Source organism: Dethiothermospora halolimnae, from assembly GCF_037577855.1.
GTDB lineage: Bacteria > Bacillota > Clostridia > Tissierellales > VENL01 > Dethiothermospora > Dethiothermospora halolimnae.
The window spans coordinates 1-57671 of record NZ_JBAKFX010000017.1; the positions used below are offsets into that span (position 1 = coordinate 1).

The 57671-nt window shown below is 30.6% G+C and carries 51 protein-coding genes and 1 other annotated feature (1 of these 52 running past the window's edge); of the genes, 12 read left to right on the plus strand and 39 right to left on the minus strand.

All coding sequences use genetic code 11. The annotated features are described in order from the left end of the window. Window positions 1–361 precede the first annotated feature (361 nt). Together V6137_RS08685 and V6137_RS08690 are read right to left on the minus strand one after the other, a co-directional pair. Entirely contained in the window at window positions 362–709 is a 348-nt protein-coding gene (locus V6137_RS08685) for a cupin domain-containing protein (RefSeq protein WP_425447522.1), read from the minus strand. 30 nt (window positions 710–739) lie between these two features. Continuing rightward, complete coding sequence (locus V6137_RS08690; protein WP_425447523.1) at window positions 740–1876, minus strand: THUMP domain-containing class I SAM-dependent RNA methyltransferase; 1137 nt, start codon at window positions 1874–1876, stop codon at window positions 740–742. A 182-nt stretch (window positions 1877–2058) separates the two neighbouring features. On the opposite strand from V6137_RS08690, the gene V6137_RS08695 reads away from it, so the two are divergent. The 7 genes from V6137_RS08695 (at window position 2059) to tyrS (ending at window position 9349) form a co-directional block, all read left to right on the plus strand. Continuing rightward, window positions 2059–2433, plus strand: a complete 375-nt coding sequence (locus V6137_RS08695) for a class II SORL domain-containing protein (RefSeq protein WP_425447524.1) — start codon at window positions 2059–2061, stop codon at window positions 2431–2433. 159 nt (window positions 2434–2592) lie between these two features. Beyond that, a complete protein-coding gene (locus tag V6137_RS08700) occupies window positions 2593–3567 on the plus strand; it encodes a hypothetical protein (RefSeq protein WP_425447525.1) in 975 nt (324 codons plus the stop codon). 599 nt (window positions 3568–4166) lie between these two features. Then, window positions 4167–5171: an MraY family glycosyltransferase gene (locus V6137_RS08705; RefSeq protein WP_425447526.1), complete on the plus strand. Its 1005-nt coding sequence runs from the start codon at window positions 4167–4169 to the stop codon at window positions 5169–5171. A 245-nt stretch (window positions 5172–5416) separates the two neighbouring features. After that, window positions 5417–5791, plus strand: a complete 375-nt coding sequence (locus tag V6137_RS08710; RefSeq protein ID WP_425447527.1) for a class II SORL domain-containing protein — start codon at window positions 5417–5419, stop codon at window positions 5789–5791. A 121-nt stretch (window positions 5792–5912) separates the two neighbouring features. After that, on the plus strand, window positions 5913–6578 hold the full coding sequence (sdaAB, locus tag V6137_RS08715; protein ID WP_425447528.1) for an L-serine ammonia-lyase, iron-sulfur-dependent subunit beta: 666 nt from the start codon (window positions 5913–5915) through the stop codon (window positions 6576–6578). Window positions 6579–6591: 13 nt separating this feature from the next. Next, window positions 6592–7473 carry an L-serine ammonia-lyase, iron-sulfur-dependent, subunit alpha gene (sdaAA, locus tag V6137_RS08720; RefSeq protein WP_425447529.1) on the plus strand — a complete coding sequence of 294 codons (882 nt, stop codon included), beginning with the start codon at window positions 6592–6594 and terminating at the stop codon, window positions 7471–7473. Between the two features lie 224 nt (window positions 7474–7697). Then, window positions 7698–7902, plus strand: a binding site (T-box leader). 220 nt (window positions 7903–8122) lie between these two features. Next, complete coding sequence (tyrS, locus tag V6137_RS08725) at window positions 8123–9349, plus strand: tyrosine--tRNA ligase (RefSeq protein ID WP_425447530.1); 1227 nt, start codon at window positions 8123–8125, stop codon at window positions 9347–9349. 258 nt (window positions 9350–9607) lie between these two features. Here tyrS and V6137_RS08730 read toward each other — a convergent pair whose 3' ends face one another. Continuing rightward, window positions 9608–10108, minus strand: coding sequence for a GAF domain-containing protein (locus V6137_RS08730; protein WP_425447531.1), 501 nt, complete (start codon window positions 10106–10108; stop codon window positions 9608–9610). A 228-nt stretch (window positions 10109–10336) separates the two neighbouring features. On the opposite strand from V6137_RS08730, the gene safA reads away from it, so the two are divergent. Further along, window positions 10337–10963, plus strand: coding sequence for a SafA/ExsA family spore coat assembly protein (gene safA / locus V6137_RS08735; protein ID WP_425447532.1), 627 nt, complete (start codon window positions 10337–10339; stop codon window positions 10961–10963). 48 nt (window positions 10964–11011) lie between these two features. Here safA and V6137_RS08740 read toward each other — a convergent pair whose 3' ends face one another. Then, window positions 11012–11929, minus strand: a complete 918-nt coding sequence (locus tag V6137_RS08740; protein ID WP_425447533.1) for a 2-thiouracil desulfurase family protein — start codon at window positions 11927–11929, stop codon at window positions 11012–11014. A gap of 132 nt (window positions 11930–12061) precedes the next feature. Here V6137_RS08740 and V6137_RS08745 point away from each other — a divergent pair, with 132 nt between their 5' ends. Next, window positions 12062–13459: a cryptochrome/photolyase family protein gene (locus V6137_RS08745; protein WP_425447534.1), complete on the plus strand. Its 1398-nt coding sequence runs from the start codon at window positions 12062–12064 to the stop codon at window positions 13457–13459. A gap of 227 nt (window positions 13460–13686) precedes the next feature. On the opposite strand, the gene cls is transcribed toward V6137_RS08745, so the two are convergent. The 34 genes from cls to V6137_RS08915 all read right to left on the minus strand — a co-directional run bounded on the left by cls (window position 13687) and on the right by V6137_RS08915 (window position 53697). After that, the gene (gene cls / locus V6137_RS08750) at window positions 13687–15240 is read right to left on the minus strand and encodes a cardiolipin synthase (protein WP_425447535.1); all 1554 of its coding nucleotides are present in this window, start codon (window positions 15238–15240) and stop codon (window positions 13687–13689) included. Between the two features lie 22 nt (window positions 15241–15262). Then, window positions 15263–15871 carry an NUDIX hydrolase gene (locus tag V6137_RS08755; protein WP_425447536.1) on the minus strand — a complete coding sequence of 203 codons (609 nt, stop codon included), beginning with the start codon at window positions 15869–15871 and terminating at the stop codon, window positions 15263–15265. A 355-nt stretch (window positions 15872–16226) separates the two neighbouring features. After that, complete coding sequence (locus tag V6137_RS08760; protein WP_425447537.1) at window positions 16227–17360, minus strand: pyridoxal-phosphate-dependent aminotransferase family protein; 1134 nt, start codon at window positions 17358–17360, stop codon at window positions 16227–16229. A 201-nt stretch (window positions 17361–17561) separates the two neighbouring features. Then, window positions 17562–18083 carry a peroxiredoxin gene (locus V6137_RS08765; RefSeq protein WP_425447538.1) on the minus strand — a complete coding sequence of 174 codons (522 nt, stop codon included), beginning with the start codon at window positions 18081–18083 and terminating at the stop codon, window positions 17562–17564. 223 nt (window positions 18084–18306) lie between these two features. Next, window positions 18307–19467, minus strand: a complete 1161-nt coding sequence (gene iadA / locus V6137_RS08770; RefSeq protein ID WP_425447539.1) for a beta-aspartyl-peptidase — start codon at window positions 19465–19467, stop codon at window positions 18307–18309. Window positions 19468–19579: 112 nt separating this feature from the next. Beyond that, window positions 19580–21748 carry a hypothetical protein gene (locus V6137_RS08775; RefSeq protein ID WP_425447540.1) on the minus strand — a complete coding sequence of 723 codons (2169 nt, stop codon included), beginning with the start codon at window positions 21746–21748 and terminating at the stop codon, window positions 19580–19582. A gap of 1 nt (window position 21749) precedes the next feature. After that, window positions 21750–23846 carry an efflux RND transporter permease subunit gene (locus V6137_RS08780; protein WP_425447541.1) on the minus strand — a complete coding sequence of 699 codons (2097 nt, stop codon included), beginning with the start codon at window positions 23844–23846 and terminating at the stop codon, window positions 21750–21752. 14 nt (window positions 23847–23860) lie between these two features. Continuing rightward, on the minus strand, window positions 23861–24463 hold the full coding sequence (locus tag V6137_RS08785) for a TetR/AcrR family transcriptional regulator (RefSeq protein WP_425447542.1): 603 nt from the start codon (window positions 24461–24463) through the stop codon (window positions 23861–23863). Window positions 24464–24636: 173 nt separating this feature from the next. Then, the gene (locus tag V6137_RS08790) at window positions 24637–25779 is read right to left on the minus strand and encodes a TMEM165/GDT1 family protein (protein ID WP_425447543.1); all 1143 of its coding nucleotides are present in this window, start codon (window positions 25777–25779) and stop codon (window positions 24637–24639) included. A 113-nt stretch (window positions 25780–25892) separates the two neighbouring features. Further along, a complete protein-coding gene (locus tag V6137_RS08795) occupies window positions 25893–27908 on the minus strand; it encodes a PAS domain-containing sensor histidine kinase (RefSeq protein ID WP_425447544.1) in 2016 nt (671 codons plus the stop codon). Window positions 27909–28070: 162 nt separating this feature from the next. Then, window positions 28071–28655, minus strand: coding sequence for a YdcF family protein (locus V6137_RS08800; protein WP_425447545.1), 585 nt, complete (start codon window positions 28653–28655; stop codon window positions 28071–28073). Between the two features lie 189 nt (window positions 28656–28844). Beyond that, window positions 28845–29756, minus strand: a complete 912-nt coding sequence (locus tag V6137_RS08805; protein ID WP_425447546.1) for a glycine betaine ABC transporter substrate-binding protein — start codon at window positions 29754–29756, stop codon at window positions 28845–28847. 16 nt (window positions 29757–29772) lie between these two features. Then, window positions 29773–30606, minus strand: coding sequence for an ABC transporter permease (locus tag V6137_RS08810; RefSeq protein WP_425447547.1), 834 nt, complete (start codon window positions 30604–30606; stop codon window positions 29773–29775). Between the two features lie 2 nt (window positions 30607–30608). Continuing rightward, on the minus strand, window positions 30609–31793 hold the full coding sequence (locus V6137_RS08815; RefSeq protein ID WP_425447548.1) for a quaternary amine ABC transporter ATP-binding protein: 1185 nt from the start codon (window positions 31791–31793) through the stop codon (window positions 30609–30611). Window positions 31794–32116: 323 nt separating this feature from the next. After that, a complete protein-coding gene (locus V6137_RS08820) occupies window positions 32117–32509 on the minus strand; it encodes an FxLYD domain-containing protein (protein WP_425447549.1) in 393 nt (130 codons plus the stop codon). 101 nt (window positions 32510–32610) lie between these two features. After that, entirely contained in the window at window positions 32611–33468 is an 858-nt protein-coding gene (gene speB / locus V6137_RS08825) for an agmatinase (RefSeq protein ID WP_425447550.1), read from the minus strand. Further along, window positions 33461–34309, minus strand: coding sequence for a polyamine aminopropyltransferase (gene speE / locus V6137_RS08830; RefSeq protein ID WP_425447551.1), 849 nt, complete (start codon window positions 34307–34309; stop codon window positions 33461–33463). The genes speB and speE overlap by 8 nt, the downstream gene beginning before the upstream one ends. 20 nt (window positions 34310–34329) lie before the next feature. Continuing rightward, entirely contained in the window at window positions 34330–34749 is a 420-nt protein-coding gene (speD, locus tag V6137_RS08835; RefSeq protein WP_425447552.1) for an adenosylmethionine decarboxylase, read from the minus strand. Window positions 34750–35040: 291 nt separating this feature from the next. Then, a complete protein-coding gene (locus V6137_RS08840; RefSeq protein ID WP_425447553.1) occupies window positions 35041–36492 on the minus strand; it encodes an aminotransferase class I/II-fold pyridoxal phosphate-dependent enzyme in 1452 nt (483 codons plus the stop codon). 331 nt (window positions 36493–36823) lie between these two features. Further along, complete coding sequence (locus V6137_RS08845) at window positions 36824–37765, minus strand: DUF4003 family protein (protein ID WP_425447554.1); 942 nt, start codon at window positions 37763–37765, stop codon at window positions 36824–36826. A 140-nt stretch (window positions 37766–37905) separates the two neighbouring features. Beyond that, a complete protein-coding gene (locus V6137_RS08850; RefSeq protein ID WP_425447555.1) occupies window positions 37906–38814 on the minus strand; it encodes a chemotaxis protein in 909 nt (302 codons plus the stop codon). A gap of 81 nt (window positions 38815–38895) precedes the next feature. Continuing rightward, window positions 38896–40539: a putative ABC transporter permease subunit gene (locus V6137_RS08855; RefSeq protein WP_425447556.1), complete on the minus strand. Its 1644-nt coding sequence runs from the start codon at window positions 40537–40539 to the stop codon at window positions 38896–38898. Beyond that, window positions 40532–41254: an ABC transporter ATP-binding protein gene (locus V6137_RS08860; RefSeq protein ID WP_425447557.1), complete on the minus strand. Its 723-nt coding sequence runs from the start codon at window positions 41252–41254 to the stop codon at window positions 40532–40534. The genes V6137_RS08855 and V6137_RS08860 overlap by 8 nt, the downstream gene beginning before the upstream one ends. A 119-nt stretch (window positions 41255–41373) precedes the next feature. Next, the gene (locus V6137_RS08865) at window positions 41374–43308 is read right to left on the minus strand and encodes an ABC transporter permease (RefSeq protein WP_425447558.1); all 1935 of its coding nucleotides are present in this window, start codon (window positions 43306–43308) and stop codon (window positions 41374–41376) included. Further along, window positions 43295–44059: an ABC transporter ATP-binding protein gene (locus V6137_RS08870; protein WP_425447559.1), complete on the minus strand. Its 765-nt coding sequence runs from the start codon at window positions 44057–44059 to the stop codon at window positions 43295–43297. The genes V6137_RS08865 and V6137_RS08870 overlap by 14 nt, the downstream gene beginning before the upstream one ends. Before the next feature lie 29 nt (window positions 44060–44088). Next, window positions 44089–44250: a hypothetical protein gene (locus V6137_RS08875; RefSeq protein WP_425447560.1), complete on the minus strand. Its 162-nt coding sequence runs from the start codon at window positions 44248–44250 to the stop codon at window positions 44089–44091. A 182-nt stretch (window positions 44251–44432) separates the two neighbouring features. Further along, on the minus strand, window positions 44433–45401 hold the full coding sequence (locus V6137_RS08880) for a sensor histidine kinase (RefSeq protein ID WP_425447561.1): 969 nt from the start codon (window positions 45399–45401) through the stop codon (window positions 44433–44435). Between the two features lie 56 nt (window positions 45402–45457). Then, the gene (locus V6137_RS08885; protein WP_425447562.1) at window positions 45458–46132 is read right to left on the minus strand and encodes a response regulator transcription factor; all 675 of its coding nucleotides are present in this window, start codon (window positions 46130–46132) and stop codon (window positions 45458–45460) included. A gap of 346 nt (window positions 46133–46478) precedes the next feature. Continuing rightward, window positions 46479–47405: a transposase gene (locus V6137_RS08890; protein WP_425447563.1), complete on the minus strand. Its 927-nt coding sequence runs from the start codon at window positions 47403–47405 to the stop codon at window positions 46479–46481. Window positions 47406–47522: 117 nt separating this feature from the next. Beyond that, window positions 47523–48362, minus strand: coding sequence for a glycine betaine ABC transporter substrate-binding protein (locus V6137_RS08895; protein ID WP_425447564.1), 840 nt, complete (start codon window positions 48360–48362; stop codon window positions 47523–47525). 54 nt (window positions 48363–48416) lie between these two features. Then, on the minus strand, window positions 48417–49253 hold the full coding sequence (locus V6137_RS08900; protein ID WP_425447565.1) for an ABC transporter permease: 837 nt from the start codon (window positions 49251–49253) through the stop codon (window positions 48417–48419). A 15-nt stretch (window positions 49254–49268) separates the two neighbouring features. Continuing rightward, window positions 49269–50435, minus strand: a complete 1167-nt coding sequence (locus tag V6137_RS08905) for a quaternary amine ABC transporter ATP-binding protein (RefSeq protein WP_425447566.1) — start codon at window positions 50433–50435, stop codon at window positions 49269–49271. Between the two features lie 427 nt (window positions 50436–50862). Continuing rightward, complete coding sequence (locus V6137_RS08910) at window positions 50863–51546, minus strand: transglycosylase domain-containing protein (RefSeq protein ID WP_425447567.1); 684 nt, start codon at window positions 51544–51546, stop codon at window positions 50863–50865. Between the two features lie 156 nt (window positions 51547–51702). Then, a complete protein-coding gene (locus V6137_RS08915; protein WP_425447568.1) occupies window positions 51703–53697 on the minus strand; it encodes a methyl-accepting chemotaxis protein in 1995 nt (664 codons plus the stop codon). A 274-nt stretch (window positions 53698–53971) separates the two neighbouring features. Here V6137_RS08915 and V6137_RS08920 point away from each other — a divergent pair, with 274 nt between their 5' ends. The 3 genes from V6137_RS08920 to V6137_RS08930 all read left to right on the plus strand — a co-directional run bounded on the left by V6137_RS08920 (window position 53972) and on the right by V6137_RS08930 (window position 57038). Next, a complete protein-coding gene (locus V6137_RS08920; protein WP_425447569.1) occupies window positions 53972–54334 on the plus strand; it encodes a DUF4234 domain-containing protein in 363 nt (120 codons plus the stop codon). After that, window positions 54324–54737 (plus strand): DUF2752 domain-containing protein, encoded by a 414-nt coding sequence (locus tag V6137_RS08925; protein ID WP_425447570.1) that lies wholly within the window; start codon window positions 54324–54326, stop codon window positions 54735–54737. Before V6137_RS08920 ends, V6137_RS08925 begins: the two co-directional genes overlap by 11 nt. Before the next feature lie 240 nt (window positions 54738–54977). Continuing rightward, window positions 54978–57038, plus strand: coding sequence for a sensor histidine kinase (locus V6137_RS08930; protein WP_425447571.1), 2061 nt, complete (start codon window positions 54978–54980; stop codon window positions 57036–57038). Between the two features lie 73 nt (window positions 57039–57111). Here the strand turns inward: V6137_RS08930 and V6137_RS08935 are convergent, their stop codons facing one another. Next, window positions 57112–57671, minus strand: the 3' portion of a protein-coding gene (locus V6137_RS08935) for a VanZ family protein (protein ID WP_425447572.1). 538 nt of this gene lie beyond the right edge of the window; only the last 560 of its 1098 coding nucleotides appear in the window; its start codon lies off the right edge, out of view — the gene reads right to left on this strand; the stop codon is at window positions 57112–57114.

Genomic DNA, 57671 nt, shown 5'->3' on the forward strand with positions numbered 1-57671 from the left:
ATCCTTTTACGTGGTTTTTCGCAAATTCTATTGTAAAAGGATGCTTTTATTTTGTAAAGATTTATTTCAAAATTTCCAGTAAAAATAGGAATTTATTGATTTCTACCTTATCTTAATCTAATCTTGTAAATCCAAGGGCTATCGCCCATTAAAATTTTTGAGATGCGAAACTTCTGATATTCCATATATTATATTGCTGTAACATATATTTGCTACAACAAAAGTTGGCTTATATTCTATAAGTGTTAATTTGTACTATAATCTTTATATACCTTGATATAACTTTATTCTACCACCTGATTATTTATAAAAAATTAGTTTTTTTTACATACTAAGAAAACAGACGGCTAACTTTAGCCGTCTATTTATGTCCTTCCTCTGGTACTATACATATAAACTCCAGAGTCTCTTTTCCCTTGTTCATAAATTGATGTAATTTCCCTGCTGGTACATAGGCAAAGGATCCTGCCTTTATTTCCTTATCTTCCCCTTCTAAGTGGAGTACCCCTTCTCCCTTTATTATATAGTTTATATGGGGCCAAGGATGGGTGTGTCTTGGGGTATGACCTCCTTCTCCAAGTTCAAATACCCTCATTACATGACCTTCCCACCCCTCTTTAGGTGATATTAAAACCTTCATAAGGGCATCTTTAACCTCTGGGTTATTAATTCTTTTTTCCTTCACATTATCCTTATGGGATACTATCATTTCTTTTTCCTCCTTTATTTTTTGTTAAACCTAAGCCTTTGGAGGTCTAGGTCCATAATATTGATAATAATCTACCTTTATTCTTCCATTGTATAGTTTTCTCCTTTTATCTGACTTTTTACCATATAACTTTTCAAATCCCTCTTCTGATGTAAGTATATATATAGACCATGTATCTAAGGCCCTTAATTTCTTACCTAATCCTTTATACAATATTTCTATTTCTGGTTTTTCACCTAATCTTTCTCCATAGGGTGGATTAGATATTATTACTCCATATTGATCTTTTATATTTACATCTAAAGCATCCTTCACATAAAAGTCTATACAATCATCAACCCCTGCTTCAAAGGCATTTTCCTTTGCCACTTCTATGGCTCTTTTATCAATATCTGAGGCCTTTATATGTAGCTGGGTTTCTTGATCTATTGCTTTTAATGCACTGACCCTCTCTTCCTTCCAAACATCTTTGCCTATCATTGGCCAATCTTCAGAAGCAAAATTCCTTCCAAGACCGGGAGCTATGTTTTTACCTATCATTGCAGCTTCTATTGCTATGGTCCCAGAACCACAAAATGGGTCATATAATATTCTGTCCTTATTCCAAAAACTGAGCTGTATCATTGATGCTGCAAGGGTTTCTTTAAGGGGGGCCTCTAAAGCCTTTTCCCTATACCCCCTTTTATGAAGACCTACACCACTGGTATCTATGGTAAGTGTGGCTTTATCCTTTAGAAGTGCCACCTGTATTGTAAACTCCGGTCCCGTTTCTTCAAACCATTCTTTTTTATATTTTTCCTTTAGTTTCTCAACTACTGCTTTTTTCACTATGGATTGGCAGTCGGGAACACTATATAGTTCCGATTTTATTGACTTACCTGTAACCGTGAACTTTCCATCTTCAGTTATCCATTTATCCCACGGAAGAGCCTTGGTCTTTTCAAATAATTCATCAAAGCTTGTGGCCTTAAACTCTCCTATTTTTAATAATACCCTATCTGCCGACCTAAGCCACAAATTTGTTTTAGCAATTGCCCTTTCATCACCTTTAAATGTTACCTTTCCATTCTCTACTTTTGTATCTGTATACCCTAAATTTTCAACTTCCCTTTTAACAACTGCTTCTAATCCAAAGGTTGATGTTGCTATTAATTCTATGTTAGACATTATATCTCTCCTAATTTTATCTATTTATATATCCATTTTAACAGAAAACCTCTTTTAGTGCTATAAGTAGTTCTCTATATCCTTATTCTTTGAATTTATAAAAAAAATATGTCCTGTATGTTATATATATATACTACTGGGTATATAAAGACTAGGTTAAATTATATAAGGGGGTAATATTAATGAAAAGTTTAGGAGAATTTTTACAAACTGGAGATTGGAAAGGTGAGAAACACGTACCTGTAATACATATACCTGAAAAGGTTAAGGCAGAGGAATGTTTTGATTTAAAAGTATCTATCGGAGATGAAATCAAACATCCCAATACAATGGAACACCATATTTCATGGTTTAAAGTATTCTTCCATCCAGAGGGAGCTAAATTCCCAATAGAAATAGCTACCCATAATTTCACTGCCCATGGTGAAGGGGAAGTATATGACGAACCAGTTTCTGTTTCAAATGTTAAATTAAATAAGTCAGGTACTATTCACGTAATCAGTTATTGTAACATTCATGGTCTTTGGGAAAATAGCAAAGATATTACAGTAGAATAAATTTGTTAAAGGGTATATAATACATCCCTTTAATTTAGTAGCTGGGGGATTCATAATCCCCCAGCTAATTTTTTTGTTTTATATTCCCTCTTCATGACTACCATTAATTGGATTAATGTGTTAAAATATTGATGTATATTTTTATGAAGGGGGATTTGTATGGCTAATAATAAAGATAAAAATACAAAAGAAATAGACCCAATTAAAATAGTTTTAGCCTTTACAATAATTATGTTTCTAATACTAATCTTTTCTAATCTTTTCAATTTTATTGGATGCGACCCTGCTATTCTAACTCTAATACTTTGGATAGTCTTTGCTATTATATTTTTATTTTTAATTCCCCTAGCTAACTTCACTAGCAAAGTTAAAAAAAATAAAATCTATATAAAAGAGAATATTATTTTAGTTTTAAGGACTATAGTAACTCTAGCCTCTATTTATAGTGTTTATTCCATCTTTTATAAACCCTATGGGTATATTAATAATAATAAATATTTTTTTAATACAATTTTTTATTTAGACTTTCTTTTGATTATTATGACATTAATTAATATTTTAAAAGATCAGGTTCTAGATGCTAAAAAAAAATCTAAAAGCATACCTTCATTTCTAGGAAGACTAGTCCTTATACTTATAACAGTTATTTCAATAATAGCCACTGTTAATTCTATATATGATTCTAAAAAGGTTATTTCCCTAGAAAACATAAAAAAGCCATCGTCAATATATATCTATGAAGATAGCTTTAAAAAAATCGGTGAAATATCAAATGAAAATTTAATTAATGATTTCTATGATGAGATAGCCAATCTAAATGTAGAAAATATGAGAAATATTGATAAGTTATACTATATTGCCATGAGGAAAAAAGCCGACCTTTACTGTAGACTAAAGCCTTCCTATGGTTCCCATGAACTAGCTCTTTTTGAAGATAAAAGCTTAGATGACGGATTTATTCAAGGAATGTATATCTATGATAATGGTGAATTTTATATAGTAGACAATGACTCTGAAATTACTTTTTTAAATATATTATTTAACAATAGTAAATTTGATTATTATAAACTCGACCTTTCTGATGATTTAACTAATAGAATAATAGAGGCTATAAATACTTTAGATGCTGAATAATATAAAGGGTTTTAGAATCTCTTAAGAGGATTTAAAACCCAAAATTATTTATAAACTTATTTTAAAAGTTTACTATTCTATTAAAAATAACAACTAAATGGTCTAACCCGTATCTGTTTATAGTGAAAAATGCTATCGAACCAAAAACTAATAATAAAGTGATTATGAAAATACCCTTTTTATTTTTTTTCATATACTACCTCCTTTCTTATTAATGACGTTAAGATAATATAACCTATTTTTACCACTGGCTATTTATATGTATCTTATGGAACAATAAAACCTTTCTCTTATCAAGACTTTTATTAATACCTGATAAATTTATCACTTTAATTCTCCTTCTAATCTATCTCTAACTTTTAAAAATATATTTGCTTTTTTGAGTAATTATTTTATTTATTTTAGTTCATTGTACCATATTTGTTGTTTTTTTGTAACTTTTTCTTATGTTTTTTACTGTTTTCTAACAACACACAAAAGCCGTGTTAACTAAAAAGTCTATTTTAGCGAAATAGCTCAATCAAATCCCTTCTTTTTTTATATTTAATATGTTAAAATATGGTTATGTCATTTGTTTACTAAATGTTAGGGGGATTTATATGAATAAAGGTAAACTGGAAAATCTAGAATCTATTTTAATTATCATATTAGTTTTATGTGTTATATTTATAATATTTCAAGTTAGTTTAGTTGTGGAAAATAAAATAATATTTTTTATTCCTTGGATACTCCTTATTAATATATCACTTTTCTTTCTACCTCTGATAAACTTTATCCAGGAATATAGTGAAGAGAAAATCTACGTAAGAGAACATATTTTGTTGGTCCTTCAAGGGATCATGACACTTATTTTATGTTATGCTATTTATTCTATATTTTATAAACCCTATCAGTATATTGTTGATAATAGGACTTTTTTTTCTATATTATTCTATTTAGTTATCGTTATTTTTGTAATAGCATTTATTAAAAATATAAGGGACAAAGTTATTAATGCAAAAAAAGACTCTAAAAGTAATTTAAGTTTTATGGGAAGAATATTATTAATTCCAGTAGGTATTGTTTTTGTCATAGCCCCTATTAACTTTTTATATCCCCCTGAAAAGACTATCTCATTGGAAAACTTAAAAAGACCTATATCTATAGATATAGAGAAAAATTCTAATAAATCAAATAAAAAATCTTATATGGATATAAGGGGACTCCTTAATAGGGAATCCGTTGAAATGTCTGATAAAAAATTAATTGATAAGCTATATAATGAAATAACAAATCTGGAGATTGAAAATATTAGAAATCTAGATAGACTATACTACCTTATCATGAAGGCAAAACAGGATATCTATTATGAACTTACTCCTTCTTATGAAACTATTGGTATGGCCTTTGGCAGTAGACAAAGTTTGGATGATGGTTTTGTTCAACATATTTATATATATGATAATGGTGAAATAATAATAAAGGATGAGGCCCGTAGACTTGGCTTTTTTGATTCAATTTTACAAAAAAATAGAGATGATTATTATAGGGTAGCTATTTCAAAAGAATTAACTGAAGAATTAATAAATAAAATAAAAGCCTTAACTCAAAATGAAAAGGAATAAGTTAGGTGTTCGGAAGAAAATAATAAGTCAAAGATGCGACGGATATTTTGTATCAGACAAGGAGGCAGAATTCGTTGATAGTGGACTATCAGCGTGTTCTGCCGACGCGGTATGATGCAAAATAGACTAGCATACTGACTTATTATTTTTTCCCGAATGCCTTATATTTCTTATATTAGAAGTTACATATATTATACTCCTTTTAGGAATACTAGTTATGAATTTCATTTATAAGGAGGCTTTTTATGCAAAGTTTAGGTCAATTATTACAAACTGGAGACTGGAAAGGTGAAAAACATGTTCCTGTAATCCATCTTCCAAATACTATAAAAAAAGGTGAAGAAATTGAAGTGAAGGTTTCAATAGGAGATGAAATAAAACATCCCAATGAACTTAAACATCATATAAAATGGATTAAAGTTTTTTATTTCGGTGATGATGAGAAATTTCCAGTGCAAATAGGAGAGTTTAATTTTACTGCCCATGGAGAAGCAGGGGTATTCGCTGAACCTGTTGGAGTAACTCACTTTAAACTAGATAAACCGGGACATATATATGCTATGGCATATTGTAATATCCATGGACTTTGGGAAAATAAAATGGAACTTAGTTTTAAGTAGCTGATTATCAGCTACTTTTTTTAATGTTTGGTAGGTTCTGAATATATTACATTTATTTAGTTATATAATTTTTTATTTTTACTTTATAATATATTATATATACCATAAGGAAGGTGATAATATGAACGGTAGTGTTTTTGAGATAATAGGTCCCGATATGATAGGACCATCAAGTTCCCATACTGCTGGTGCCGCTAGACTTGGGAAGTTTGTACATAAGCTTATAAGTGGCAATATAGATAATATCGATTTTTTACTCCATGGTTCCTTTGCTAAAACATACCAAGGCCATGGTACCGATAGGGCTCTTATGGCGGGTATCCTTGGCTTTAATGAAAGTGATGAGAGATTAAGGGACTCCCTTAATATAGCTTCAAATAATAAAATTAAATATAAATTTATCGAAACAAATCTTGGCGATGTACATCCAAATACCGTTAAGTTTATCGTTAGATTTAAAGAAGGTGGTTCTTTAGAGGTAACCGGCTCTTCAATAGGTGGCGGTAATATCAAGATAATAGAAATAAATGGATTGAAATTAGAATTTACAGGACAGTATCCTGCTATCCTTACAAAACATATAGATAATCCCGGTGTTGTTAATAATATTACAAAATTATTGGCTAAATATGATATAAACATAGCCTTTATGAGTGTTTATAGACAGGATAAGGGGCAAGAAGCATCAATGGTTATAGAAACCGATGACAAATTGGACCTACTGCTCCTTGATGATATAAAGAACATAAATGGTATCAAAAATGCATATATAATTAATTCTATATAAGGGCGGTGATTACATGAGATATGACTTTAACAGTGGCAATGAACTTATTGACTTATGTAACAGGGAAAATAAAAAAATATGGGAAATAATGATTAATCGAGAAGAAGAAATCAGCGGTAATTCTAAAGAAGAAATATATAATGCCATGGTAAATAATTTAAAGGTAATGGAGGATTCAGTTAAAAAGGGATTTGAAGAAGATATTAAATCAGTAAGTGGTTTAATAGGTGGCGAAGCTAAGTTACTTAAAGAAAGATATGAAAATAACAAAACGGTATCGGGAACTATTATGTTAAAGGCCGTTTCAAGTTCCATGGCTGTACTTGAAGTAAATGCTTCCATGGGAAGAATCATAGCAGCCCCCACTGCTGGGTCCTGTGGTATAATTCCAGGGGTTTTTATTACAATAGGTGACGAATTTGATATTGACGATGATACCTTAGTTAAAGGACTTTTTACTGCTTCAGCTATTGGCTATATAGTGGCTAAAAATGCCACTGTATCGGGAGCTGAAGGTGGATGTCAAGCTGAAACCGGTACAGCAGCTGCCATGACCGCTGCAGCTATAGTGGAAATAATGGGTGGTGATATACATCAATGTCTTGATGCTGCAAGTATGACCTTTAAAAATATTATGGGACTTGTGTGTGATCCCGTTGCTGGATTAGTGGAAGTTCCTTGTCTAAAAAGAAATGCTATAGGTGCCGCCAATGCTTTGATATCTGTGGATATGGCATTGGCAGGTATTAAAAGTATTATTCCCTTTGATGAGGTTGTTGAAGCTATGTATAGTGTTGGAAAGTCTTTATCCCATGATTTAAAGGAAACAAGTTTGGGAGGTATAGCCGCTTCTAAAACGGGAAAAAAATTATCTAAAGAAATTTTTAATAAATAAGTTGGGGGATTACGAATCCCCCAACAACTGGACTTAAACTAGGTCTTAATAAATAAGTTAGAGAGATTACTCCCTCCAACAACTGGATTTAAGTGGATTTTAATAAGTAAGTTAGGGGATTATTAGCTCCCGTTAAATGAACTAAAAAAATTGTTAATAAATAAATTGTTATAATTTACTTGACAAAATAGAATAATATAATTAGTATATAGTATAAAATAAATATTAAAACACTGAAGGAGCAAAGTAGGTCTTTATGGTTACAACTTTAGAGAGTAGACTGGTGGTGAAAAGTCTATAGTACATAAAGAATCGAATTACACTCTGGAGTTTCAATGGGAAACCATTGCGTAAATCATACGTTATAATGATATAAAGGCATTTAAAAATGCAAATTAAGGTGGTACCACGGGTTTTCTCGTCCTTTAGGGATGAGAGGACCCTTTTTTTATTTGAAATAAGTTGGGGGATTATGAATCCCCCAACAACTAGCCAAATTAGAAATTGACAATTGGCAGGGCACAATTAAGGTATAACTCGGCTGAAGCCGATTTAAAATATAATATTTTACGAACAAAGTGAGTAAAATCACCTTAATTGTCAACTGTCCACTGTCAATTGTCAATTGAAATAAACAGGAGGGATATATGTGGAAAATATTTATGACATACTTAAAGAAAGGGGCTTTATTGAGCAGGCCACCCATGAAGATGAGATTAGGGAATTACTTGGAAAAGAATCTGTAACATTCTATATAGGTTTTGACCCAACGGCTGATAGTTTACATGTGGGGCATTTTATACAAGTTATGGTTATGATGCATATGCAAAGAGCTGGACATAAACCTATCGCTTTAATTGGTGGTGGAACCGCAATGGTTGGTGATCCTACCGGTAAAACAGAAATGAGGAAAATGCTAACTGAAGATGATATTAATAAAAATGCAGAGGCAATGGGAAATCAAATTGGAAAATATGTAACCCTTGATGGAGAAAAGGGGATAGCCGTAAATAATGCCGATTGGCTTAAGGGTCTAAACTATATACCTTTTTTAAGGGATGTTGGTAGACATTTCTCTGTTAATAGAATGCTAACGGCAGAATGCTTCAAATCTCGCATGGAAAAGGGACTGTCCTTTTTAGAATTTAACTACATGCTTATGCAGTCCTATGACTTTTTAGAACTTAACAACAGATATAACTGTAAGTTAGAACTAGGTGGTAATGATCAGTGGTCTAATATATTAGGAGGAGTTGACCTTATAAGAAGGGTAAAAAGTGAATCTGCATATGGACTTACTTTTAAACTTCTTACCACCAGTGAAGGTAAAAAAATGGGTAAAACTGAAGACGGAGCAGTATGGATAGACGAAAATAAGACTTCCCCTTACGACATGTACCAATACTTAAGAAATGTTAATGATGCAGATGTGGAAAACTGTCTTGCCCTACTTACGTTCCTACCTATGGATGAAGTAAGACGACTTGGTTCCCTAGAAGGGGCTGAGATAAATAAGGCTAAGGAAATATTAGCATATGAATTCACCAAAATAGTTCACGGTGAAGAGGAAGCCAAAAAAGCTGAAAAGGCTGCCAAATCATTATTTGGAGGTGGCATGGACCAAGGCTCTATTCCATCTACAGAAATGGAAAGAGAAACATTTGATGAGCCTATGCCATTATTTGTTATACTAAAGGAAATAGGCATAACTTCTTCTAATGGTGAAGGTAGAAGACTTATAAAACAGGGCGGTATATATATAGATGATAACAGAATAACAGATAATAACCACAAAGTAGCTTTAGATGACTTTAATGATGGAAAGTTAATGATAAGAAAAGGTAAGAAGGTTTATCATCAGATCACTGTTAAATAAATAGAGGAGAAATAGGTTGGGGGATTACGAATCCCCCAACAACTAAATAAAAATCTTCTAACAACTAAATGGGAATCTCCTAGTAACTAAACGGGAATCTCCTAGTAACTAAACGGGAATCTCCTAGTAACTAAATGGGAATCTCCTAGTAACTAAATGGGAATCTCCTAGCAACTAAATGCAAATATCTATCAACTAGATGCTAGTGTCCATCAACTAAAAATAAGAGGACTGGATGTATCCAGTCCCTACATCATGTTACTTAATATCTTCCCAATTAACGTATTTATTTAATGTGTTAACAAACTTCTCTAGATACTTCCCATCCTCTTCATTAAATCTATCAAAGTTAGGGCTGTCTATATCTAGGACTCCTATTAGTTTGTCATCTTTAACTATTGGTACCACTACCTCTGATCTTGATGCACTGTCACAGGCTATATGTCCTGAAAATTCTAATACATTCTCTATTACCTGTGTTTCTCTAGTTTTTGCTGCTGTACCACATACACCCTTTCCTATTTCAATATGGGTACATGCCGGTTTCCCTTGAAATGGACCTAATATAAGTTCTCCATTTTTATGTAGATAAAAACCTGCCCAGTTTATATCATCTAACAAAAGCCACAGTAGAGCCGATGCATTTGATAGATTAGCAAGCCAGTCCTCTTCTTCACATATAAGTCCTGTAAGTTTCATATTCATATAGTTATAAAACTTTCTTTTATCTGTGGTATCAATCTTTTTTATCTGTTGCACCTTTTATCACTTCCCCTTTTTTAATATATTAGTCATAGGTATATTATAATATATAATTCTATTTTTTCATAATATTTATATTATAAGCCTCCCTCCTAATATTTTCTATTATAATCCTATATAAGTAACCAAAGGCATCCATTACATAAATTACGAGTATAATCTTTGTTACATAAATGTTATAATTATTTAAGTGACAAACAAATATTCGATTTTAGGAGGTCGATTATGAAAAAATACTTTTCTAATATATTCTTATCACTTTTCATTTCTTTACTCGTCTTATCTATTGGTAACATAGCATTTGCAAATAATTATGGTACACATACAGTTAAGTCAGGGGATACCCTATGGAAAATAGCAGTTCAATACGAAGTGGGGGTTTCTGAACTTATAAATAGCAACACTCAATTGGCAAATCCAGATTTAATATATCCTGGACAAGCTATTAATATTCCAAATATATCTGATGTTAAATCAATAGAAAATGAAGTAATAAACTTAGTTAATAAAGAAAGACAAAGCCGTGGTTTATCTCCATTATCATACAACTGGGAGCTATCAAGGGTTGCTAGATATAAGTCACAGGATATGATAGATAAAAATTATTTTAGTCACACGTCGCCAACCTATGGAAGTCCATTTAAAATGATGACTGACTTTGGTATCAACTATAGTTATGCAGGAGAAAATATAGCTATGGGACAAAGAAGTGCAACAGAAGTTATGGATGGTTGGATGAATTCTCCTGGACATAGAAAAAATATATTGTCTCCAAACTATACACAAATAGGTGTGGGGTATGCTGTAGATAAAAATGGTACTCCCTATTGGACACAGATGTTTATCAAATAAATTAAGTTGGGGGATTACGAATCCCCCAACAACTTATTTATATAACTTTTATCTACCTCTATATAATATAGGTGTAGACCCGAATAGTTTATCTTCTAAATATGCCCTTTTTTCCAGTTCTGTAAGCTCCTCTACTATCTTGTTCATTCCCCTATATTCCGTTGGCATATTTATCATATCCACTTCCATATCATATTTTTTCTTAAAGTGACAATAGTTTTTCCAAAGCATTTGCTTTATCTTGGCAACGGTTGATGGTACTTTAAGTAAGTCTATTACTTTATTTCTTATCTCTTCAGTCTTATCCCTATCAAAACCTTTGGGTAATCCAGCCAACATTCTACCTATTTCATCGGCTTTTTTACGATTTATTTCCTGACATAAGAATTTCATTATATGCCAAAATTCAAATAGATCATTTTTAGAATCTATTTGGACATTTTTAGTCCATTTATATGCATGTATTCTCCTTCTTATATCCCATCTTCTTATGGGACTTTGTACATCTTGAGCCTTTATTAAAAAGAAGTCTTCCCTTTCTAGCATAGCTCCAAATACACCTGGAGGATTTCCTAATCTTTTATTTTTTAATGTTGTACGATTAACACCGCAACTGGGACTACCCTCCATAAATATAAATATATCCACATTTCCCCTTTTTAAGGTATCAATACAGGCTTTAGAACCGGCTATTACCTTATCAGTAACATCTTCTCCTCCTCTTTGGATGACTTTTCCGTTGCCATCTAATACATCAAAGCCATTCCCCCCTACTAATCGAATTGTACTCCTAGGTACTCCTAGACCTGCCATACACTCTGGACATACAGGGTGAAATATAAAACTATTTTTATCCCTTCCAAAATATGATGTCACATCAAAACCCTTTTTATTGTATCTAAGATGTCCTCCATACATACATCCACTTATCCCTACATTTACTTTATCCTTTAGTATAGTATCCAAAATATCACCCCATCGTTTAAATTTAAGTTAAATAAGGTATATAATTATATATACCATAAGTATTGACAAATATACTTTAGTAACAAATTAACTATATAATTATATATACCATATTTAATGGAGGTAAACACTATGAAATATAATATTTTTTGGTTTAGAAGAGATTTAAGGGTTCATGATAATATTGGATTATATAGTTCCACATTGGACCATAACAATGTTTTACCTATTTTTATACTTGATGAAAATATATTAGATAATAAAGACATTTGTAAAAAGCGTATAGATTTTCTTTTTTTCTCATTAAAAGAGTTAAATGAAAATTTAAAGTCTCTAGGTTCTAGATTAATAGTAAGGAAAGGAAATCCTTTAGATGTACTAAAGAATTTATCTAATGAGTTTGATATAGATAGTATACATTTCAATAGGGATTATGAACCCTATGCAGTTCATAGGGACAAGGAAATATGGGAATATTTTGCCGATAAAAATATTAAGATAAAATCCTATAAAGACTCAGTTCTTCATGAAAGAAGGGAAATTTTAAAAAAGGATAAGACCCCTTACTCTGTATTTACTTATTATTATAGAAAGTGGTCAACATTAAAAAAATACCCTATATATCCTATACCAGATACTCTAAATACTCCTAATACTTATTCAGTAGATACAGAGTCCTTAAATAGTGGTAATACCCTTGGAGGAGAAAGTCTAGGTCATGAGATATTAGAAGAATTTTTAAACAATAAGATAATAAATTATAAGAAATATAGAGATATACCCTATAGGGATATAACTTCTAAATTATCTCCCCATTTAAGATTTGGAACAATATCAATAAGGACTATCTATTATAAATCCTTAGATTTATTAAATAAAACAAAATCTAAAGATGATAGAGATAATATCTTAGCCTTTATTAGACAATTAGCCTGGAGAGATTTTTATTTTCAAATTATATATCATCATCCCCATATTAAGGATTCTTCTTATATAAAAAAATATGATAAGGTGAATTGGGAGAATGATAAAGACATGTTCAATAAATGGACAAAAGGGGAAACTGGATATCCCTTTGTGGATGCCGGCATGAGACAACTTTTAAAGGAAGGCTGGATGCATAATAGGCTTAGAATGATAGTTGCTTCCTTTTTAACAAAGGATTTATTAATAGATTGGCGATGGGGTGAGAAATTTTTTGACAAGCATTTAATAGACTATGATTTAGCCCTTAATAATGGGGGATGGCAATGGGCTGCATCAACTGGTACCGATCCCCAGCCATACTTTAGAATATTTAACCCAATCACCCAGTCGGAAAAGTATGATCCCCATGGTAATTATATAAGAAAGTATGTACCGGAACTTAAAAATGTTCCCGATGAGTATATACACATTCCTTATAAAATGCCCATGGAACTTCAACAGGATATAGGATGTGTGATAGGAAAGGACTATCCTAATCCCATAGTTGATCATTCCCTTCAACGGAAGAAAGCTATTACTATGTATAAAAATATTGATAATTAAAAAGCTGGGGATTACCAATCCCCCAGCAACGAAATATGAATCCTTCAAATGAATTCAAAGCTACTTTGGCATAATAGGTCTTCTAAAAGAAGACCTAAGAGCTTCAATATATTGAAGCCCTACAACGGTATATATTGAGTATTACCTATATTATAGGCTCACCAACTTCCTATTCTCTTCACCCTGCACTCTGCACTAAGCAAATAAGGACCAAAGGTGCATTTCCTTTAAAGTAATGGCGAAAACACCCTTCCTATGGATTCTTTAAATTTACAAAATACCGATCTTTGTTCATATTCCTCTAGCTTTATCTTAGTACTATTTTTTATATCATTTTTAAAGTCACGTTCTAATTTGTTTATTATTTCATTATCATAAATAAATGAATTTACTTCAAAGTTTATCTCAAGACTCCGTATATCTAAGTTAGCACTTCCCACTGAGGCAGCCACTTCATCTACTAATAATACTTTACTATGTATAAATCCATTTTCATATTTATATACCTTTACTCCAGCTTTTAATAATTCTTCAACATTTCCCATGGATGCCCAATGTACCAATAGATGATCCGGTTTACTAGGTATTATTATCCTTACATCAACCCCACTTAATGCAGCTGATATAAGGGCCGTTGTTATACTGCTTCCTGGAACTAAGTATGGGGTAGTTATCCATATCTTCTTCTCCGCATTTGATATCATAGTAAAATATGCTTGCATAATAGATTGCCAATGGGAATCTGGTCCACTATAGGTTAGTTGTATGAGTTCTTCTCCATAATAACCTAATTCAGGATAATATTCTCTACCGGAAACATATTTTTTTGATACAAACTCCCAATCCTTTAGGAATATATTTTGAAGAAAATATGTTCCTTCTCCCTCTATTTTTAAATGGGTATCCCTCCAGAATCCAATTTTTTTATCTCTACCTAAATATTCATCCCCTATATTAAGACCACCTAGAAACCCTGTCCTTCCATCTACTATTAATATTTTTCTATGATTTCTATAGTTAAGTTCTCTACTAAGCACCGGTAAAAACACCGGTAAAAATGAGTGTATTTCTACCCCTGCATTCTTTAAAGTTTTTATATATCTCCTGCTTAATTTCCAGCATCCAACACTATCATATATAACCCTTACCTCTACACCTTTTTTAGCCTTATCTATTAATATTTTTCTAATCCTATTACCTATATCATCATCTTTAATTATGTAATACTCCATATGTATGTGATGTTTGGCACTTTTAAGTTCTTTTATTATTGCATCAAAGGTATTATTTCCATTGGTTAAAACCTTACACTTATTATTTACTGTAAAGGGAGATTCTGAATTTCTTAAAAGGAGGTTTATAAGCCTATTTTTCACATTACTTTCACTATCACTAAAGGGTCTACTTTGCTTTAAATATTCCTTTTCTATATCTACAATTTCTTCAAGATGTTTAAAGTCATTATATTTTTTCTTTTTAAATTTATATTTTTTTCTTATGTTTTGACCTAAAAATAAATATAAAATAAATCCTAAACCTGGAATTAAAGCTAATACTAAAAGCCACGATATGGTTTTAGCTGGATTTTTATTTTCAAGAAATATAACTAACCCTAGAAAGAAAATATAAATTGAAAATATAAGTCCAAAGGATTTTCTTAACATATTAACTATTTGCCCATATATATGGGTTACCTTAATACCAAAAACTAACCCTAGAATTAAACTTATAATTATTACAATAATTGTTACAGATGCAACAGCTCTTTTAGTTATTTTCATATTATTCACTCCAAAAACTATTTTAACCTAATAAATGGTCTATTAGATTTTTAGTAATCCTTGCCGTTATCCCCCATATAATATACTCCTTATATTTATAAAAATACACCGGATATCTTCCCTTTTTCCATTTGTAATTCTTTCCATTTGGGATTAAATCATAGGGAAAATCTTCTTCTACAAAGGTTTCTAAATTGGCATAATAAAGTTTGGGGTTGTTTCTTAAAAAAAACTTAATTGGAACAGTGAATATATGATCCACCTCATCTATGCTATATCTTATATTATCCCTTTCTATATTTTTAAGCTCTGCTAAGTATGAATGTATGTGAAAGTTATATGGGGTAGGTATATAATCTAACTCTCCTATTAATCTTATATTAGATTTATCTATATTTAACTCTTCATAGGTTTCCCTTATGGCAGCTTCTTTAAATGTTTCACCATCTTCTACTTTACCTCCTGGAAAGGATATTTCATTGGGCTGTCTATTTAAGTGCTTAGCCCTTACTTCATATAATAGATGTATTTCTCCATCTACGTATAAAAGAGGTGCTATTACGGAAAACTCATTCTTTATCCCCATTGGTTTTGCCCTTTTATCCTTTATTTTATCTTTTATATAATCCATATCCATTAGTATCACCTCAAAGAAAAGTTGTTAAAGTTATATTTTACCCTTTATTATATTGTTTATTTATTAATTTAGCAAATTAAACTTTCGTAGTTGAGAACGGAGAGTGGATAGAGGAGAGTTAATAAAAAATACCGATTTAAAAGTGGGTATTTATACTGTTAGTAAAATGTAAATAGCCAACGTAAGGAAAAATGGTAGCCACCCCGAAGGATTTGTGAAAATATAGAATAAGGGAGAAAATCTTTTAGAATTCTATTTTTGACCGTTTCTCCATATTTTCCAAATCCGAGGACTGGCGGACATTTTTCCTTACATTGGCTATATCCTAAATACTAACTTTTAACCAGTATTAATCTAGGTTCTTTACAAACTCTTCATGGATTTTACTTTTTAAATCTACATTAAACTCTCTAAAGGTCTTATCTAGATATTTTAATGTTTTATACACCTTTTCTTCTCTACAATTTTCCCCCATATGGCCTATTCTAAGGACTTTACCATCAAGGGCTGCAAATGCTCCTGCTATCATTATTTTATATTTATCTACTAAATGTTTCCTTATTTTCTTATCATCTAAACCTTTAGGAACACATAGAGCTGTTAATGTGTTTGAATATCCCCCATTGGGATAAAGTTCTAGACCTGAGTTTATAATTGCATTTCTTGTAGCACTGGCTATTTTTTCATGCCTATGGTATTTTTCCCCGTCATTTAATGATATTTCAAGGGCCTTATTAAAGGCATATATATCACTTATCGGTTGAGTATATGGGAACCATTTTTTATCATACCAACCTCTCCATATTGTTAGATTACAATACATACCTACAATGGGAGCTTCTCTATTATCCATGGCATCCCATGCATCATCACTTACTGTTAAAAATGTTATTCCTGGAGGGGCCGATAATACTTTTTGGGAACCTCCTAAAGCTATATCTACATTCCAATCATCAACATCTACAGGTTCCCCACCTACTGATGATACTGCATCCATTACTGTAAGTATATTATGTTTCTTAAGTAATCGAGATATCTCTTTAGCTGGATTTAATATCCCCGATGGAGTCTCACAATGTACAAATGTCGCCATTTTAAAATCATTATCCTCTTCTAAAAATTTCTCTAGTTTAGAGATATCCACAGGATTTCTATAATCAAGACTAAGATATTCACAATCCCCACCATACATATTAACAAAATCCCCAAATCCTCTACCGAATATTCCATTATCAATACATAAAACCCTATCTCCAGGTTCTATAAGTGAAGCACAGGCTGCTTCAAGTCCAAGGATACCCTCTCCCGATAATATAAGGGCATCATTTTTAGTATTTAGAAGTTTCTGTACCTTCTCCGTTGTATCTTTATAAAATTCATAAAACTCAAGATCTAAATCAGGATTTGTAATAGGTTTTGCCATAGCCATCCTAACCTCTTCATTTATCTCAGTTGGCCCCGGTGTCATTATCATTTTATCCATACAATTAACCCTCCAATGCTTATTTATAGATACAATTATATTATAACACCGGTTCTTTAAATAATAAAGAATAGAGAATGAAGAATAGATATGGTTATTTTACTCACTACATTCGTAAAATTTCATTATATAAAAAACAAAGTGGCCTTAGGCCACTTTGCACATTATTTATTCTTTATTATCTATTCTTTATTCTTTGCCTTAAAGAAGTTCTTCTCCTTCATTCCAATTAACTGGGCAAAGTCCCCCAGTTTGAAGGGCTTTAAGTACACGTAATGTTTCATCAACACTTCTACCTACATTTAAGTCATGGATTACTGAGTATTTAACATTACCCTCTGGATCTATTATAAATAGTCCCCTTAGTGCTACTCCGTCCTCTTCTAATAATACTCCGTAGTCTCTAGCCACTGATTTAGTCATATCAGATGCAAGGGGGAAGTTTAATTTTCCTAAATCTCCGTTTATCCATGCCTTATGGGAATGTTCACTATCAACACTTATGCCTAATACTTCTGCTCCAGCTTTTTGGAAATCTTCATATCTATCACTATATGCAGTAATCTCTGTTGGGCATACAAAAGTGAAATCTAGTGGGTAGAAGAACATTACTAACCACTTTCCTTTATAATCTTCTAAACTTACATTTCCAAAATCTTCACCATTTCCTAATACTGTTGCCATTTTAAAATCAGGTGCCTTTTTACCTACTAATCGTTCCATTTATGAACTCCTCCTTAATCTATTTTTAAAAACTTGTTTTCTGTTATATATATTCCCACCTTTAAATAATTTAAACACCTTTTTGAAAATATTTATCAATTATTTTTATACATAGAATTCTTTATAGATTTTGTATAAAAAACAAAGCTGGGGGATTACGAATCCCCCAGCAACTGACAGAGGCTTGCGAATCCCTCTGCAACTATTTCATATACCTATATACTTATTTTTCAAATATACCTTTCTCTACTATCTCTTTATTCCTTATCATAATCTTACCCATGGCTATTACAGTGTCTATATTTAAATCCTTATCTAATATAACTATATCTCCATCATTATTTTCCCTTATATAGCCTTTATTTCTTAGTTTTAATATTCTAGCAGGATTAGCTGTTATAACTTTTAAGCCATCTTCTAGGGTTACATCTCCATCAACTAAACCCTTTTTAACCTCGTTATATAAAGATGTGACTTTTCCAACCCCAAGCCCTATGAAGTTCCCTTCCTTATCAAACTTGGGTAAGCTTCCCTGTCCATCGGAACTAAAGGTTATATTATCTATCGATACTCCCTTATCCAATACCTTTTTTAAATATTTACTACATCCTGTTTCTCCACTATCACTGGTACTTGTTGTAAAATCAATGACTCCACCCTTTTTAGCGAACTCTATCCCCTTATTAAACAGTCTTTCATTCCTTATCATATGGGTTGGTAGAAACTGGTTTATGGGTATCTCTGTGTTCTTAACTATTTCCTCCAGGCAATCAATAGTTCTATCCCCTGAGCCAACATGGATATTTACAACTCCACTTTTTCCTGATAATATCCCACCAACCCTAGCTTCTGCTGTTAATTTAGCTATATCATCTACATTAGGTTGGGATGAGCGATGATCCGATAGGGCTATCTCTCCAACTCCTATTATTTTATCTATTAAAATAATATCATCTTGAATACTTCCTGTTACTGTTCTTACTGGAACTTGATATGACCCCGTGTGTACATATGTGCTTATTCCCTCCTCCTCTAAGGCTCTAGCCTTGGCAAGGAGATTCGCCATGGTCCTTGTTGTTCCATCGGTACCTAAGACCCCTATAACTGTCGTTACACCACCTGTTATTATATCTGTTAACTGTATTTCAGGGGTTCTAGTTTTAAATCCCCCTTCGCCACCACCACCTATTATATGTACATGAGAGTCAATAAATCCAGGTACAACCTTTTTACCCTTAGCATCTATCACTTCTATGTCTACAAAATTTTTAGGAATGGTAATATTATCATCTATATATCCTATCTTATTTCCTGTTATTAATATATCCTTTTTACCAATATAATCTGGACAATATACTTCTCCCTCTTTTATTAATTTTAGCATTATATCCCCCCCTCTTTTTTTCTAGTTATATTATATCAATTATTTTAAGTTTTAACATAAAAAAAGGGGGATTTTAAATCCCCCCACTGGACTGGTCATGACCAGTCCCTACTTAAAATAATCCTGTTATTTTATCTTTTATCCAACTGAAAAAACCTCCATCATCTTCCTCTTTGTTAACTTCTATTTCCTTTTCTATCTCTGGCTTTTTAATTTCTTCGGTTTTCATTATGAACTTAACTGTAGTGTCCATGTTATTGATTTTTCCTGTGAAAGTTCCATATTCATTTGATAATTTAACCAGTTCATCTTTAACCTCAAGTAAGCTTTCTACATCTTCTGTATTTCCAGAAAGTTTTCTTACCATTTCCCCTATACCTTCATTATTAAACCTATTCATATTTGCATCTAGTTCTTTAGAACCTTCAGCTAACCTACTTGCACCTTCTGATAATTCTACTGCTCCAGAAGCCAAATCATTACTTCCCTTTACAAATTTATCGGCTCCTTTTGCTAATTTATCAGTTCCTCCATTTAGCTTATACAAACCATCTGTAACATCTTGAGATCCTTTAATTAAGTCATTTGATCCCTTTACAAATTTATTGGCACCTTCATTTAAACTTTCAGCCGATTTAGCTAATTTATTTGCTCCTTCTGTTAATCCTTTACTGCCCTCTGCTAATTTCTTAGCTGCTGGTTTTAAGCTATTGGTTCCCTTATCTAGCTTATTAAGACCATCGGCTAGTTTTTGTTGCCCTTTATTTAAATTTTTCATTTCTTTTGTTAGTTTGTTAGAGCCTGCTTCTATTGACTTGATGCCCTCTTCTAGCTCCTTAAGTCCTGTCATAAATTCATTTCCTGAAGTTTTAAGTCCTTCTAGTCCCTCTTTTTGTTTTGTAAGTCCCTTTACTAGAGTGTCTCCAACGGATTTAGTAGCGGGATTTTTCTGTAGCTTCTTACTTCCATCTAATAGTTTATCTACTCCCTTTAATAGTAAATCTATAACTTCTATTTCCTTTTCTTTCCCTTGTTTAAGCTTTTCAAGTCCTCCCAGGGCTTTTAACACCCCTTTATTTAACTCTTCATGACCTTTAACTAGCTCTTCAGTACCCTTTGCTAAATCCTTAGCTCCAGTTGATAAATCTCCAGTTTTATTGGCTATGGTATCTACTCCCTTTGATACTTTCACCGATCCTTTCGAAAATTCCTGGGATTTTTGGGAAAAGTTCAAGGCTCCATTGCCAAACTCCATTGCACCTTGCCCCAATTTTCCAGCACTTTCTGATAACATTTTAGCTCCATCAGAAACCTTTTTAGAACCATTATAGGCTTTTTCAATACCATTATCTATGTCTAATATTCCTTTTTTTAACTCTTTAGCCGAAGTTCCCAGTTTTGCTGCACCATTTTTTATCTTAACAATATTTTCAGCTAAGCTTATTTGCCCTTCTTTTAATTTTGTTGTGGCATCTGCTAATTTAGAGCTGGCATCCTTTAATTTCTTTACCCCACCTATTAATCCAGTAATATCTTCTACTTTATCCAGTTCTCCTATTTCTGGAATACTTGGTGTTAGTGTTATCATTATAGGCCCCATTTCAAAATCCTCTACTTCAGATTTTATTTCAAAGGTTTCTTTAATATCAAACATATCGCTATCTAAGCTTTCCTTTATCCCCGGTAATGTAACCAATGTAACTACTTGATTATTTCCATCTGTAACTACTTTGCCACTATTCACTTTAACATTTTTAAACTTATCCATAGGTAAATTTAATACCACGCCTCCTACAAAGGGTGTATATATTTCTTTTTCTGACCCATTTATATATTTCCTATGTTTTAATTTATTTTCTAAATCAATTACTATTCTAATGTTTCCTGATTTTCCGGCTAAATCTTCTGGTTTTATTTCTTCTTCATCTAAATAGTAACTTATGTTTACTTCTACTGGTAATTCCTTGTCTGTATTTCCCTGATAGAATAAATCATTCTTATTAGTTTCCCAAGTTAATTTCTCTCCATTTTTAATAGGTTTTTCTTCACCTTTAATATTTTCAATATTTTTAAGTATTGATTTGTCTTGTAACTCCCCTTTTACTTCATCAACGTGGAGATGGACACTAACAATTTTCTCCTTTGCCTTTCCATCACTGGTTAATGTAACATAAACTGTCTCATCTTTTTTTACATTATCTACTGCTAAAACACTATTTGACACTACCATAAGAAATATCAATACTATACTTAATATTTTAATAATTTTACTATTTCTCATATTAATTCCTCCCCTTTGTTAATGACTTTAGATTTGGTTTTGTTTTCCAGTTTCTAGATGTAACAGATACAAAGCCCTCTGCTAAAAGTAAAACAGCTGGTAATAAAAATATAATCACAAACATACTGATTAATGCTCCCCTTGCTATCATCATACTAAGTCCACTTACTATCTCAATTCTTGCTATAAATGCAACTCCTATTGTTGAACTAAAGAAAGTAAGGGCACTTGTTACTATTGATCTTATGGAACTTTTAAGGGCTATTTGCATTGCATCAATTTTGTTATGACCATTTCTTATTTCCTCCCTAAACCTTGTTGATAAAAGTATGGCATAATCAACTGTTGCACCTAGTTGAATACATCCTATAACTATCGATGCTATAAATGGAATTGTTGTACCCATATAGTATGGTATAGCCATATTAATAAATATTGCCAGTTCTATAATACCTACTAATATAATCGGTATTGAAATTGACATAAATAGTAGTAATATTATTGCAAACACTGCTGTTATAGAAGCAATACTTACTCTTTTAAAGTCAACATCTGCTATTTCTACTAAATCCTTTGTTAATGCACCTTCTCCTGTTATCATTCCGTTTTTATCATATTTATGAACTATATCTTTTATTTGAGCTATTTGTGTATTTAATTGGTCTGTGGCTGCTCTATATTCTGAATTTACAAGTAATAACTTATATCCTCCCTTAACAAAGGTTTCCTTTATTTCATCTGGAATAAAGCTTTGGGGGATACTAGGTCCTATAAACTTATCAAAACCAAGAACCTTCTCAATACCCGGTGTATCTTCTATATCCTTTATCATTTTATTTACTTTATAATTTTTTACATCATCATCAATAATAATCATATGGGTAGTTGTCATATCATATTCTTCTTTAAGCTTATTAAGAGCCTCTATCGATGCCATATCCTTTGGCAACGATTCATCTAGATTATAATAAACATCGGTTTTACTCTGACCATAAAAGGCTGGAATAAATAATACAATTATTAAAATAATAAGTAACTTATAATGGTTTGTTATAAAATTTGATACTCCATTAAAGCTTGGAAGTACTGTTCCATGGTTAAATCTGTGTATAACCTTATCAAATACCAATATCAATGCTGGTAGTAATGTTATAGTACATATGACCCCTATTAATACTCCCTTTGCCATTACAATTCCTATATCTTTTCCTATGCCTAGATTCATTATTCCTAAGGCTAAAAAACCAGCTATGGTAGTTAATGAGCTTCCAAATATAGATGAGGCTGTATTTGATATAGCCCTAGCCATTGCATGATTTTTATCATCTGTATTCCTAAGCTCATCTTCATATCTGTGGAGTAAAAATATGGAAAAGTCCATCGTTACTCCTAATTGAAGTACTGCTGCTAGGGATTTTGTTATATATGAAATCTCTCCTAAGAAAATATTTGAACCAAAGTTATAGGCTATTCCCATTCCTATTGATACCATAAAAATAATAGGTACTATTGTTGACTCAAGGGTTAATGCTAGAACTATTATTGCAAGTATTACCGCAAGGGCAACATATATAGGGGTATCTCTGTCGGCAAGTTCTATTGTATCCTTTATAATTGCTGACATACCGCTTAAGAAACATTGCTTATTCATTATCTTTCTTATATTAGCTATTGACTGTTGAGTTGCCTCAGTGGCTCCCCCTTCTTTAAACTGTATCATCATAAGGGTTGAATTTTCCCTATAGAAAACTTCCCTTATATCTTCAGGGAGCATCTCCTTTGGTACTGTTATATCTAATAAATCACTTATCCATGTTACACTTTCTACACCGTTAACCTTTTCTATTTTTTCTTTAATAGTAAGCACATCTTTCTTTTCCATATCTTCCACTATTAGCATTCCTGTCGCCGCTTTTTGGAATGTCTCATCAAGGATTTTCTGTCCTTGCATAGAATTTAAATCCTCTGGTAAATAGGTTAATATGTCATAGTTTATCTTGGTGCTTACTGTTCCATAAATAGATGGAAGTAATAAAACTATGGCAATTATTAAAATTATAATCCTATGTTTCGCAATAAAATTACCAAATCTCTCCATATCCTCATCTCCTTTTAATTTTCTATTATTTTCCTTATTGTTTCAAACAAAATTGGCTTCATATTATCTATATCTGTAGGCTCACCTAATATAATGGAACTATAACAAATGGATCCCGTTAACTCTATTATCATGAACAAAGTTTTTTCTGGGTCCTTTGAATCGTATTTTTCATCGGTAATTCCTTCCATAAATGTATCAAATATCTCTTGCATTTCTTTTTGTGCTTTTGAATCTACCAATGCTTTTCTAAAAAATCCCCAGGATAAATTCTTATATATAAGTTTTAGTAGCACCTTATTACCCTTTAGATACTCTATAATATAATCAATAAAGTAATTTAATTTATTTATAAAATCTTCATATTCTTTCTCATCAGTAGCTTTAATGGCATCCCTTAGTACTAAAGAGCTCTTCTTAAGAACAATTTTATCTAACATATCATATTTGTTTTTAAAGTAAAGATAAAAGGTCCCCTTTGCCACACCTGCTTTTTTTACTATTTCACTTATGGCTGTATTATGCACCCCCTTTGTAGTAAATAGTTCATAGGCAGCTTTATATAAAGAATTTTCTTTTTTCTTTTTATTTCTAGTTACCTTATCTTCTTTTGTCATAATACTCCCCTTTCAAAATTGACCATTGGTCATTTGCATATATGATTATAACTCTAAAATGACCACTAGTCAATATTTTTTTTATATAAGGATATAGAGATTGGTATATATATTATATCTTTTTCTATTGACAAATAAAAAAAACAGGTGGTTTCAATTGAAACCACCTGTTTTTATCCCTTTCTTTCTTTTTTTAATTCTTTTACTTTGTTTTTAACTCCCTTTGCCACTTCCTTATCATATTGTTTTAATAACTTAAAATATTTATCTCCATCTTCTTTAAAAGAAATTTCTTCTCCTAAAAGTATTTTTTCTAAGGCCTGTCTAACTCTATTTACAACATAATTTTCCGACTGATATGTCCCATAATATAATAAATGATCCACTGTCATACCAAGGGCATCTATCACTTTTTTCTTATCAAAGTTTTTTCCTGTGACAGGAGGTTTTATATCAATATCTTTAGGAATTATGTACTCCTCATTATTTTTTGCATAATTTAATATATTCTTTGTATATCCTATCAGACAATTTCCCCCTTCACAACTTCCACAGGCACCTTCTCCTAGACATATATCATCCATTACTTCTTTCATCTTATTTGCTTGCAAATATAATGTCGCCGCTACTTCCTTTAAAGCAGTTTGTCTATTGTCCCTTTTAGTTTGTAATAGTGGTTTTAATAGAATATATACTATTCCTATTAGTAATATAAAAAATATGGCTACATTCATAGGGGTTATATATTTAGCTGGTAATGAATCTATTAATTTTAAAGTACCAAAAAATAAAAACACTCCCGATGACACTAGTTTAATTGCAAGTTCTGGTATCTTCTCTCCAACTTTTCTTCCTACAAAAATACCAAGGCTACTTGTTCCTATCATACCAGTTACAGTACCAACCAAAATAAAGAAGGGGTACTTTCCATCAGTAGCTAAGGTCATGGCGGTAAGCTGGGTTTTATCTCCAAGTTCTCCAATAAAAAATGCAAGGGCTACTGTAATTACTGGTCCAAATTTGCTCTTGTTATCTTCATCTATATCATCGTCATCATCGGATTTTAATGCCCAAAGTCCAAAAAATATAAACATAATTCCAGCTATTACTTGGACCTTATCAACAGGCATTTCATTGGACAAATATGCTCCTAACATTATTGCCAATCCATGATTAAGAAAAGAACCTATTAATACCCCTGTAAGGACCTTTGTAACACTATATTTAGTTGCAAAGGTCATTGCTAATATTTGAGTTTTATCTCCCATTTCTGCAACAAAAATAAACATAAAAGCCTTTACAATTTCAGAAATCATATAGAACCTCCTAAGTAAAATTAAATAACATTTAAGTGGACAGAGTTTCCCCTGTCCACTTAAAAATAATCCTTCTATATTATATCCCATGATTCTTATTATTACAAAACTATTTATGAATATATATCTGAAAACTCTATATTTATCCTTTCTATTAGCTCACTATCTATTTCATCTTTAGTATGAATATCTTGCTCCCTTTTATTACTTAACTTCCTACAGGGCAAATTTATTATAAACTGACTACCTTCCCCTTCTTTACTATCAACAGATATGTTTCCACCATGCATCATTACCAGTTCCTTTACTATTGATAATCCTATACCACTGCCCTCTTGCTTTCTGTTAAAGGATTTGTCTACTTGAGAGAACCTTTTGAAGATCATATCAATTTTATCATTGGCTATACCGATACCATTATCCTTAACAGATATTTGTATATAGTCGGTATTGCCATTAACTTCAACATAAATATTCTTACCATTTTCTATAAATTTGATTGCATTTGATAATAAATTCAATAATATTCTTTCTATCTTATCTGGATCACAGGCTATAATTTTACTTTCTATAGTACTGTGGAAGGAAAGTTCCACACCTTTATTTTTCATGTAGCCATGGGCGGAAAGTGTTATTTCTTTAACAACTTTTACTATATCATGATTCCCTAAATTTATATCAAAATATCCCGTATCTATTTTTGTTATATCTATTATGTTATTTACTAATCTCAATAATCTATAACAGTTTTGTTTAATCAATTTTATTCGGTCTTTAAATTTATTATTTTTATATAAATCATCTTTAATATAAATTTCTAATATCTGTACTGTCCCAAGTATTATATTAATAGGTGTTCTAAGTTCATGGGATATATTGGCAAAAAATTCTGTTTTAAGCCTATTATATTTTTCAGACTCTTCTAAAAGTTTTTCCTTTATATGTATTTCCCTCTCTAATTTTTCAGCTCTCTTTCTTTGTGTTATATCCCTTATAACCGCTAAATACTTTTTTCTGCCTTTATCCATAAAAGATATTCTAGAACCTTCTAAATAAACCATTGTTTCATCTTTGTTATCAAATTCTAACTCTATAATCTCTGTATCATTTTCTTCGTTCCTGTTCCTTGTGAATTTATTATTTAACTTTTTTAGACATTTTTCATTAAAAACTTCTTTTATAGGTCTGTTCACTATCTCATTTATACTATCCTTACATAAAAGTTTTGCTCCAATTGGATTAACAAAATAAATTTCATCATTATCATATATAAATACTCCATCGGGTAGTAACTTTATAAGTTCTTTATATCTTTTCTTACTTTCCATAAGTTCCATTTCTACTTTTTTTCTCTTAGTTATATCCCTAGCCACCGATAATGCCACATATTGTCCCTGCCACTTAAATAAATGGGTATTAAACTCAAATATTAATTCCCTATTATCTTTAGTCAATATTATCTTTTCAAATGATCCTTCCTTTTCATTCCTTATTCTATCTATTATAGCTTGTCTCTTTGGTGAATTATTATCTTTATTTAAATCATTTGGAGTCATATTAAGTAATTCATCACTACTATATCCCAATACTTCACAAGCCTTTTTATTAACTTCAATAAATTTACCATGAACTCCATCTAATGATAATGGATGTAAAAATATAGCATCATTTGCATTATTAAATAGCATGCTAAGTTTTTGAGACTTAATATTTAAGCTTTTTTCTTTCATCATAAATTTGGTCCTTATTCTATTCATGGCAAAAATAACCATAATTAGTACCATATTTCTTATTATAATATTAGCTATTAGGTATCTCATATCTATTTTTCCATGACTATGCACCTTAAGAATATAAAAAAATACGAATTGGCAAAGTCCTAAAGATATTATAGCAGGAATAATTCCTGATTTAAAAGCAGTAATAGCTATAATAATTGCAAATATTCCCATTATACTAGGTATTTTTATATCATTTAATGCTAAACTAAAAAAAATAATAATAAAAATCAGTGTTAAAAGAGGCCCCCTTACAATACATAAAAACTTTTCTAGATTACAAATATCATCATTTTTGTCTACACAAAGTTTTGTCATTTTGTCATAAAATTCCCCATTTTCTCTTATCATATCCCACTTCCCCTTTACATAATTTAATATATTTTGTAAAAAATAATTTTACAGTTTGAATATTCTATATTTTCATTACTTATCCTTTATAAAAAAAACGCAATTTCTTACATATTAATTTAGTAAAAGTAAAAAAACGACCTTATTTGGTCGTTTTAGATATTATCTGTCAAATACAAAAGACTTTATTATAGCAAAATATTCCCTTATATACATTTTAAATTTAACTGCATCGGGGGTTGGTGCTGGAAACCCATAGGGTTTATATCCTAATCTACTAGCTAAAAATTTAGCCCTTAATATGTGAAAATCCGATGTAACTATTAAGATCTTAATCCTGTCTCTATTGTCAATTTCCTTTATCTTTTCCTTTGCAAATTTCAAATTTTCATATGTACTTGTTGATTTATTTTCTTCTATTATTCTAGTTTTGTCAATGCCATTATCTACTAAAAATCCTTTCATAGCTTTAGCCTCTTCAATATCCTCTGTGGGACCTTGTCCCCCTGTTACAACTACCTTAACATCCTTATTATCCTTTAAATAGTCCAGTGCTGTATAGAGTCTTTCTGATAAGGTGGGAGATGGTAATTTACCATATAATCTAGCCCCAAGAACTATCATATAATCTACATCTCCCTCTTCCTTTTTATCCCCATAATAAATCATTAGACCTTCTATTATAATAAAAGATACTAAAATTAGTATAAAACCCAAAAGTATAATTCTCTTTATAGTTGTATTCATTTACATTCCCTTCTCCTTTTTTGTTTTTTTACTATTATTTATAATTATTATAACATATTAGTAAAAACAAAGCCGGCTTTGTGGCTTCTTTGTTTAGTGCAGGGTGCAAAGTGCAGATCACGGCCCTAATTTTTCCACTAAAAAAAGGATAGGCCCAACACCTATCCCTTCTTTAGTATCTAAATTATCCTACTTTTCTATCCAGCTATTTACTAAATCTTCATTTTCTTTCATCCACTCTTTAGCAGCTACATGGGGTTCTTCATCACTATCGGCTATCATTCCCATTAAACTACCAAGTTCTTGGTCATTCATTTTAAAAGTTTCAAAGAATTTAGCTACCTCTGGCATATCTTCTTTAAATCCTTTTCTAACTATAGTATGAAGATTTTCTACATCTCCATATACCCCTTTAGAGTCTTCTAAGAACTTAAGGTCCCATCTAGCAAATTTCCAGTGGGGTTTCCATCCTGTTACTATTACAGGTTCTTCACTTTCTATTGAATCTTTAAGTTTAGCGGTCATAACGGGACCACTACCTGCCATTAGTTCGTAATCTAAGTCATACTCTTCTATAGCAGTTTTTGTTGCCTTCATAATTCCAGCACCGGAGTCTATACCTATTATTCTACCAGCAAATTTATCTTTATTATCATTTAACTCTTCTATGCTATTTACATCTACATATTCTGGTACTACTAAACCTATCTTAGCACCTTCAAAATTATATCCTAAATCAACTAAATCGTCTTTATACTTTTCCATATATTGTTCGTGGGTTACAGGTAACCATCCATCTAAAAATGCATCTGTTTTCCCATCGGCAACTGAAGTGAATATTACCCCTGCATCTGCACGCTTCATTTCAACTTCATAGTCCATTTTATCCTCTAATATAACCTTAGCTAAGTTTGTCATAGCTATACCTTCGGCCCAGTTAACATAACCTAATTTAACTGTTCCTTTATCCTCAACTTTAGTACCTTCTTCTCCACCATTATCTTCTACTTTACTATCCTCAGATGAACAACCAGCCATTAATGCTAATCCTAACATCGAAATCAATAATAATATTGATATCTTCTTAATATTTTTTCTCACAAAAATCTCCTCCTTTTTATTGTTTTACTTTATCTGAATTCCCCAAAGCTTGGGTAATTCTATCTAATATCATAGCCAATATTACCACTGCAACTCCCCCTTCAAATCCAGTACCAATTTGAAGTTGAGTTATACCACTATATACCTTTTCACCTAGTCCCCTAGCACCTATCATAGATGCAATTACAACCATTGATAATGATAACATTATTGTCTGGTTTACCCCTGCAAGTATTGTGGGAAGGGCTATGGGAAGCTGAACCTTGATAAGCATCTGCTTCGATGTGGAACCAAAGGATTTTGCAGCTTCCACAACCTCTGTTGGAACCTGACGTATACCTAGGTTAGTAAGCCTAACCACAGGTGGCATTGCAAATATTACTGTGGCTATAGCCCCTGGTACATTGCCCATATCAAAGAATAATACAGCAGGGATCAAATATACAAAGGCAGGCATAGTCTGCATAAAGTCAAGTATAGGTCTTATTACCTTATCTACAGTTTTACTTCTAGAAGCCCAAATACCTAAAGGTATTCCTATAATTAAAGCAATAATAGCCGATGCCATTACTAGGGATAATGTCTCAATAGTTTCTTCCCATAGATCCATACTAACTATAAGACCTAATCCTATTAAAGTAAATAATGATACTCCTTTTCCTGCTGCCTTCCATGCAAGAAGAACAAAAATAACTATAAGAACAATATTTGGGGGAAATAGTAATATATCTTGAAGCCCCGTTATTAACTTATCTATAACTTCAGTTATAAAGTCAAATAATGGCTCAAAATTTGTGTCTAACCAATCAACTATTTTCTCAAATATCTTACCTATGTGTAAATTAATCATATTTATTCCTCCCCTCCTGATATTCCTGAAATAAGAGACGATCTTATAATAATGCCTAGCAATTTATCATTATCATCTACTACGGCTATTGGGTACTGTGCATTTGTAGACATATTTAATAAGTCAATAATAGGTGTCTCCGGAGAGGCCTTGGGAACATCCTTTATAATAACTTCGTCAACACTGGTTTTACCCTGTTTCTTAAGTTCTAGTGCATCATCTATCCTTACTATACCTTTAAGTCTTCTGTCTTTATCCACCACGTATATGCTAGATAGTTCTTCTTCATCCATTCTTCTTATTGCCATCCTAGGACCATCTTTATAGGTTACTATGGCATCTGGTTTTCTCATTATACTTGAAGCAGTAACTACTTTAGCTCTATTAACATCTTTAACAAACTCTTTTACATAGTCGTTTGCAGGATCTGTTAATATCTGCTCTGAAGTACCTATCTGTACCACTTTACCATCCTTCATAACAGCGATTCTATCACCTAATTTTAATGCCTCGTCCAAATCATGGGTGATAAATATTATGGTTTTATGCATTCTATTCTGTAGTTCTAAGATCTCATCTTGCATCTCTTTACGTATTAATGGATCTAGTGCACTAAAAGCCTCATCCATAAGAAGTATATCTGGATCAGTGGCAAGGGCACGGGCCAATCCAACTCTTTGTTGCATACCTCCACTTAGTTCATCGGGCATTTGCTCCTCATATCCCTTAAGTCCCACTAACTCTAGGGATTCATAGGCCATTTTTTTTCTGTCTTTTGGGTCTACCCCTTGTATTTCTAATCCGTACTCAACATTTTCACAAACAGTCCTATGGGGAAATAAACCAAAGTGTTGGAAAACCATTGCTATTTTCTTTCTTCTTATATCTAATAATTTGTCTTTATCCGCCGTAACAATATTTTCCCCATCAACCAATATTTCTCCCTTTGTCGGTTCAATAAGACGATTTAAACATCTTATAAGGGTAGATTTACCACTTCCCGATAAACCCATAACCACAAAGAACTCTCCTTTGTTAACTTTAAAACTAGCACTGTTTACCCCAACAGTATTTCCGGTTTTTTCAAGTATTTCTTCTTTAGACATTCCCTTATCTAAATAGGGAAATACCTTCTTAGGATTGTGTCCAAATACTTTTGATACATTCTTCACCTCTAATTGGGCCATTTATTTACCTCCTTTTTTTCAAAAAAATAAAAGAAACCATTGAAAATGATTCCTTTTTATCATGAGAATTTATTCTTTTTATTTAACGTTCAAACAAAGTCAATTATAACTATAACAAAGATATATATACACATCAAATTAATATATCCCCTATATGACTAGATATAGTTACCCTATTATCCATGACCCTCCTATAGGTGCATAATTCTCAATATGACTCCAATATATTCTAATATAATACTGTATACAGTAAATACATAACATTATATTCGATTTTTTTGTGATTTTTTAACTTATTATTCTATTATTAAAATATTCTGTAATTAAAGACCTTCTATGCTATCTATATTATATTCTTCTATGTTTTCATCCCAAACCACTGCTTTAAATTTCCATATATCATCTATTTTTATATTCTCTATAACGTCCTTTGTGGTATCAACTTTATTTCCTTCATTATCAAATAAAGATATATTCACCTCTAAATATTCATATTCCCTATCGGTACTATTTTTTATTTTACCAGTTATAATACTATATGAATCTTTATTTACTAAATCATCCTCTAATACCTCAAATCCATCGATTTTTCTTTTACTTTCAACTTCCCTATTAGATTTAATTTTAGTTTCATTCTTTTCTAAAGGTTTGGTTTTATTGCAAGATGTTAGGAATAAAGATATTATTAGTAGTATTATTACTTTAGTAACCTTCATAAATCTTCTCCTTCGTAATCCTTATAGCCCTGGCTAGAATTTATTCTAGGTCAGTCTTAATGATACCACTATTTTTATTAATATTCTGACCTAGAACTTTTCTATCCCTTTTTATAGCATATGGCCAATGCAAGCTCCCTTAATACTTTACAAGCCACAGCTGTTGATGCTCCACTACTATCATAGTGGGGAGAAAGCTCAACTATATCTGCACCAACTATGTTTAATTCCTTTATTGCATCAATAATATTCATCATATCATTAAACGATATACCTCCAGGTTCTAGTGTTCCAGTACCCGAAAAAAACGATGGATCTAATATGTCTAAGTCTATTGTAACATATATTGGTTTATCCTTTAAATCTTCAACTACACTTTCTAGTCCATCATAATTAAACTTCGTTAATATGGTATGCTCCCTTGCCCAATCAAACTCCTGCTTCTCTCCCGATCTAATTCCATATTGATATATTCTATTATCTCCAAGGAAATCCCATATTCTTTTTACTACGGTGGCATGGGATAACTTTTCATTCATATAATGCTCCCTTAAATCTGTATGGGCATCGAAATGTAATAAATATAAATCATTGTATTTATTATATACAGCCTTAACAGCCGGTAGTGTAACTAAATGCTCTCCTCCTATCATAAGGGGTATCTTACTATCAGCTAAAATTTCTTTAGTGAAATCTTCTATCTTATCTAAAACTTTACTTACATTTCCAAAGGGAAATTCTATATCTCCTCCATCAAATATTTTATAATCATCTAGGTCTAAATCTAAGTAGGGACTATAGGTTTCTAGACCATAGGATTCATTTCTCATAGTATTTGGTGCAAATCTAGTTCCCGGTCTAAAGGATGTGGTCCCATCGAAGGGACTTCCAAAGACAACTATATTTGATTCGTCATAGTCATTATCAAATCCTATAAATGTAAATGTATTTTTATTCATCTTCTAACCTCTCTCTAACATAGGTTGGTAGTGCAAATGCACCAACGTGAAGATCTGTATTATAGTATTTTGTTTTAAGTCCCAATTCGTTCCATTTATTAGGGTTAAAATCCTTAACAGGATGTAATCCCTTAGATGAAAATCCAAATAACCAATGTCCCGATGGATATGTGGGTATATTATATTGATAAGTTTCAGCCACTTTAAATATTTCTTTTATCTTCTTATGGGATCTTGTCATTTCCCTGGCATTATGGGAATAATATGGACTTTCTTTTTGGTTTATTAATATACCATTTTCAGTTAATGCATTATGACAATTGGTATAAAACTCCTTTGTAAAAAGTCCCTCCCCTGGACCTATTGGATCTGTGGAGTCAACTATAATAAGGTCGTAAACATTATTTTTGTTCTCCACGAATTTAAGCCCATCTTCAAAATATAGACTAACCCTGTCATCGTCTAACTTAGAAGCTGTAAACTGTAGATATTTTCTTGAAACATCCACAACCACTTTATCTATTTCAACCATATCTATTTTTTCTATGGTTTTATATCTTGTTAGTTCCCTAACAGTACCTCCATCTCCTCCCCCTATTACTAACACTGACTTAATATTTGGATTTGTCCCCATTGCCACATGGGTAATCATATCGTGATAAATAAACTCATCCTTTTCAGTCACCATAACTAAACCGTCTATGGTTAATAGTTTACCAAACTCATAGGTGTCGAAAACATCTATCTTTTGAAACTCACTTTCCTGTTGATATATATGCTTTTTTATTTTTGCTGAAAATCTTACGTTATCTGTATGATTTTCCGTATACCATAATTCCATATTAATCTCTCCCATATAACTTAGTTTTTAGCATCAGGCTTAAACTTAACTTCTTTAAATTTTTCAGTTGAAAATTTCTTTATTTTTTCAACAATTCCCCTTGGAACCTCAGTGGTTTCTGTTTTTTTAGCCTTAAGCTTTTCTTCGAGATAATCAAATGCATTCCATGGATTGACTTCATCCCCACATGTAAATAGATCCACTGCTGCATAACCATATTCAGGCCATGTGTGAATTGTTAAATGGGACTCTGAGATAATAACCGCTCCACTTACTCCCCAGGGATTAAACATATGAAACACACTTTCCACTATTGTTGCCTTGGCTTCCCTTGCTGCTTGATTCATATGTTTCTCTATTAAATCATGATCATTTAATATATCCTTATCACAATCATAAAACTCAACTAATATATGTCTTCCCAATTGTTCTAATTTCATTTGAATTACCTCCCTATCATCTATAATAATCATATATTTTATTTGTATTTGAAAATCTGATTTTTTATATCACTTTTCTGTTGTTTAATTTAAATTCCTTATAAAGTAATTTAATAATACTAAACAAATAGTTTACCTATATTAAATATACTCTTTTTTTGAAATTTGTCAATAAGTTTTGATAAACTTTTTTAAAAAAAGAAGGACTATCTAGTCCTTCGATTTCTTCCAAAGTATATTCAGACTTTGTCGATACTCTATTGGACTATCTAATCCTTCCCAAATTTAATCCTATATTCCCAATACTTTTATCTTTTCTAGATTCGGATCTGACATTCCTGTTATTACACTTTTTTGGTCCTTTAAGAATTTAATATATTCTATCATTTCTTTATTAATTTTTTCCCCTGGGGTCATTATAGGGATTCCTGGAGGATATGCCATGATAGATTCTCCACTTATTTCTCCAATGGCTTTGTCTAAATCTACTAATCTCTTCCTGGCATAAAAGGCATTTCTAGGAGAGACTATGATCTCTGGATTTTCTAGACTTCTATTTTGAAATTTTAATTGTGATTTTCTATGTTTTTCACTTAAATCCTTTAATGCAGTAACCAAGGTTTCTAGATTGTCCCTAGTATCCCCTACACTAACTATAGCTAGAACATTATACATATCCCCTAACTCCATTTGTATATTATACTCATCCCTTAAAATATCATACACCTCAAATCCTGTTAAACCAAGCTCCGATACATTTATGCCTAATTTTGTTTCATCAAAGTTAAAAACTCCAGGATTTCCTATTAATTCTTTTCCAAATGCATATAGTCCATCTATATTATTTATCTCATCCCTAGCATTCCTAACTAAGTTAAGTACTTCATTAAGCACCTCTTTTCCCTCTGTGGCTAACATTTTCCTTGCCACATCTAGACTGGCCATCAGTAAATAGGATGCGCTGGTTGTTCTATTTAAATTTAGTATGGTTTTTACAGTATTTTTCTCAACAAAACCTTCATTTAAAAGAAGTACAGAACTTTGGGTTAGTGAACCTCCAGTTTTATGAAGACTAACTGCTGCCATATCTCCACCTAATCTAATTCCTGACATTGGTATATCATCATGGAAACCAAAGTGAGCTCCATGGGCTTCATCAAGTAAAACTGCCATACCATGTTTATGGGCAATTTTTATTATTCTCTTTAAATCCGACACAGCACCATAATATGTGGGATTTATTAAAAATATAGCCTTGGCATCGGGATTATTACCTATTGCTATCTCTATGTTTTCAGCGGTTATTCCCATGGCTATCCCTAATCTTTCATTAATTTCTGGCTGGATATATACCGGTAATGCACCGCTTAATATTAATCCATTTATGGCAGATTTATGGGCATTTCTAGGTATTATAATCTTATCCCCTGGATTACATACGCTCATTATCATAGCTTGAACTCCAGAGCTGGTTCCATTTACTAAGAAAAACGAATGATCCGAGCCATAGGCTGATGCCATCAACTCTTGGGCATCCTTAATAACACCTATAGGGTTGCTTAAAATATCTAAACACTTCATGGAATTAACATCTATCTCAAGTATTCTTTCTCCTACATAATCTCTGAACTCTTTTAACCCTTGACCATGCTTGTGACCAGGCACATCAAAGGGTACTACCTTTCTTTCATTATAATCTTTAATTGCATCAAATAATGGAGTCTTATTATGATTATTTAACAATCAAATCACCCTCTTCTTACAAAATATATCCAATAATATATTAACCGAAACCCTTTGTCAATATAAATATAATAAAAAGACTTTACATTAGTAAAGCCAAGCTGCCTTTCAACTATCTATAGACAAAGTAAGCAAAAATGGTAGCCATCCCGCAGGATTTGTGAAAATATAGAATAAGGGAGAAAATTGCTTGAATTCCACTGTCTGAGGGTAGCAAGTTTGGAATTCTACTTTCGACCGTTTCTCTATATTTTCCAAATCCGAGGACTGGCGGACATTTTTGCTTACTTTGCCTATACTCTGACTTCACATTAGTAAAGCCTTTTTATTATTATATATTCATAGATATTGTTGTTAAGAATGTAAACTTCATAAACTCTATAGTATATCCTATATCTTTTTTTATAACATTATGACCATCTAATGCATCTATTATTTTTATCATGACTGCAACAACCATATTATATTCATGGGTCCATCTGAGGTTTTTACTTTCTTTTAGGTTATATAATATTTCCCTTACATCTTTTATATCTTTATAATTATATATGCCCCCTATGGCCATCAACCCTATTAATGGATAATATAAGGTTTTAAACCTAAAGCCGTTATTTCTACCTAAATATAATATGTTTCCACATTTCTTAATTAACCCTTCAATATCCCAAGTATTAGTTCTAGCCAATATATATGATAAAAATCTAAGCTCATCACTTTCATAAAAACCTTGGTCTAATAGCTTATCATGTATGCTTTTTATATTCTTTATAATTTTATGGGTTTTTTCCCTTTTCTTAGCTAGGAGAATAATTGGAGTATAATCAACTATATTAACTAAAGATGGATAATAGTTTTTGACTTTACTATATATATTAATAGATTTTATTACCTTATTACTTTTATCCTCCATATCTAATAATGCAAATGAGTTTAATGATAACTTGCTATCCTTTTTAAACCCATATTTAATAAGTTCGTTCTGAATGTTTAATAACTGATCAAATTTACCTTTAGGATTGTCATACCTTGATATTAATAGACTTGCTAATATATATCTATCCTGATATCTAAGGGGTGAGTACTTTTCAGACTTTACCTTTATATAGTCACTAACTTCCATAAAATATTTGTAATCAAACTCTTTATTATTTATCATATAACTAATAACTATTAAGTTTATAACTCCACTGGATACTTTCCACTTTATTTTTTTATATAGTAACTCATATATTTCACTATATTTATTACATTTATTTTGTATTAACCCATTCATCGATACACTCCTTACTATTGTGTATATTGGAAATAAACATTACTATATAATTATATACCCTTTGGAACGATATTTAACTAAACTATTTATGTAAAAACTCCTATTTTTTTACATAAATAGTCCCCTTAATATTAAGGGGATTATTTATTTAGTGTATATTTATCTACAATTTCAATTAGACTATCTATATTTGGTTTACTTATCTGCTCATCTGCACCTACCGATTTTCCTTTATGATGTAAATCATCGGTTATTAGTGACGAGAATATTAGAACTGGAAGGTCCTTAAGTATATTATGCTCTTTAATTTTTCTTGTTAATGTATGTCCATCCATTTTGGGCATTTCAATATCGGTTATCAAAATATCCACATTTTCTTTGAAACCTTCTCCCTTTTCTTCAGCCAATTGTAATAAATGCCTATAAGCTTCTTCTCCATTATCAAAAAAGGTCAAATCCGTATATCCCCCTGCAGTTAATGTACCTTTAAGCATTTCCCTAATCATCCTAGAATCATCAGCTAAAATAAGTTTCACTTTTCCCCTTTCTTTACTGTGTTTAACTTTTTCAATTTTACCTTCATAACTACCTTTAGATGATGTTAAATCTAAAACAATTTTTTCAAAATCAAGTAACATTAAAACTTTATCCTCTAAAACTATATTTCCTATAACTAAAGAATCCCCAACAACTGAGTCTGGTTCCTTAATATCATTCCAACCTATTCTATGTATCCCTAATACTTTATCTATTAAAAATCCAACCTTCATATTGTTAAATTCACATGATAGCACCATATTTTTCTTATCTCTATCCATTTCTTTATTTTCTAAAACATATCTCATATCTATCAAACTCATTGTTTCTCCCCTTACTAAGGAGACTCCAGCCACTGCCTTACTAGAGTTTGGTATTTTTATAATATCCTTTACCTCAAATATTTCTTTTGTTTTTATTACATTAATAGCATAATGCTTATTATCTACTACAAATTCTAATACCTCAAGTTCTCCAGTTCCACTTTCTAAAAGTATTCCTTTTTGTTTCATATTTTTAACCTCCTAAATTAGATAATAAAATATCTGAATATTTATCATACTACATACTTCGACATTCTTTTTAAAATCCCTTTATTTTACCAAGTTTTTATATTTATTTACTCCTGTATTTTTTAATTTCTTAAGTTTCATAATATTAATAGGAAGATATATGGTGTATATTGTTAAAACCATAATTACACTTGCTAGACTGAAAAAAGAAGCCAAGACTTTTACAATAATAAATATAGCTATAAATATTCCAACATTGATTAAAAACAACATCAATCCATTAAAATTATTTTTAATTATTTCATTTTCTGATTCCCAGTTAAGTTTAGGTGAGTCCATATCTATCATTAATCCACTTATTGATATATATGTCAATAGGGGTGCCACCGATAGTATATATAATAAGATGAAAGAAGCCTTTACCTTTAGTATTATCATTAATACTATATATACTATCAGACTTATTCCCCCCACTATCACACTTACTATAATTTTACCCTTTATTTGTTCTTTGTAACTTATGGGAATAAATTTATTTATAATAAAGTTTCTACCATTTCTAGACACTGGAGTATAAAATATAGGATTAGATATAAATGATAACATAGTTATTCCAATAGATATTAAGATTGTATAGTAACCTGAAGTATTATTAATGAATTGTCCGATTTCCCTAAGACCCATATCTGAAATTATGGGATATATTATTATATATACCAACCATATATTTCCTGTTATAAAATAAGATATGGCAAATGTAGGTGTCCTCACTATGGTTTTAATTTCATAAATAACATATGCAATAACTTTAGACCTCTTACTAAACCTCACCTTAATTTTCTTATTCTTTTTACCACTTTCATTTAAGCCCCTAGCTCCCTTTAGGTATAATTTCTTTCCTATTATTAAATATATAAAAACACCTATTACCGTTGATAATAAAAATAATACAATTTCTAAAATACCCTGTAATCCACCACTATTTGAGAGGGCATTAGATGCCGGTTTAGCTTGAAAGAATATACTTAAGACCTTATTATTTTGAGAGTGCCTCATGGTGTCTATTATAGTATTTATATCTTCTGAATCTGTATTAAAGTCTAAATATCTTCTCATAATTACATTAATTAATATTACTATAACCACAGACATAATTCCACTTAACAATTTAAATAGATCTTTATGTTTTGAAAACTTAGAAAATCTCATTATTACCATGGATATTATAGATGCTAAAACAAGGGGTACTATGGGAAATAATACAAATACAATTAAGCTATACATATAATAAATTAATCCCTTTGATGCTTTTGTTCCATACACTATAACCATAGGCAAAAAGAAAAAGCCTTGTATTAAGTATTGATTTAATAACACTATAATAAACTTTCCCAATAGTAATTCGTGGGATTTAATAGGCAAAAATAAATAGTAATTTAAATCATTTGAGAAATAAAAGGACTTTATTATGTAAAATGTTCCAAAAACAAAAGCTATAATACTTAAAAGTAAAAATCCTATATCTAATATATATTTTTCCATATTGCTAGATTCCAATAAGTCATAAATATGTCCTATTAATCTTCCATATGAAGTTATTATAGGTAACATCATCATTCCAAATATAATAATCAATAGAACTTTCTTCCCCCTATTATCATCACTATCAAAAATACTTGTACCGGTTTTTGATAATACTTTTAATATATTTATAAATCTATTCATTGTCAGTCAACTCCAAGAATATATTCTCGAGGGATCCATCTTTTTTAAATTGTCTTTTCATTTCATCTAGGGTACCGGAAAACAATATTTTTCCATCACTTATTATAGCAACCCTATCACATATTCTCTCTGCCACTTCCAGTACATGGGTTGAAAAAAATACAGTATTCCCCTTATCTGTATGCTCCCTCATGATTGATTTCACCATATGGGATGACTTAGGATCAAGTCCAGTCATGGGCTCATCTAATATCCAAAGTTTAGGCTCGTGGAGAAGAACCCCCATTATTATAATCTTTTGACGCATACCATGGGAGTAGCTACTTATCTTATCATCTAATGACCCCCTCATTGCAAATTGTTCTCCTAGTTTATTTATCCTTTCCTCCCTTATATTTTTATCAACATCATATATATCACAAATGAAGTTTAAATATTCAACACCCCTTAATTTTAAAAACATATCGGGACTATCGGGTACAAATCCGAATAATTTTTTAGCTTCTATCGGTTTTTTATTTATGTCTATATTATCTATTAATACCTCACCTTTATCAGCCTCTAATATTCCCGTTATCATCTTTATAGTGGTGGTCTTTCCAACTCCATTTGGCCCTAAAAATCCAAATATTTCACCACTTTTAACCTCTAGATTAATATTATCAACTGCTTTAAAAACTCCATAGCTTTTACTTACATTTTTTAAGGTAATCATATTAGTATCGCCTCCAAACATTAACTTAGTTACTATTATAGGATATAAAGTCACATTATTACAAGATAAAAAAATAAAAAGCTTAAAAATTAGAGTTGCTCTAATTTTTAAGCTTTTTATTAGTCGTTTACTATTTTATTATAGGAGTTTAGTGTTATAACATAATAAACTAGATATATTAAAGAATATACTGCAGTTGTTAAGATGATAGGTGTTGATAGGTCCCTCATTAGTAACTTCTCTAAACCAAACAGAGCGACTGTACTATGGCATATTCCTATAGCCAGTGGTAATAAAAATACAAATAGGGTTTGTTTTGATACTGACCTTTTCACTTCTCTTTTACTTACACCTATTTTCCTTAATATATTATATCTTTCCTTAGATTCATAGGCATCGGTTAGTTGTTTAAAGTATATTATACTTCCTGTAGCTATTAAAAATACTAAGCCTAAGAATACACCTATAAACAATACTACCCCTGCAAACTGCATAGTGTCCATATATTGATTATAGAAGGAGGCAAAGAATAATCCATGTTTACTTGAGCTTGGCTGACTCTTAATATAGTCGTGTAATTCCTTAGTTAATTCTTTAGCTCTCTTCTGATCAGTTATATTAATTGCTGTCATATTATAGGTAATATCTGTGTTATTATATACTTCATTATACTTATTATATATTTCTTCATATATTTGATCCTTTACAACTAGAGTGGGATTCTCAGTAAATACAACTAGGTTCTCCACATTAAAATCTTTGATCTTTAATGTCTTTTTATATCCTTCAAAATCAATTTCTATATCCTTTCCAGAATAAAGTTCCTTTTCTACCCCAAATATATTTGCATATAATAATGTACTATCATTAGATAGATTTAAATCTTTATTGATTCCTCTGGCCTCTGCTATTTCTTTATAATTACTTTCAGATATTACATAATAATCATCTTCAATTTTTTCTCCACCCATATTTACTTTCCACACAGCAGGAATATATTTAATATCTACCATAGATACAAATTCATTTTTAGGATGTTTTTTTATTATATCCATGACCCTTTCATCTATATCACTATCATGATTTTTTTCATATACATAACTAAATGGAGTTCTATCAGTGGCATCTTCTGTGAATGTGTAGTATCCACTATATATTGTTCCTAAGGCAGTCAATGTAGTAGCACTTAATACTGCTATGGTAGCTAATGTTCTAGCATTACTTTTTATTTTATATAGAAGTTGACTGGTTTCTATCATGTTTGTACCCTTATAATATCTTCTTTTACTTTTCTTAAGAAGTTTTATTATATATATCATAGTTGAATCAAATAAACCATATGTTCCTAAAACTACAAGTCCCAACGTACCTAGTACGGCTATTACAAAAAAGGACGGATCATCTAATCCTTGATATAATACATATCCACCAATTATTAAACCAACTGAAATAACTGCAATTATTAAGGATGCCTTTGGTTCCTTTTCTGCGGTCTTTTCTGCTTTAAATAACTCTATAAGCTTAAACTTATATATTAATCTATATCCATGTATAGCTGTTATAATAAATATTATAGCAAACATGTATATGGTGTGGAGTATAGCTTTTGGAACTACTGCAAACTGAACTTGAGCTATATGTCCCATAAGTCTTATAAGTATCATAATAAAAAGCTTTGATAATAGACTTCCTAATATTATCCCTACAATTAAGGCAATCATTCCCATAACCAATGTTTCATAAAATAACATTCTACCTATTTCTTTTTTCTTAATACCAAGCAAAGAGTAAAGCCCTACTTCTTTTTTTCTTTTCCTTGTAAAATAAGAGTTTGAATACCATATAAATATGGCTGAAAATATGGCAAGTACTATTGCCGATGCCTTAAAGCCAGTAGCAACCTGTACGTTAGTTATCTTATATACTTGATCATTATATTGTATAGATAAAAATGTATAAAACACCATAATGCTAAATACCATTGATAGAAAATATAAAAAGTAGTTTTTAAAGTTTCTTTTTATATTTTTTGCCGATAGTTTAAATAATGTCACTGGTGTCACCCCCAAGGGTCCTTAAAACATCAAGTATCATTTGGAAAAATTCTTTCCTACTACCACTCCTTACAAGTTCAGTGAATAAACTTCCATCCTTTATAAATATTATTCTTTTACAGTAACTTGCCGCAAAGGCATCATGGGTTACCATCATTATGGTAGCATCATTATTTTCATTTAAGTCACTCATTGCCTGTAAAAGTTCCGTTGATGCCTTTGAATCTAAGGCTCCTGTAGGCTCATCTGCAAGGATTAATTGAGGTTTATTGATAATCGCCCTAGCCGCCGCTGTTCTTTGTTTCTGTCCCCCAGAAATTTCATAGGGATATTTGTTTAATATATCCTCTATGCCTAAAATCATTGAAACTTCATTAGCCCTTTTTTCTATTTCTTTAGGGTTAATCTTAGATAGGGCTAAGGGAAGTATTATATTTTCTTTAACAGTTAATGTATCCAGTAGGTTAAAATCTTGAAACATAAACCCTAATTTATTCCTTCTAAATGATGATAATTCCTCCTCTTTCATATTTACTATATTACTATTTCCTATTAAAACCTCTCCAGAGGTTGGAGTATCTATGGTAGATATAATGTTTAGAAGGGTTGTTTTACCTGCTCCCGATGGTCCCATTATACCAACAAATTCACCTTTTTTAATATCTAAATCTATACCTGTTAGAGCAGTAAATATATTGCCCCTTGCACCATATACCTTCTTTACATTTTTGGCTGTTAATACATTTTCCATTTTTTTAACCTCCTATTTCTTCCTACAAGTTAATATATTTTATATTCAATAGAATTTTCTACTTTATAGTTATTGACATATTCTTTGCTTCCCATATCCCTTAATGGGAATATAATATTTCTTATTAATAATAATCCCGTTAACATAATGATTAGTATTATAGCTATACCTGTAAATAGTCTTTGTACCATAGGCTTCCTCCATTTCCTTTAGGAACTGTTACCCAATTGATTATACTATTATTTTAAATTAAATACTTATAATCTACCATTTATTTAACTAACAAAACCCTATATTAGACTTACATTTTTGTCACCTTATTTTTTATTTGATCTCCAGTACCTAAAAGAAAAAACACAGAACCCTGTGTTTTTTAATAATCCATATAATAATCGGTTAGTTTTGGAAAATGTATTATTACCTCAGTGTAATCACCATACTTTGAATTAATGGTTAGATTATGACTCAATTTCATTGAAAGCCTTTTGGCAAGATATAATCCCATTCCAGTGGACTTATTATTTTGCCTTCCAGTATAACCTGTAAATCCTCTTTGAAATACCCTAGGTAAATCTTCCTCTTTTATTCCAATACCATTGTCTTTAATTATTATCCGTTTTTCCTTATCATCCTTTTCCCCGTATATTTTTATTACTCCTCCCTCTGGTGTATATTTTAGGGAGTTTGATAATATTTGATCTATTATAAAACTAAGCCATTTTTTATCTGTGCTAATATTTATATCTATATTTTTAGTCTCTATTTTTATTTTTTTAGATATAAAGGTCTTGGCCTGTTTTTTTATATTATTTTTTATTATATTTTCTAAGTTTATTTCATTTATTAAATAATCCCTTGAAAAAGAGTCTATCCTTGAATGATATAGGGCTTGTTCCACATACCTATCTATACGGTCTAACTCTTCCTCAAAACTATCTAATATATCTTCTTTAGTTTTATTATTGTTACTTTCAATTAATAATCTCATAACCGATATGGGAGTTTTAACTTCGTGAACCCATGATGTTATATATTCTATGTTCTCCTTCCTAACATCATGTAGCTTTGATAGCTTTTTATTTTGGTCTATATATAGCTTTTTAATAAGTCTATTAATCAGTTTCTGACTATACTTCCTAGGTTTTGGGAGTACTGTTGTGATGTTTTCAGAGTTATTGTCAATAATATATTCTATATCATCATAATATCTTTTATTAAATAAAAACCCAAATATTAAATATGTTAGAAAAAAAGTTGATGCCACCATATTTATATAGATTATATTTTCAATTGTTACACCAAATCCATTATCAAGATAAATGACTAAAGATATAAACACCATTAAAAAAATGTAAAAGGATATGAGGTATTTTTTATCTTTTAAATATTTTAGAAAATTCATTTTATTATATATCCCTGCCCTCTTTTAGTTAATATAAAATCATTAAGTCCTATATTAGATAATTTTTTTCTAAGCCTATTTATATTGACTGTTAATGTGTTATCATCAACGAAACTTTCATCTTCCCATAGCCTTCTCATTATTTTTTCTCTACTTACAACACTTCCATTTTGTTTCATAAGTTCATATATTATTTTAAACTCATTTTTAGTAAGTTCTAACTTTTCTTCATTGTATATTATTGTATCATCCTTAAGGTTTAGTACAACTCCACTATACTCTAATACATCAGATTCAACATCGGTATAAGAATATGTCCTCCTTAACATTGCATTAACTTTAGCCATCAATACCTCTAGGGAAAATGGTTTTTGTATAAAGTCATCCCCTCCCATATTCATTGCCATGATTATATCCATATTACTATTTCTAGAGGATATAAATATAATGGGTACCTTTGATACTTCCCTTATTTTGTTACACCAATAAAAACCATCAAAGGATGGTAGATTAACATCCATTAAAACTAAGTGGGGATCATTTTTAACAAAAACATCTAATATATTATCAAAGTTATCTATCTTTATGGGCTTAAACCCCCACTTTTCAATATTATCTATTATTATATCCCTTATTTTATTATCATCTTCAACAATCATAACTTTAAACATATTTGACCTCCATTATTTATGAATAATAACATCACCAATACTTTTCCCCACTTTATTTATAAGGAAGATGGTCATTATGTATATTATAACTTTATCATTCTATAAATATTTTATTTATCCTTTTTAATTTGTACATTTATTAAGCTTGTCCGCCCTTTTAATAGTGACAGTTCATTTTAAATACTTGTACATATAAATTTTTAACCTAGCATTATAACTTTACTATTCTATAGTTATTGTATTTTCCTTTTTAATCTATATAATCAATAAGCCTGTCCATTTTGAGGAAAATAATTTTAGCACTATTACTATCTTATTAATTTTAAAAGATATTAACTACTTTATTTTATACCGTTGTCCTTTCTAAAAAATCATCAATTATACTTTTATACTCTTTCTTTTTACCTATCAGTTTAGAGCCCATACTACATAAAGTAGAAACTCTAGATTGACTTATATTACCAAATAGATAACATATATCTTTAAGGCTAATGTCACAATATCTACTTAGTAAAAGTATAAGTATGGCTTTTGATTCTGTTACTTCTCTATTATATCTTTGAGTTATCTGTCTTTTATCTATATTAGTATATTGACAGACAAACTTCATTACATCCTCAGGAGTATAGTCCCTAGCTATTATATGCCTTTCACTCCTGTAATCAGATTTTTGGTCTTTAAACTCAATATGACGCTTGCCTTTTTTATCTTTTTTACTATGGATGTATTCCTCCATAAAGTCTCTGCACTTCTTTTGAGATTTTCTAGAGTCTTGACTGAAAATCCCCATCATGAAGCTCATATCTATTATATAATATTTATTTTCTATTAATCCCATATATATTCCAAAACTGGAATAGGGATATTTTTCTTCTTTATCAGTCCATTTTGGTATACCTTCACTGTTATTATGTATATATCCAAAGCAAACCTTTAAATATTTTTCATCATCTATTATTTCGCTTCGAAATCTATCGGCAAACAAATGTCCACATCTCCTATACCTTCTGTTGTATCCTTGAGCATATGATTGATTTATTCTATGCATAAACTTCGATACATCGCTACCATTTGCATCTATCATCATGTGTCCATGATTATCCATAAGACAATAGGCATAAACTTTAAAGTCAAATATTTTTTGGTACTTTCTTATTATACCTAAATAAATATCCTTATCTTCATCTTTTCTAAATAAAGTTGTACCCCCTACACTTTTAACCATTATATGATATATGGAGTCTATACTCTTTTTACGGGCAGTTCTGGGCATATAAAAGCCTCCTTCTATTTTTATTATGATTATAGCCAAAGCTTAAATTTATATACCTAGCCCTTTGTAATGAACTGTCCCTATTAAAAAAATACTTGCCATGTGGCAAGTATTTTTTTATGGTATCCACTTTTCAACTAATTCTCGATTATTCTCTACAAACTCTTTTGCAGCTTTCTCTGGGTCCATACCATCTTGTATTTTAAGCATTACAGATGATAGTTGTTCTGTATTTATTCTATAGTTTTCTAAAAATGCTGCTGCCTCTGGTAGATCTTCTTTTATATTTGGTCTACCCATACTTTTAATGTATTCCCCGGTTCCCATTACTTCGTCTGGGTCCTCTAAAAATTTAAGATCCCATTTAGCCCATTTCCAGTGGGGTTTCCAGCCTGTTACCACTATCCAGTCACCATTATTTATAGCCCTCGATAATTCCGTTGTCATAGCTGGGCCACTACTACCCTCTAGTTTCCAATCTGAAATTCCATAATGGGGCATAACCTCTTCTTCTGTAACTACCATTTGGGCAGCTCCAGGATCTATACCTACAATCCTTCCTCCAAATTTCTCTTTATAATTTTTAAGTTCGTCTATACTATCTATTTCAACATACTCTGGCACAACAAAGCCAATCTGTGCTGATGTATAGTTATTATTTAATTCTACTAAATCATCACCATATTTACTCCAATAATTTCTATCGGTATCTGGAAGCCATGAACAAACAAAGGCATCAATCTTACCATTTGCTGTTGACTGATACATAACTCCAGTTTGAAGCATAGGTGTCTCAACATTATATCCCATTTCTTCTAATACAACTTTCACAATATTAGTTGATGCTTGGGCCGATGCCCATTGAACATATCCTATTCTTACAGTTCCCTTAGTACTTTCATCACCATTATTTTTAAGGGGACTCTCCATCATGGCACAACCTGATATTAGCGACATTGTAGCTAATATTATAGTTATTATTTTAATACCTTTATTAATAGCGAATCACTCCTAGTTAACTTTTTTACGACCCTTTATTGTTATACTTCCTGTTATTCTATCAAGTATTATGGCCATTATAACCACTCCTAGACCTGCTTCAAATCCAATCCCAACTTCCATCTGTTGTATTGCTGATAGTACCTGACTTCCCAGACCTTCAGCACCTATCATTGATGCTATTACAACCATAGATAATGATAACATTATAGTTTGATTTATACCGGCCATTATTGATGGAAATGCCATTGGTAATTTGATTTTATATAACATCTGTATAGGTGTAAGTCCAAATGAGTTACCTGCCTCTATTAGATCTTCTGGCACCTGACTTAAGCCTAGTTTTGTTAATCTTATTGCCGGTGGCATTGAGAATACAACTGTTGAAATCACTCCCGGAACCTCACCTATACCAAATAATATGGCTGCCGGTATAAGATAAACAAAAGGTGGCATTGTTTGCATAAAGTCAAGTATCGGGGTAACTATCCTATTTAATAATTGTGATTTACTACATAGTATTCCTATTGGCAAACCTATTAGTAAAGAAAATATTGCAGATATTAATACTAAAACAAAAGTCTGAATAAAGTTTATCCAAATTCCTATATAAAAAACGAAAACTAAACTTCCAAATGTAAATAAAGCTATCTTTTTATTGGCAAGTAGCCATGCTATCCCTGACAATATAATTGTAAATATAAGGGGGGGTAAAACTAAAAGTCCTGTTTCTGTCCATCCCATAAAGGCTTCGATTCCTTTTGATATGCCGTCAAATATTGTTCCAAAGTTTTGAAGTAACCATTCTACAAATTTATCAACAAATTTTCCTACGGGAATAGTATTCAAATTAACACCTCCATATTATGATAAGTTGGCAAGTACTGTACCTTTCACTATAATTCCCTTTAAAGTTCCATCTTCAACTACTGGCAATGGTACATCCATCTGTGAAATATCATCAAACAGTTCATTTATAGTTGTATCTGGACTTACCTTTTTAGTATCTTTTATAACATCTGATAGATCCTTCTCTCCATTTTCAATGGCCTTTGTTACATCCTCGATTCTTACCAAGCCTTTAAGTTTTTTCTTTTTACCAACTACAAATACACTGGATATTCCATTCTGTTTCATCTTATATCTGGCTGTATTAGGTCCATCCTTTTCATATACTAGTTCTAATGGCTTTACCATTACATCCTGGGCCGTTAGTATTTGAGACCTATTTACATTCTTAACAAATTCCTCTACATATTCATTTTTAGAATTGGTTAAAATATCTTCTGCTGTGCCTAACTGGACTATTTCCCCATCTTTCATTATTGCTATCCTATCTCCTAATCTTAAGGCTTCATCTAGGTCATGGGTTATAAATATAATTGTTTTATCTAGCTCATCGTATATTTCCAGCAATAAATCCTGCATATCCCTTTTTATAAGGGGGTCTAATGCACTAAAGGGTTCATCCATTAAAAGAATATCAGGATCAATGGCTAAAGCCCTGGCTAATCCTACCCTTTGCTGCATTCCTCCACTTAATTCATCGGGATATTTATTCTCCCATCCTTCTAATCCTACTTTTTTAAGGGCTTTTTTAGACCTCTCTTCCATTTCCTCTTTAGATATATCATATACTTCTAAACCAAATTGAGTATTCTCTAGTATATTTCTAAAGGGAAATAATGCGAAATTCTGAAAGACCATGCCAAACTTTTCCCGTCTTATATCCCTAAGCTGTTTTTTATCTAGCTTAGTTATATTTGTATCTCCTATTATAATTTCTCCCGCTGTGGGTTGAATCAACCTATTTAAACATCTAAGTAAAGTTGATTTTCCACTTCCTGATAGGCCCATTATTACAAATACCTCATTTGAATTAATATTAAAACTTACATCATTTACTCCAACAGTTAAACCTTTTTTCTCTAATATTTCCTCTTTAGAACTACCATTTTTTAAAAGTTTCAATCCTTCTTCAGGATCATCTCCAAAGATTTTAGTAACATTTTTAACTTTAATATTTGCCATTTATCAAGTCCTCCCCATTGTTTGGTTCTTATATTAATTAACCTCCATGGCAATAATTAATATATGTTTTTTAATTAATACTATATATTTTGTCTAAAATAAAGTTATCCATACATGCTCCATAGAAACCATCGTTAATATAACAAAAAACAAAAAAACTTTAGGAACGTATTAGTTACATCCTAAAGTTTCTTAATGTTTTTCTAATTGATACAACAGACTTTAATACTCTTAAACATCCATATCAAACCATTTATAAAGTTATCATATAAATTTTAAATAGTCAAATATGGTATTTTTATTAATTTAAACACCATTTTTATTCCATTCCCTATATAAAGTACTATTGATAGAATTCCCCTAAATATAATCATCTATATTAATCTTTTTTAACATTAATTAAGTTTATTCTGGGTATATATATTTTTTATATTGGTTTCAATGTTCCTTTCTTTACAAATCCTTCTTCTATAAAACCCTCTTCAACCATTGCTTTTATAACCATTTTTTGTCGTTTCTTAGCTCTATTTATATATTTTTTAGGATTATATAAGCTAGGTGCCTGGGGAAGCCCTGCAAGCATTGCACATTCTTCTGTTGTAAGTTGAGATACATCTTTATTAAAATATTTTTTACTGGCATCTTGTACTCCATATGCTCCATCACCTAAATATATTACATTTAGATACATTTCAAGTATCTCTTCCTTAGTATATTTCTCCTCAAGTTTTATTGATAGTATTAATTCCTTAGCTTTTCTGTTGAGGGTTTTTTCATTTGATAGAAATAAGTTCTTAGCTAGCTGTTGAGATATTGTACTTCCTCCCTCTTTTATTTCTCCTGCCTTAATATTGTTTACAAAGGCCCTTCCTATACCTACTAGGTCAAATCCTGAATGGCTAAAAAATCGCTTATCTTCAATGGCCACAACTGCATTTATAAGATCCTTTGGCATATTCTCTATTTCAGTATATCCATCTATATCCTGTGAAAGTTCCTCTATTAAGTTATCGTTTATTGAATATTTATTTCCATCTATATCCGATGCAAAAACACTTATTCCAGCAATCAATAGTGTTATTATCATTAATATACCTATTAGCTTTTTCATAAAGCCTACCCCCTAACTTCAATTTTTTATTATATCTATATTTTACTCTTAATATACCATATAATCCATTTATCTATATTACAATTTCATTATTTTAACTTACATTTTCGTAAGATGAAAAAAAGAACCCTAAAAAGGGTCCCTTCCGCTCACTTATTAAACTGTAAATTTATTTATTTCTTCTTTAAGCTTTTCTGCTAAGTTTAATAATGATTCACTAGATGATGATACTTGATCTATTGAAGCCGATTGCTCTTCTGTAGCGGCAGATGCCTCTTCAGTGCTTGCTGCATTTTCTTCCGCTATTGCAGATAGATTTTGTATAATATCTATTATTTGTTCCTTCTTATTATTTATACTCTTTGATGATTCATTTAGTCTATCTATGGCAATCATAGAGTGTTTAATTGCACTGATTATTTCATTGTATTTACTTTCTGTTATCTTAACACTATTAAGTTGAGATTCCATATCCTCTAATAACTTTTCTATATTATTCACTGAAGTTTTTGAGCTACTTTGTAACTTTTCTATAGTCTTATCTATTAATTTGGTAGATTCTGTAGACTGCTCTGCCAATTTACTTATTTCATTTGCAACTACTGCAAAGCCTTTACCGGCCTCTCCTGCCCTAGCTGCTTCTATCGATGCATTTAATGCCAGTAAATTAGTTTCCTCGGCTATAGATGCTATCACCCCACTTGCTTTTGATATATCTTCTGTACTCTTATCAGTTTCTAAAATATTTCCTTGGATTTTTTCTATAGATTTTTTACCATTATAAGACTTAGCACTTAAATCATTTATTATTTCTATTCCTTCCTCAGCCAAGGTTGATACTTCAGCTGAAGCTTTATTTAATTCTTTCATGTAGTCATTATTTTCTTCTATTATATTACCCATTTCTGTGATATATAATGAACCGTCCCCTGTATCCTTTGCCTGGTCTGTAGCTCCCTTTGCTATCTCTTCTATAGTCTTAGCTACCTCATTGGAAGCTACTGCAACCTGTTTAGATATATCTGTAAGATACTTAGATGAATCCATAACTTCTCCTGATGAATTTTTTACAGAAGCTATAAGATCTTTTATATTTTCTGTCATCGTATTAAAGGCTCTTCCTAAACTACCTATTTCGTCGTTCCTGTTTATATCTATGCTTTCAGTTAAATCTCCACTGGCCAGCTTACCAGCATGGGTTTCTAGACCCTTTATTGGTTTTGTTATACTCTTTGAAATAAAGTATGTAACAACTAGTCCTATTATTATAAATATTATTGTAAGTAGTAGCATATTTCCCCTAAGACTATAAACTGGATTTAATACTTGATCCTTAGGAACCACTATTGCCATGGACCATTGTGAGTTAGGTATAGGGCTGTATGCAATATAGTTATCTACACCATTTTCATTAAACTCTCCAAAACCATTTTCTCCATTTATCATATTCTTTTGTATATCAATTAAGTCTTTATATTCTTCATTGTCCTTATATTTTTCAATATCTATTTCACCTTTTTTTACAACCTCTATATCACCGTGACCTACCTTTTTACCATTTTTATCTAAGATAAAGGCATATCCCTTTTCTCCTACCTTTATGTCCTCAACTATTTTGTTAAATATTTCTGCATCTAATACACTACCTAATACACCTACTATTTGTCCATATTCATCTTTTATTGGTGTAGTTACCACTATTATAAGCTTATTATCTGATTCACTATATAAAGGTGGTGTTATTACTGTCTCACCTAAAATACTCTGTTTAAAGTTTGGAGCATTGGATAAATCAAAGGACTTCCTACCAGGTACTTTGGTCATTCCACTTAAATCTGAAACTTGAAATCTTTTTACCCCTAGTTTATCTGATTCATCCTCTAATATATCCTTTTGAATCTCCCAATTCATATTTCTTATATCACTTCTTCTAGATATTGTTTGAACCTCTACTACTCTTCTTTTAATTTCCTTAGCAAAGGTTTCAGCATTCTCTTCTACACGACTTTCAAGGGATACCCTTATATTATCGGTAAGGGCATTTGAAGAACTAATATATGATATGGTTGACAATACTATAGACACTATCAATATTAATGCAGCTATCATAACAGTTATTTTCCCCTGTAATCCAAAGTTAATTTTTTTCATTACCTTCCCCCCTATTTATACATTTTTTTGTTTTTTTCGACATTTTAATTATACCCTTAATTATATATTTTTATCAAGGTATTAACAATTCCTGTTATTGGGTATATAACAAGATACATCCTCTTAATTATATTTTAATAAATATATTTTTAATATGTGTTTTATTAATGAATTTCTTATGCCGATAATATAATGTAGTATTGGTAATTTTTAATTTATTATTTTACCATTTGTAATACTTTATATTATAATAAAAAATGAAAGGGGGGTTTGTGTGGATAATGTTAGAAGAGAACAACGTTCAGTGGCATCTGTAATAATATTTACTGTTATTACCTGTGGTATATATGGACTTTACTGGATATATGTAACCAGTAGAGATTTAAAGGACTATTTAGGTGATCCTGAAATTAATCCAGGACTAGATTTATTTCTATGTATAATATGTTTTCCTTACACTATATACTGGGCATATAAAATTGGAAAGCTAATAGTAAGAGCTCAAAGAACATCTGGAATAATGGAAGAAGATAACTCTATCCTTTATCTATTGCTATCGATATTTGGACTTCAAATCGTTGCCTTTGCCATAATGCAATCAAATCTAAATAAAATCTGGGCTAGAAATGAAATCTAGTATTAAAAGCTTCCTAACACCTATGTTGGGAATAGTATTTTTTTATTTTATAGTGTTTATTCTTGGGAATAATACTAGATGTTACTTTAGAAATGTTTTTGGAATACCGTGTCCCGGATGTGGATTAAGTAGAGCCTTTACAAGTTTTTTTAATGGTGATTTTATAGGGGCTATACATTATCATCCCTTATTTATAATACCTATTATAGTATTTATAGTAGTTATATTTAAAAACAACAAGTATATCAATCAATTGTATAAAAGTAATAAATTTTGGAATATAGTTTGTATCATTTTAATAGGTACATGGATAATAAGAATGATTATTTTATTTCCAAATAAAGAACCCCTAAGGTTTTATCAGGATGGTTTTTTTCCACGGATAATAAATATTATTAAATAGTCTGGCATATGCCAGACTATTTTTTATATAGTACCATCATTTATATAATTTTATTTTAATTACAAAAATGATTTTTCTATCTAAATTATTATTTATGGTGTACTATATTGATATGGTAAAAATTTTTATTCTCCCTTTATATAATTTTAAAAAATTATATTGTTAATTAAGTTTTGTACAACCCAAACCACTAATAAAAAATAAACTTAATAATCAAACAACATAAGGGGTGATATAAAAATGGAAAATACTATACCAAAAAATATCAATGACATAGGTATTGGTACTAATAAAGCCAGAAATATGGTTATTTTTTTAACTTTATTTTCATTAACTATTTATGGAGGCTTTAAAAACTTTTTATTATTCCATACTGGAGTAGAATTAATCAGCATAGCTGTAGCATTTAACATATTCTCAGTATCACTAGCCACAAAGGATATAAACCATAATTTCCCTTTTATTGTATTGGGTATTGGTTATTTATTTATAGGAAGCTTGGATTTACTCCATACCTTATCCTACGATGGATTAGGTGTTTTCAAAAGTTTCACCACAGATTTACCAACAAAACTTTGGATAGCATCTAGATATGTTGAAGGATTAACCTTTCTAATCATGTTAATGTTTTTTGAAAAAGGAACTAAATATAGAAATGTCTTTTTTATTTATATGCTAATATGTTTATTTTTTATACTTTCTATATTTGTATATGATATATTTCCAAGTTGCCATATTAAAGGTGAAGGATTAACCGATTTTAAAGTAATAAGTGAATATATCATATGCTTTATACTTCTTGTTTCAATAATAATATTGACTAAAATAAAAGATAAATTTTTAAATTATACTATACTTAAATGGTCCATTATATCTACTATAATATCAGAACTATCCTTTACTTTGTATGTAGATGTATATGGATTTTTTAATATTTTAGGCCACATATTTAAGTTAATTTCATTTTTATTGCTATATAAAGGCATCTGTGATATTCAAATTAAAAGGCCCTACTCCTTACTAAATAGGAGAAATAAGGAATTACAACAGGAGAATTTCAAAAGGCTTAATGTAGAAAAAGAGCTACTAAATAAAAGGGAAATATTAAATTCTATATTAGATTCATCTGGCAATGGAATATTGGTCTATGATAATAATCTAGAACTATTACATGTGAATGATAGTTTTATTAATATGTTAGATGTTTCTAAAAGCCTAATAACAAATAAGAAATTAACAGAGCTCCACCATTTTGTAGTGTCTAAACTTAAGAATCCTAAAGTCTTTTCTAAAAATACTAAGTTAGTTCTATATAGTACTAAAGAAAAAACAGATATTTTAAGACTTAAAAATAATAGGACTTTAAGAAGATATTCCTATCCATTAATTATAGATAAAAAAATAATAGGTAGAGTTGTAAATTTAGAAGACATTACCGATAAGTTTCAGGTAAAAAAATTAAAGGATGATGTTAAATCAACAGAAAAACTACTAAAAAAAGAAAAGGAATATGATAAGCTAAAAACCGAGTTTTTTTCAAATATTTCCCACGAACTAAAGACACCTATAAATATTTTACTAGGTACAGTTCAGTTATTTTATATATATTTAAAAAATAACACTGTCATTGATAAAGATAATAAGTTAAAGGAACATATAGACTCAATGAAACAAAACTGCTATAGACTTTTAAGACTTATAAATAATTTAGTCGATATAACTAAATTAGAATCGGGGCACCTAAGTATTAATTTAAATAACTATAATATAGTAAGTGTAGTTGAAGATATAACGCTATCAGTCTCTACTTATGTAGAAAATAAAGGCTTAAGCCTAATATTTGATACTGATATTGAAGAAAAAATAATTGCCTGTGATCCCGATAAAATTGAAAGAATTATTTTAAACCTCCTTTCTAATGGAATAAAGTTCACCAATCCTGGGGGAGAAATAATAGTATCTATACAGGACAATGATGATTTAATATCAATATCTGTTAAGGATAATGGTATAGGTATTCCTAAAAAGAAACAAAAAGAGATTTTTAATAGATTTGATCAAGTGGGAGAGTCATTGTCAAGGAATTATCAAGGTAGTGGTATTGGATTATCATTAGTTAAATCCTTGGTAGACCTTCATAATGGTAGTATCAATTTAATAAGTGAGTATAATGACGGCAGTGAGTTTATAATAAACCTGCCAGTAAGAAAAGTATATGATGGGAATAACAATATTAATATAAAAAATAATAAATCTAATATTGAAAAAATACAAATAGAATTCTCCGATATATACTCATAATAATTATATAATACCTTATGGTTTGGGTTGTACATTTTAAAAAGGAAGGTAGCCGCCTTCCTTTTAAATGTATTTAGTCTATTATATTTCTTGTTTTGCTTAGCTTCTCATAAAATAACCGCTTCTTCTTTTCAAATAAATGGAGTATAAAATGTATAAATAACATTACATTTACTAAGACTCCAATAAAGCCTATTATAATTCCAGCTATGGAATTATAGTTAGCCACAAAACCACTTATTAATATACTATTGGTTCCAAATACTCCGTAGTATAATATACCATACCTTTTTAGAACCTCTTTAAATTTGATTCTATCATTTTCACCCTTTATTTTAATCCTTAAAAAAGTCTTTCCTATTGTTTTACCATTTGTTATATATACTCCTACTATAAAATATAAAAATACAGTTATTATATATAAAATGATCCCTTTAGGCACTGCTAGAATTTTTATAATTAGTAGTAATATACCTCCGATTATTCCCCAATCTATCATAAATGCAAGGGTCCTTCTTATAAAACCTACCTCTAACTCCTTTAAGTTAACATCTTTATCTAATTTATCTGCCTTGGGAAGAAAAAATGTAAACATCGGAGCTATTATGTATCCAATAAATCCTCCAAATGTAT

Bases quoted from the DNA above. Each gene is read 5' to 3' on its own strand.
- V6137_RS08860 (WP_425447557.1), bottom strand. From the start codon at position 41,254: ATGATTACCTTAAAAAATGTAAGTAAAAGCTATGGAGTTTTTAAAGCA.
- V6137_RS08810 (WP_425447547.1), bottom strand. From the start codon at position 30,606: ATGATTAATTTACACATAGGTAAGATATTTGAGAAAATAGTTGATTGG.
- speD (WP_425447552.1), bottom strand. From the start codon at position 34,749: ATGAAATTAGAACAATTGGGAAGACATATATTAGTTGAGTTTTATGAT.
- V6137_RS08755 (WP_425447536.1), bottom strand. From the start codon at position 15,871: ATGGATTATATAAAAGATAAAATAAAGGATAAAAGGGCAAAACCAATG.
- V6137_RS08910 (WP_425447567.1), bottom strand. From the start codon at position 51,546: ATGAAAAAGCTAATAGGTATATTAATGATAATAACACTATTGATTGCT.
- V6137_RS08800 (WP_425447545.1), bottom strand. From the start codon at position 28,655: ATGAATACAACTATAAAGAGAATTATACTTTTGGGTTTTATACTAATT.
- V6137_RS08895 (WP_425447564.1), bottom strand. From the start codon at position 48,362: ATGTCGCTAATATCAGGTTGTGCCATGATGGAGAGTCCCCTTAAAAAT.
- V6137_RS08705 (WP_425447526.1), top strand. From the start codon at position 4,167: ATGAATAAAGGTAAACTGGAAAATCTAGAATCTATTTTAATTATCATA.
- V6137_RS08815 (WP_425447548.1), bottom strand. From the start codon at position 31,793: ATGGCCCAATTAGAGGTGAAGAATGTATCAAAAGTATTTGGACACAAT.
- V6137_RS08700 (WP_425447525.1), top strand. From the start codon at position 2,593: ATGGCTAATAATAAAGATAAAAATACAAAAGAAATAGACCCAATTAAA.
- V6137_RS08785 (WP_425447542.1), bottom strand. From the start codon at position 24,463: ATGACAAAAGAAGATAAGGTAACTAGAAATAAAAAGAAAAAAGAAAAT.
- sdaAA (WP_425447529.1), top strand. From the start codon at position 6,592: ATGAGATATGACTTTAACAGTGGCAATGAACTTATTGACTTATGTAAC.
- V6137_RS08795 (WP_425447544.1), bottom strand. From the start codon at position 27,908: ATGATAAGAGAAAATGGGGAATTTTATGACAAAATGACAAAACTTTGT.
- iadA (WP_425447539.1), bottom strand. From the start codon at position 19,467: ATGCTAAAATTAATAAAAGAGGGAGAAGTATATTGTCCAGATTATATT.
- V6137_RS08850 (WP_425447555.1), bottom strand. From the start codon at position 38,814: ATGAAACAAAAAGGAATACTTTTAGAAAGTGGAACTGGAGAACTTGAG.
- V6137_RS08690 (WP_425447523.1), bottom strand. From the start codon at position 1,876: ATGTCTAACATAGAATTAATAGCAACATCAACCTTTGGATTAGAAGCA.
- V6137_RS08760 (WP_425447537.1), bottom strand. From the start codon at position 17,360: ATGGATAAAATGATAATGACACCGGGGCCAACTGAGATAAATGAAGAG.
- V6137_RS08930 (WP_425447571.1), top strand. From the start codon at position 54,978: ATGGAAAATACTATACCAAAAAATATCAATGACATAGGTATTGGTACT.
- V6137_RS08885 (WP_425447562.1), bottom strand. From the start codon at position 46,132: ATGTTTAAAGTTATGATTGTTGAAGATGATAATAAAATAAGGGATATA.
- V6137_RS08820 (WP_425447549.1), bottom strand. From the start codon at position 32,509: ATGAAGGTTACTAAAGTAATAATACTACTAATAATATCTTTATTCCTA.
- V6137_RS08915 (WP_425447568.1), bottom strand. From the start codon at position 53,697: ATGAAAAAAATTAACTTTGGATTACAGGGGAAAATAACTGTTATGATA.
- V6137_RS08685 (WP_425447522.1), bottom strand. From the start codon at position 709: ATGATAGTATCCCATAAGGATAATGTGAAGGAAAAAAGAATTAATAAC.
- V6137_RS08925 (WP_425447570.1), top strand. From the start codon at position 54,324: ATGAAATCTAGTATTAAAAGCTTCCTAACACCTATGTTGGGAATAGTA.
- V6137_RS08870 (WP_425447559.1), bottom strand. From the start codon at position 44,059: ATGGAAAATGTATTAACAGCCAAAAATGTAAAGAAGGTATATGGTGCA.
- V6137_RS08890 (WP_425447563.1), bottom strand. From the start codon at position 47,405: ATGCCCAGAACTGCCCGTAAAAAGAGTATAGACTCCATATATCATATA.
- V6137_RS08745 (WP_425447534.1), top strand. From the start codon at position 12,062: ATGAAATATAATATTTTTTGGTTTAGAAGAGATTTAAGGGTTCATGAT.
- V6137_RS08905 (WP_425447566.1), bottom strand. From the start codon at position 50,435: ATGGCAAATATTAAAGTTAAAAATGTTACTAAAATCTTTGGAGATGAT.
- V6137_RS08845 (WP_425447554.1), bottom strand. From the start codon at position 37,765: ATGAATGGGTTAATACAAAATAAATGTAATAAATATAGTGAAATATAT.
- V6137_RS08775 (WP_425447540.1), bottom strand. From the start codon at position 21,748: ATGAGAAATAGTAAAATTATTAAAATATTAAGTATAGTATTGATATTT.
- V6137_RS08710 (WP_425447527.1), top strand. From the start codon at position 5,417: ATGCAAAGTTTAGGTCAATTATTACAAACTGGAGACTGGAAAGGTGAA.
- V6137_RS08790 (WP_425447543.1), bottom strand. From the start codon at position 25,779: ATGATTTCTGAAATTGTAAAGGCTTTTATGTTTATTTTTGTTGCAGAA.
- speB (WP_425447550.1), bottom strand. From the start codon at position 33,468: ATGAATAAAAATACATTTACATTTATAGGATTTGATAATGACTATGAC.
- V6137_RS08765 (WP_425447538.1), bottom strand. From the start codon at position 18,083: ATGGAACGATTAGTAGGTAAAAAGGCACCTGATTTTAAAATGGCAACA.
- V6137_RS08855 (WP_425447556.1), bottom strand. From the start codon at position 40,539: ATGAATAGATTTATAAATATATTAAAAGTATTATCAAAAACCGGTACA.
- V6137_RS08780 (WP_425447541.1), bottom strand. From the start codon at position 23,846: ATGGAGAGATTTGGTAATTTTATTGCGAAACATAGGATTATAATTTTA.
- sdaAB (WP_425447528.1), top strand. From the start codon at position 5,913: ATGAACGGTAGTGTTTTTGAGATAATAGGTCCCGATATGATAGGACCA.
- V6137_RS08880 (WP_425447561.1), bottom strand. From the start codon at position 45,401: ATGGTGTTTATATCTTTAGTCATTTATCTTGATAATGGATTTGGTGTA.
- V6137_RS08875 (WP_425447560.1), bottom strand. From the start codon at position 44,250: ATGGTACAAAGACTATTTACAGGTATAGCTATAATACTAATCATTATG.
- cls (WP_425447535.1), bottom strand. From the start codon at position 15,240: ATGAAAATAACTAAAAGAGCTGTTGCATCTGTAACAATTATTGTAATA.
- safA (WP_425447532.1), top strand. From the start codon at position 10,337: ATGAAAAAATACTTTTCTAATATATTCTTATCACTTTTCATTTCTTTA.
- V6137_RS08695 (WP_425447524.1), top strand. From the start codon at position 2,059: ATGAAAAGTTTAGGAGAATTTTTACAAACTGGAGATTGGAAAGGTGAG.
- speE (WP_425447551.1), bottom strand. From the start codon at position 34,309: ATGGAATTATGGTATACGGAAAATCATACAGATAACGTAAGATTTTCA.